This window comes from Pseudomonas paracarnis (assembly GCF_904063055.1).
GTDB lineage: Bacteria > Pseudomonadota > Gammaproteobacteria > Pseudomonadales > Pseudomonadaceae > Aquipseudomonas > Aquipseudomonas paracarnis.
In genome coordinates this window covers 57,436-113,461 of record NZ_CAJFCN010000011.1, presented here as the reverse complement: position 1 = coordinate 113,461, position 56,026 = coordinate 57,436, and the positions used below count along the sequence as shown (strand labels likewise).

At 58.4% G+C, this 56,026-nt stretch carries 54 protein-coding genes and 1 tRNA gene (2 of these 55 running past the window's edge); 33 read left to right on the top strand and 22 right to left on the bottom strand.

All coding sequences use genetic code 11. The features are described from left to right. On the bottom strand, positions 1 to 574 hold the 5' portion of the coding sequence (locus JMV15_RS21660) for a MipA/OmpV family protein (RefSeq protein WP_038448423.1). Its footprint begins 239 nt before the window's first position; 574 of the gene's 813 nt are visible here — the first part of the coding sequence; the start codon lies at positions 572 to 574; its stop codon lies beyond the left edge, outside the window. Between the two features lie 218 nt (positions 575 to 792). Between JMV15_RS21660 and JMV15_RS21655 the strand changes: the two genes are divergently transcribed. Together JMV15_RS21655 and JMV15_RS21650 are read left to right on the top strand one after the other, a co-directional pair. Beyond that, positions 793 to 1,482 (top strand): response regulator, encoded by a 690-nt coding sequence (locus tag JMV15_RS21655; RefSeq protein WP_003187519.1) that lies wholly within the window; start codon positions 793 to 795, stop codon positions 1,480 to 1,482. A 5-nt stretch (positions 1,483 to 1,487) separates the two neighbouring features. Beyond that, entirely contained in the window at positions 1,488 to 2,663 is a 1,176-nt protein-coding gene (locus tag JMV15_RS21650; RefSeq protein ID WP_038448426.1) for a sensor histidine kinase, read from the top strand. A 344-nt stretch (positions 2,664 to 3,007) separates the two neighbouring features. On the opposite strand, the gene JMV15_RS21645 is transcribed toward JMV15_RS21650, so the two are convergent. Together JMV15_RS21645 and JMV15_RS21640 are read right to left on the bottom strand one after the other, a co-directional pair. Beyond that, on the bottom strand, positions 3,008 to 3,826 hold the full coding sequence (locus tag JMV15_RS21645) for a PDZ domain-containing protein (RefSeq protein ID WP_038448427.1): 819 nt from the start codon (positions 3,824 to 3,826) through the stop codon (positions 3,008 to 3,010). A gap of 943 nt (positions 3,827 to 4,769) precedes the next feature. Then, positions 4,770 to 5,672, bottom strand: a complete 903-nt coding sequence (locus JMV15_RS21640; protein WP_038448429.1) for a hypothetical protein — start codon at positions 5,670 to 5,672, stop codon at positions 4,770 to 4,772. 354 nt (positions 5,673 to 6,026) lie between these two features. Here JMV15_RS21640 and JMV15_RS21635 point away from each other — a divergent pair, with 354 nt between their 5' ends. Together JMV15_RS21635 and JMV15_RS21630 are read left to right on the top strand one after the other, a co-directional pair. Then, positions 6,027 to 7,859, top strand: a complete 1,833-nt coding sequence (locus JMV15_RS21635; RefSeq protein WP_038452061.1) for an AAA family ATPase — start codon at positions 6,027 to 6,029, stop codon at positions 7,857 to 7,859. A gap of 379 nt (positions 7,860 to 8,238) precedes the next feature. After that, on the top strand, positions 8,239 to 9,165 hold the full coding sequence (locus tag JMV15_RS21630; protein WP_081089338.1) for a reverse transcriptase family protein: 927 nt from the start codon (positions 8,239 to 8,241) through the stop codon (positions 9,163 to 9,165). Between the two features lies 1 nt (position 9,166). Here the strand turns inward: JMV15_RS21630 and JMV15_RS21625 are convergent, their stop codons facing one another. The 5 genes from JMV15_RS21625 to JMV15_RS21605 all read right to left on the bottom strand — a co-directional run bounded on the left by JMV15_RS21625 (position 9,167) and on the right by JMV15_RS21605 (position 12,724). Beyond that, entirely contained in the window at positions 9,167 to 10,669 is a 1,503-nt protein-coding gene (locus tag JMV15_RS21625) for a hypothetical protein (protein WP_156030397.1), read from the bottom strand. A 173-nt stretch (positions 10,670 to 10,842) separates the two neighbouring features. Next, positions 10,843 to 11,544 (bottom strand): phospholipase D-like domain-containing protein, encoded by a 702-nt coding sequence (locus tag JMV15_RS21620; RefSeq protein ID WP_038448431.1) that lies wholly within the window; start codon positions 11,542 to 11,544, stop codon positions 10,843 to 10,845. Between the two features lie 454 nt (positions 11,545 to 11,998). Continuing rightward, positions 11,999 to 12,208, bottom strand: coding sequence for a hypothetical protein (locus JMV15_RS21615; protein ID WP_038448433.1), 210 nt, complete (start codon positions 12,206 to 12,208; stop codon positions 11,999 to 12,001). Between the two features lie 63 nt (positions 12,209 to 12,271). Further along, positions 12,272 to 12,424: a hypothetical protein gene (locus JMV15_RS21610; protein ID WP_229999319.1), complete on the bottom strand. Its 153-nt coding sequence runs from the start codon at positions 12,422 to 12,424 to the stop codon at positions 12,272 to 12,274. A gap of 223 nt (positions 12,425 to 12,647) precedes the next feature. Continuing rightward, positions 12,648 to 12,724 (bottom strand) — tRNA-Arg (locus JMV15_RS21605). Positions 12,725 to 12,920: 196 nt separating this feature from the next. On the opposite strand from JMV15_RS21605, the gene JMV15_RS21600 reads away from it, so the two are divergent. The 11 genes from JMV15_RS21600 to JMV15_RS21550 all read left to right on the top strand — a co-directional run bounded on the left by JMV15_RS21600 (position 12,921) and on the right by JMV15_RS21550 (position 21,523). Then, a complete protein-coding gene (locus JMV15_RS21600; protein WP_032904913.1) occupies positions 12,921 to 13,637 on the top strand; it encodes a Crp/Fnr family transcriptional regulator in 717 nt (238 codons plus the stop codon). 87 nt (positions 13,638 to 13,724) lie between these two features. Then, positions 13,725 to 14,267 carry an RNA polymerase sigma factor gene (locus tag JMV15_RS21595; RefSeq protein ID WP_019819928.1) on the top strand — a complete coding sequence of 181 codons (543 nt, stop codon included), beginning with the start codon at positions 13,725 to 13,727 and terminating at the stop codon, positions 14,265 to 14,267. 103 nt (positions 14,268 to 14,370) lie between these two features. Continuing rightward, entirely contained in the window at positions 14,371 to 14,598 is a 228-nt protein-coding gene (locus JMV15_RS21590; RefSeq protein WP_003187543.1) for a RebB family R body protein, read from the top strand. 18 nt (positions 14,599 to 14,616) lie between these two features. Then, positions 14,617 to 15,189 (top strand): hypothetical protein, encoded by a 573-nt coding sequence (locus JMV15_RS21585; protein ID WP_038448436.1) that lies wholly within the window; start codon positions 14,617 to 14,619, stop codon positions 15,187 to 15,189. An 82-nt stretch (positions 15,190 to 15,271) separates the two neighbouring features. Continuing rightward, entirely contained in the window at positions 15,272 to 15,898 is a 627-nt protein-coding gene (locus JMV15_RS21580; protein WP_014716414.1) for a hypothetical protein, read from the top strand. Between the two features lie 40 nt (positions 15,899 to 15,938). Further along, the gene (locus JMV15_RS21575; RefSeq protein WP_014716415.1) at positions 15,939 to 16,250 is read left to right on the top strand and encodes a hypothetical protein; all 312 of its coding nucleotides are present in this window, start codon (positions 15,939 to 15,941) and stop codon (positions 16,248 to 16,250) included. Between the two features lie 79 nt (positions 16,251 to 16,329). Further along, positions 16,330 to 16,644, top strand: a complete 315-nt coding sequence (locus tag JMV15_RS21570) for a RebB family R body protein (RefSeq protein WP_003187550.1) — start codon at positions 16,330 to 16,332, stop codon at positions 16,642 to 16,644. A 50-nt stretch (positions 16,645 to 16,694) separates the two neighbouring features. Continuing rightward, the gene (locus JMV15_RS21565; protein WP_003187551.1) at positions 16,695 to 17,009 is read left to right on the top strand and encodes a RebB family R body protein; all 315 of its coding nucleotides are present in this window, start codon (positions 16,695 to 16,697) and stop codon (positions 17,007 to 17,009) included. A gap of 296 nt (positions 17,010 to 17,305) precedes the next feature. Beyond that, a complete protein-coding gene (gene gabD / locus JMV15_RS21560; protein WP_003187552.1) occupies positions 17,306 to 18,748 on the top strand; it encodes an NADP-dependent succinate-semialdehyde dehydrogenase in 1,443 nt (480 codons plus the stop codon). Between the two features lie 177 nt (positions 18,749 to 18,925). Then, complete coding sequence (gene gabT / locus JMV15_RS21555) at positions 18,926 to 20,203, top strand: 4-aminobutyrate--2-oxoglutarate transaminase (protein ID WP_038448442.1); 1,278 nt, start codon at positions 18,926 to 18,928, stop codon at positions 20,201 to 20,203. Between the two features lie 117 nt (positions 20,204 to 20,320). Further along, a complete protein-coding gene (locus JMV15_RS21550; protein ID WP_038448444.1) occupies positions 20,321 to 21,523 on the top strand; it encodes an HDOD domain-containing protein in 1,203 nt (400 codons plus the stop codon). Between the two features lie 99 nt (positions 21,524 to 21,622). On the opposite strand, the gene JMV15_RS21545 is transcribed toward JMV15_RS21550, so the two are convergent. Continuing rightward, positions 21,623 to 22,624 carry a GGDEF domain-containing protein gene (locus JMV15_RS21545; protein WP_032894198.1) on the bottom strand — a complete coding sequence of 334 codons (1,002 nt, stop codon included), beginning with the start codon at positions 22,622 to 22,624 and terminating at the stop codon, positions 21,623 to 21,625. Positions 22,625 to 22,811: 187 nt separating this feature from the next. Beyond that, positions 22,812 to 23,996 (bottom strand): delta-9 fatty acid desaturase DesA, encoded by a 1,185-nt coding sequence (gene desA, locus JMV15_RS21540; protein ID WP_003187559.1) that lies wholly within the window; start codon positions 23,994 to 23,996, stop codon positions 22,812 to 22,814. A 166-nt stretch (positions 23,997 to 24,162) separates the two neighbouring features. On the opposite strand from desA, the gene dibA reads away from it, so the two are divergent. The 6 genes from dibA to JMV15_RS21510 all read left to right on the top strand — a co-directional run bounded on the left by dibA (position 24,163) and on the right by JMV15_RS21510 (position 30,521). Next, on the top strand, positions 24,163 to 26,079 hold the full coding sequence (gene dibA, locus JMV15_RS21535) for a phosphodiesterase DibA (protein ID WP_019819917.1): 1,917 nt from the start codon (positions 24,163 to 24,165) through the stop codon (positions 26,077 to 26,079). A gap of 296 nt (positions 26,080 to 26,375) precedes the next feature. Then, the gene (gene oscA, locus JMV15_RS21530) at positions 26,376 to 26,558 is read left to right on the top strand and encodes a sulfur starvation response protein OscA (RefSeq protein WP_003170956.1); all 183 of its coding nucleotides are present in this window, start codon (positions 26,376 to 26,378) and stop codon (positions 26,556 to 26,558) included. 64 nt (positions 26,559 to 26,622) lie between these two features. Further along, the gene (locus JMV15_RS21525) at positions 26,623 to 27,633 is read left to right on the top strand and encodes a sulfate ABC transporter substrate-binding protein (RefSeq protein ID WP_014716420.1); all 1,011 of its coding nucleotides are present in this window, start codon (positions 26,623 to 26,625) and stop codon (positions 27,631 to 27,633) included. Between the two features lie 199 nt (positions 27,634 to 27,832). Beyond that, complete coding sequence (gene cysT / locus JMV15_RS21520; protein WP_003187564.1) at positions 27,833 to 28,651, top strand: sulfate ABC transporter permease subunit CysT; 819 nt, start codon at positions 27,833 to 27,835, stop codon at positions 28,649 to 28,651. Positions 28,652 to 28,664: 13 nt separating this feature from the next. Further along, positions 28,665 to 29,537, top strand: coding sequence for a sulfate ABC transporter permease subunit CysW (gene cysW / locus JMV15_RS21515; RefSeq protein ID WP_014716421.1), 873 nt, complete (start codon positions 28,665 to 28,667; stop codon positions 29,535 to 29,537). Positions 29,538 to 29,540: 3 nt separating this feature from the next. After that, positions 29,541 to 30,521, top strand: a complete 981-nt coding sequence (locus tag JMV15_RS21510) for a sulfate/molybdate ABC transporter ATP-binding protein (protein WP_014716422.1) — start codon at positions 29,541 to 29,543, stop codon at positions 30,519 to 30,521. Between the two features lie 127 nt (positions 30,522 to 30,648). Here the strand turns inward: JMV15_RS21510 and JMV15_RS21505 are convergent, their stop codons facing one another. Further along, entirely contained in the window at positions 30,649 to 31,173 is a 525-nt protein-coding gene (locus tag JMV15_RS21505) for an Mpo1 family 2-hydroxy fatty acid dioxygenase (protein WP_038448447.1), read from the bottom strand. A gap of 83 nt (positions 31,174 to 31,256) precedes the next feature. On the opposite strand from JMV15_RS21505, the gene JMV15_RS21500 reads away from it, so the two are divergent. Further along, the gene (locus JMV15_RS21500) at positions 31,257 to 31,943 is read left to right on the top strand and encodes a Crp/Fnr family transcriptional regulator (protein WP_014716424.1); all 687 of its coding nucleotides are present in this window, start codon (positions 31,257 to 31,259) and stop codon (positions 31,941 to 31,943) included. Here JMV15_RS21500 and uraH read toward each other — a convergent pair. From uraH to JMV15_RS21485, 3 genes are all read right to left on the bottom strand, one after another. Continuing rightward, a complete protein-coding gene (gene uraH, locus JMV15_RS21495; protein WP_014716425.1) occupies positions 31,938 to 32,348 on the bottom strand; it encodes a hydroxyisourate hydrolase in 411 nt (136 codons plus the stop codon). The two genes, JMV15_RS21500 and uraH, sit on opposite strands and share 6 nt — an antisense overlap. A gap of 27 nt (positions 32,349 to 32,375) precedes the next feature. Continuing rightward, complete coding sequence (locus JMV15_RS21490) at positions 32,376 to 32,849, bottom strand: GlcG/HbpS family heme-binding protein (protein WP_038448449.1); 474 nt, start codon at positions 32,847 to 32,849, stop codon at positions 32,376 to 32,378. Positions 32,850 to 33,058: 209 nt separating this feature from the next. After that, positions 33,059 to 34,063, bottom strand: coding sequence for an AraC family transcriptional regulator (locus tag JMV15_RS21485; RefSeq protein ID WP_019819904.1), 1,005 nt, complete (start codon positions 34,061 to 34,063; stop codon positions 33,059 to 33,061). A gap of 101 nt (positions 34,064 to 34,164) precedes the next feature. On the opposite strand from JMV15_RS21485, the gene JMV15_RS21480 reads away from it, so the two are divergent. Continuing rightward, positions 34,165 to 35,238 (top strand): fatty acid desaturase, encoded by a 1,074-nt coding sequence (locus tag JMV15_RS21480; RefSeq protein ID WP_038448451.1) that lies wholly within the window; start codon positions 34,165 to 34,167, stop codon positions 35,236 to 35,238. On the opposite strand, the gene JMV15_RS21475 is transcribed toward JMV15_RS21480, so the two are convergent. Both JMV15_RS21475 and JMV15_RS21470 read right to left on the bottom strand, forming a co-directional pair. Further along, positions 35,225 to 36,040 (bottom strand): ABC transporter ATP-binding protein, encoded by an 816-nt coding sequence (locus JMV15_RS21475; protein WP_020302213.1) that lies wholly within the window; start codon positions 36,038 to 36,040, stop codon positions 35,225 to 35,227. The genes JMV15_RS21480 and JMV15_RS21475 overlap by 14 nt on opposite strands. Then, the gene (locus JMV15_RS21470) at positions 36,037 to 37,635 is read right to left on the bottom strand and encodes an ABC transporter permease (RefSeq protein ID WP_201491913.1); all 1,599 of its coding nucleotides are present in this window, start codon (positions 37,633 to 37,635) and stop codon (positions 36,037 to 36,039) included. Before JMV15_RS21470 ends, JMV15_RS21475 begins: the two co-directional genes overlap by 4 nt. A 279-nt stretch (positions 37,636 to 37,914) precedes the next feature. Between JMV15_RS21470 and JMV15_RS21465 the strand changes: the two genes are divergently transcribed. Further along, entirely contained in the window at positions 37,915 to 38,916 is a 1,002-nt protein-coding gene (locus JMV15_RS21465) for an ABC transporter substrate-binding protein (RefSeq protein ID WP_106111751.1), read from the top strand. 104 nt (positions 38,917 to 39,020) lie between these two features. Here the strand turns inward: JMV15_RS21465 and JMV15_RS21460 are convergent, their stop codons facing one another. Further along, positions 39,021 to 39,941 (bottom strand): LysR family transcriptional regulator, encoded by a 921-nt coding sequence (locus JMV15_RS21460; protein ID WP_106111752.1) that lies wholly within the window; start codon positions 39,939 to 39,941, stop codon positions 39,021 to 39,023. A 183-nt stretch (positions 39,942 to 40,124) separates the two neighbouring features. Between JMV15_RS21460 and JMV15_RS21455 the strand changes: the two genes are divergently transcribed. After that, positions 40,125 to 41,030 (top strand): TauD/TfdA dioxygenase family protein, encoded by a 906-nt coding sequence (locus tag JMV15_RS21455; protein ID WP_072434701.1) that lies wholly within the window; start codon positions 40,125 to 40,127, stop codon positions 41,028 to 41,030. Positions 41,031 to 41,156: 126 nt separating this feature from the next. Here the strand turns inward: JMV15_RS21455 and JMV15_RS21450 are convergent, their stop codons facing one another. The 3 genes from JMV15_RS21450 to JMV15_RS21440 form a co-directional block, all read right to left on the bottom strand. Then, entirely contained in the window at positions 41,157 to 42,764 is a 1,608-nt protein-coding gene (locus JMV15_RS21450; protein ID WP_038448458.1) for an alkaline phosphatase family protein, read from the bottom strand. A gap of 244 nt (positions 42,765 to 43,008) precedes the next feature. Then, the gene (locus tag JMV15_RS21445) at positions 43,009 to 43,470 is read right to left on the bottom strand and encodes an HIT family protein (RefSeq protein WP_019819891.1); all 462 of its coding nucleotides are present in this window, start codon (positions 43,468 to 43,470) and stop codon (positions 43,009 to 43,011) included. Between the two features lie 105 nt (positions 43,471 to 43,575). Next, entirely contained in the window at positions 43,576 to 44,520 is a 945-nt protein-coding gene (locus tag JMV15_RS21440) for a LysR family transcriptional regulator (protein ID WP_032901761.1), read from the bottom strand. A gap of 155 nt (positions 44,521 to 44,675) precedes the next feature. Between JMV15_RS21440 and JMV15_RS21435 the strand changes: the two genes are divergently transcribed. Beyond that, entirely contained in the window at positions 44,676 to 46,991 is a 2,316-nt protein-coding gene (locus JMV15_RS21435; RefSeq protein WP_130175327.1) for a TonB-dependent receptor, read from the top strand. On the opposite strand, the gene JMV15_RS21430 is transcribed toward JMV15_RS21435, so the two are convergent. Both JMV15_RS21430 and JMV15_RS21425 read right to left on the bottom strand, forming a co-directional pair. Then, complete coding sequence (locus JMV15_RS21430) at positions 46,962 to 48,149, bottom strand: CynX/NimT family MFS transporter (RefSeq protein WP_014716436.1); 1,188 nt, start codon at positions 48,147 to 48,149, stop codon at positions 46,962 to 46,964. The genes JMV15_RS21435 and JMV15_RS21430 overlap by 30 nt on opposite strands. Then, a complete protein-coding gene (locus JMV15_RS21425; RefSeq protein ID WP_106111754.1) occupies positions 48,136 to 48,597 on the bottom strand; it encodes a nucleoside deaminase in 462 nt (153 codons plus the stop codon). The genes JMV15_RS21430 and JMV15_RS21425 overlap by 14 nt, the downstream gene beginning before the upstream one ends. Positions 48,598 to 48,704: 107 nt before the next feature. On the opposite strand from JMV15_RS21425, the gene JMV15_RS21420 reads away from it, so the two are divergent. From JMV15_RS21420 to JMV15_RS21390, 7 genes are all read left to right on the top strand, one after another. Then, complete coding sequence (locus tag JMV15_RS21420) at positions 48,705 to 49,556, top strand: LysR family transcriptional regulator (protein ID WP_005783745.1); 852 nt, start codon at positions 48,705 to 48,707, stop codon at positions 49,554 to 49,556. Between the two features lie 236 nt (positions 49,557 to 49,792). Next, complete coding sequence (locus JMV15_RS21415) at positions 49,793 to 50,605, top strand: energy transducer TonB (RefSeq protein ID WP_060767871.1); 813 nt, start codon at positions 49,793 to 49,795, stop codon at positions 50,603 to 50,605. A gap of 25 nt (positions 50,606 to 50,630) precedes the next feature. Beyond that, on the top strand, positions 50,631 to 51,353 hold the full coding sequence (locus JMV15_RS21410; RefSeq protein ID WP_130175329.1) for a MotA/TolQ/ExbB proton channel family protein: 723 nt from the start codon (positions 50,631 to 50,633) through the stop codon (positions 51,351 to 51,353). Then, positions 51,354 to 51,755 (top strand): ExbD/TolR family protein, encoded by a 402-nt coding sequence (locus JMV15_RS21405; RefSeq protein WP_014716440.1) that lies wholly within the window; start codon positions 51,354 to 51,356, stop codon positions 51,753 to 51,755. 191 nt (positions 51,756 to 51,946) lie between these two features. Then, positions 51,947 to 54,844, top strand: coding sequence for a glycosyltransferase family 32 protein (locus JMV15_RS21400; RefSeq protein WP_014716441.1), 2,898 nt, complete (start codon positions 51,947 to 51,949; stop codon positions 54,842 to 54,844). Between the two features lie 219 nt (positions 54,845 to 55,063). Then, on the top strand, positions 55,064 to 55,645 hold the full coding sequence (locus JMV15_RS21395) for an alpha/beta hydrolase (protein WP_014716442.1): 582 nt from the start codon (positions 55,064 to 55,066) through the stop codon (positions 55,643 to 55,645). A 48-nt stretch (positions 55,646 to 55,693) separates the two neighbouring features. Beyond that, a protein-coding gene (locus JMV15_RS21390) for a sigma 54-interacting transcriptional regulator (protein WP_014716443.1) crosses the window boundary here: on the top strand, positions 55,694 to 56,026 show its 5' end (the start). It continues 594 nt past the right edge of the window; the window shows 333 of its 927 coding nt (coding positions 1-333); it begins with the start codon at positions 55,694 to 55,696; its stop codon lies beyond the right edge, outside the window.

The following is a 56,026-nucleotide window of genomic DNA, read 5'->3' as shown; positions in this document are numbered from 1 at the left end:
GGTTGTAGCGGCTATCGCCGGCATGGGCGTCGATGGCCAGGCTCAGGGTGTCGCGGTCTGTGTGCAACAAGATGCTTTCCAGGCCAAAGCGGTAACGGTTGCCTCGGTGCTCGCCGGCCATGCGCAGTTCGGCTTCGCCGTTGACCGACAGCCAGTCAAGCAGTTGTTGGCTGAGGGTAAAGTCGGCGACGGTTGCGCCGTTGATATCGCCCATACCTCTGAGCTCGTCGCCGCCCGGGCTGGTGGTGCTGTCCTTCTCTTTGCGGCCCAGGTCGTAATTGATCGCTGCGCTGGCGCTAAAACCACTGTCGGATTGAAATTGCAGGCCCACGCCGCGAGTGGTGTCGGCGAACAACGCTCCGTGCTGGATGCTGAGCATCGGCAGTACGAGCGGACGGTAGCGGTCAGCACCCATGTAGCGAGGCGTGACACCCATGCCAAGGCCCAGGGTAACGGTGGTTTCTTCGGCTGTCGGGCTGGCGTCGGTCGCCTGAGCCTGGGGCGCGAGCGCGCAGCACAGCAGCGTGACGGCGCCCAACAGAACGTTGTGGGTAGGGGAGGTGGTGAAGTTCATGGTCAAGCCCTATGTGCAAAAGAAGACAGCAGTGCGCCCGCCGACGCGCGACACAACGCCTCCCTCTGATCGAGCTGTTCAGGCCCGTTGATAGGCTTGGACAGCGATGCAGTGGTCGGCATAGGATCGGCTCGCGAAAGCGGGCGTAGGGCAATACTGGCAGCGCACTTTCAATAAACCGTTCGTAAATTATCAAGGTTTCATCAAGAGGCTTCTTTGTGTCAGGAAAACGTATCCTCATCGTCGAAGACGACGCCGACAGCGCCAACATTCTCGAAGCCTACTTGCTCCGGGATGGCTATGAGGTGGCCCTGGCCGAAGACGGCCAGCGCGGTCTGGACCTGTACAAAAGCTGGCAGCCCGACCTGATCCTGCTCGACGTGATGCTTCCGCGCTTGAGCGGCACCGAGGTGTTATCCGCCGTGCGCCGTAGCAGTGACACGCCGGTCATCATGGTCACGGCCATGGGCGACGAACCGGAAAAGCTCGGTGCCTTGCGTTATGGCGCGGACGACTATGTGGTCAAGCCTTACAGCCCGCGCGAAGTGGTGGCGCGGGTGCACGCGGTGTTGCGGCGCACCACCGGCAACCAACCGGTCGAACACCTGCTGCGCCATGAAAACCTGCGGGTGGATCTTGTTGCGTTTACCGCGGCCATTGAGCAGGGCGAAGCACCACCGCAATGGCTGGACCTGACCCCAACGGAATTTAAGCTGCTGGTGACGTTGCTCAAGACGCCGTCCAAGGCCTTCACTCGTGATGAGTTGCTGGAAATCTGCCTACCGGAAAGCGAAGCCCTGGCCCGCGTCGTCGACACCCACGTGCACAACCTGCGCCGCAAGCTGGAAAACCACGGTATCACCGGCGTTCTGGTCACGGTGCGCTCCATTGGCTATCGATTCAGGTAACGCACATGCTTGAGCAACCGCGGGTCAACGACAAACCCATGTGGCGCTGGATCGGCCTGCGCATGAGCTTGCTGGCGATCGGCGCGGTGGTGGTGATCTCGGTGTGCATGTGGATCAACGTCACACTGTCGGACTGGTATTTTGTGCAGCATCTGCCGCCGGGGCCGCGTGAGGAACTGCTGGCGTTGCGCGCCGAGCCAGAGCTCAATGAGGCACGCTTGCGTCAAGTGGTTGCCCAGTACTATCCGCTGGACTATTTCCAGCCGGCTATCGCCAATCGCGACTGGCTGATACTGATCGGCCTGGTGCTGGCCGCGATCCCTATCATCATTGGCTTCGGCCTGTGGTTTTCGCGGCCCTTGTCCAGCCAGTTCTCGGCAATTGCCCAGGGCGCCCGGCGAGTCGCCGGCGGTGATTTCCTGACGCGCCTGCCAGTGCACCGCGACGCGCCCGACGAGCTGCAACGGCTGGTCAGCGACTTCAACAGCATGACCACGCAACTGGAGCGCTATGAGCGCGATGTGCGTGAATCCAGCGCGGTCATTGCCCACGAACTGCGCACACCCTTGAACGCCGCCATGGGGCGCGTGCAGGGTATGCTCGATGAGGTATTCCCCAGCGATGCTATGCAGTTGGGCATGGTCAAGCGTCAGCTCGATCAACTCAGAAAGCTGGTGGATGATTTGCACCTGTTGTCGATGGCTCGTGCTGGCCGGCTGGTGCTGGAGCGCAGCGAGTTTTCTCTGGCAGCTCTGGTGGCGGAGCGGTTGGCGTGGTTCCAGCCGCAGTTGGATGAGGCTTGCGTGCTGACGCAGGTCAGTATTGCTGATGGGCTTCGTATGCATGCCGATCGTGATCGCCTGGGCCAGGTGATCAACATTCTGGTCGATAACTTGCTGCGTTATGCGGCCGGGGGAGGCGAGTTGAATGTAACGGCGCGCCGGGTTCACGGTTCGGTGGTGATTGAAGTCGGTGACCGAGGGCCAGGTATCGAAGCCCAGCATCTGGACAGCGTGTTCGACCGCTTCTGGCGTGCAGAGCGCTCCAGGGCACGTTACTCGGGGGGGAGCGGGCTAGGCTTGTCCATCGCCCGTGCGATCTGCCAGGCCCATGGCGGTACCATTACTGCCCGCAATCTGGCCGAAGGCGGTACGCTGATCAGGGCGGAGGTTCCTGTGTAGGCGTTTCTTCTTTGCCTTGAGACCGGCGCTCAAGGCGGTGAAATCGTAATGATCGTAGAGCTGGAAAACTGCTTGGGAAAAAGGGGATTTATTTTCACCTCTCCTATCCCGACGCGACTCAACACTCTCTCACCACCCACCAAACGCACAAAAAAGCCCCAGATCTCCCGACCTGAGGCTTTTTCATTCCAAATCTGGTGTCCCGGCGTCGTTTGAACCGATAGGTTTGGTGCCCTATTTATGGGGGCTTTTCTATCAATCCTTGGTTAGGCATACACGTGGGCATACACGGCGGTGCTTCCTAGGAGGAGCCCACAGTTGAAAAAATGGCGGTTCAAGGCCAATCACTTACCTACCTGCAGGCTCTTTTCGATGGGTTTCCCATTACGAATCAGTGACAGGTTGATGAGTCGCCCGGCACGCACCGTAGCCATTCTTGTAAAGCTCTCTTGATTGGAGACCCTTTCTCCATCCATCGCCACAATCATGTCGCCTGCCAAGATGTCGGCTTTATAGGCAGGGCTGTCGTCGACGATTGTGGTTACGACTACACCTTGGTTCGTCTGTAGTAGTTGTCTCTCCAAGTCGTTGAGATTGCGGACGAACGCACCGACGCGAAACCTACCCTTTACAAAATAAATGGCGCCATAGTCAGACCTATTAACGGTAATAGGAATATAGGTCGTGGTGCTTCCATAAGTCGTAGTCGATGCATTACCGAAAGCAGTGGCTTGACCACCCGGCCCATAGGCGTTCGCACTGCTTGTGGTGTACGAGGTACTCGTTGTCGGAGTAGTAAGAGGCATGCTCGAGGTTACGGACCCAGTGTACTGAGGGACGAATACTAGGACCAGATCCGCTCCCACTGCAGCACCCTGTTTCAGCGCGTGGTCTTCAGAAACATTTTCGCCACTGTTAAAGCTCGACTCGCCTATAACCACGTACCCTCGTTTTGAGTAACCTGCAATTATTTTTTCCAGGTCACCAAAGGGCGATCTTTCAATGACAGGTAAAGCGGGAGCAGCTGAAGCACGATTAGCTGAGACGAACTCAGGCGATACACCAGTGGCTGGGATGTAAAACTCTTTGTAGCCATTGGCGCATCCGGTGAGCGCTAGCGCTGTGGTTACCGCCACCAGTGTATTGATTAACCGCCTTCTCATGCGAACTGCTCCCTGCCGCTGACGCGTTATAGTCGTCGGGAGTATGGCGGAATGCTTCCACCAGACATAGCCGTATGACTCGGTTTCTATTGGGGTCATCCTGACCGGGTTCAGATGAGCTTGTGATCCAGTCACAACCCATTGAAACTGCTGGGGACCCTGACATGTTGCTGTCAACACGGGGCATGAAACCCGCGGGACTGAGTTAGTGGGAGGTGCTGGAAGTTACTGAAATTTCAATCGTTGAAATTGAAAGGATCTTGAAGAAAAAAGGGGATCCTTACCGGAACGGTAACGGTCCTCGGTTTTGTTCAGGATTGTGAACGGATGGCTTGGTCAACTCAGTCAACCGGTCAACTAACTTTGGAGCCCAGCCACTAACGAGATCCGGCGGGTTCTATGCCCCGTGTCTATCCGAAATTCCCAGGGTCCCCAGCGGCCTTCCGATTCATAGGGCAAATGCACTGGTGAACAGCAGTTCACCTGTTCACTAAGCTGGGCACCTTTCCGCTGACACGATCACGCGGGTTTCCTACCCCGTACCAAACCAAAATTCGTAGGGGCCCCCACTATCTAGCTAGAATCAAGAGCATGTCGATCTCCCTTCGCTGGAGGGGCAATAGTAATGGAGTTCGGGGATGCGCTAATAAACCGTGTTACGGCTGTTACGCGCGTTACATTGAGATTTAAGTGCTTGATTTTAATTGATTTAATCGAAGTTACAAAGCTTTGCTTCGTTTGCCGATAGACGTGTTACATAGCAAGTTGGTGTTACATCAATAACTGCTCTGCGAGGAGCAGATTATGATTACTGAGGTGGCTGCCATCGGACGAGTGCCCTCTGATAAGAAAGGCCGCTACCGTACTAAAGCTGCAGCCCCTCAATGGCAGGTAAGGTTCTTTTAAAGTGTCCGCTACTGAGAGCGGAAGGGCATTTATGCCGTCACTTTCTCTTACGGTCCCCCCAACTGCGTTTTTTAGCTACCCCGCTAAAATCCTCTTCCCACCCTCTCATCCATCCTTCATAGGCACTATCGGGAGGGATCAGAGCTGCGTTTTCTCCAATTGAGTCTACCCGCCGAATCAACCGCTTTTCCCCAGATAACTCCTCATACCGGTCACGGGCTTGAATCCCACGTGATGTCAGGCAATCGGAGAGCTTACATGCGAAGAAGATAATATCGTCGGTGTAGGTTGCTATTCCCTGCACAGCCGAGCCGTATTCATTATTTACAACCCCTCCAACGGGTAGCGCAAGATAGTAGTGCTCGGGCGCGAAACCTGCTGGTAAGCTTCGGTTTCTAAACATCTCCAGCAGTGCGTTATACGTGTCAATCATGCCGTTGAGATTTCCGACGGCGTCCGATAGCGCAATTATTGATTTCACCCCATTGGGCGACATGCTCATGTTCTTAAGAATTAGGCTTTGTAACTCAACAGTCGGCGGCGCTATGGTTTGAAACTTAAAATGGTTGATACTCAGTGGGAATGGATCTTCACGTCTCTCAGCTGCCTTATAATCAGCGAACCTTGCCAAGTCCGATTCGTACTTGCTCAAAAGTCCTAACACGTGCTGCTTTTTGAGAGATCCGGCCATATCTATTACCGATATGCATAGCGTTATCGCGACGTCGATACTGCGGAGCTCAGCCAATAGCTCGTCTCTCAGCTTCGCGCTCCTAGCAATGCGGCCGGCCATCCATGCACCAATACCAGCACCGAACCCTGCGCTGATCAGCGCGCTTCCCCATTGAACAGCGTCAATGTTGGGCAGACTAGCAGCCCAGGGGAAAAGCGGTACCGTAGCTGTATAAATGCCGTTAATCGGCTCCCACAAATCCGTCATTACGTACCCTCAAACTCGACGCCTCGACCATTTAAGGCATACGAGTCGGCATATTAATCGATTCGCTACAGCAAGAGTGGTCCGTTCATTAGGTGCTGGCTTGCAGCCAAAAGGAATAAATACTCTTCAACTTCACAGCTCTGCCTTTGAGACTGAATCTCAGGGTTACCCTACGACTGTGATTGTCCCGGAAAAGATCTTTTATTAACGGTGGATTACGACCCATACCTGAGACTCGGAGCGGACAGCTCCGGGCAGAAACGTCTGCCTGAGGCATTTCGCCATTACACGTCTACAATTGGCTGATTCACTGACCATAAAATGTTGAAGTTAACGCTAGATAAGGGGATCAAGATGCGCCTCAAGACCGTCAAGCTCACTCACTTCCGTGGTTATCGCAGCACCACCATCATTCCAATCGATTTAGCGATGACCGGCATCGTGGGCCGAAACGACTATGGGAAGTCCACTGTCCTTGAGGCTCTGGCCATCTTCTTCGATAGCGCCGATATCAAGCCTGATAAGAGCGATATGAACTGTTTTAGCCTGACGGAGGGGCATGACAAATTCGAGATTACCTGCGAGTTCGACGACCTTCCCGAAAACCTGGTGCTTGATGAGAATGTTCAGACTTCATTGTCGCAGGAGTTCCTGCTAAACGTGGAAGGCGGCTTTGAAGTTGTCAAAACCTTCAAGGCTAGCACCGGCAAACATGACGGTACGGCCATTCGCTGTCAGCACCCCGCAGACAAAGCACTCGCAAGCCTATTGAGCCTGAAAATCGCGGATCTGAAAAAGCTTGGCGAACAATTTGGAGTTACTGATCAAGTGGCTGATCAGCGGGTTGCTTCACAGTGGCGGCAAGCCATTCGCAGTGCCGCAGGAGATGTTTCTTGTCAGGAGACGCTGCTCGATGTAGGCAAAGGTCTATCGACAGAAGCCAAATCTATTTGGGAGAAGATTGAGATGCTGTTGCCGACCTTCGCTCTTTTTAAAGCTGACCGAGAGAGCAGTGACGGTGACGCCGAGGCCAAGAATCCCCTGCAACTAGCGGTCAAAGAAGCCCAGGCTGCGCTACAAGCCCAGATCAGTGAGTTGGAGCGGCAAATAGAAAGCAGCGTGCTAGACGTAGCCGAACGCACCCTCGACAAGCTTCGCGAAATGGCTCCTGAGCTGGCAAACGAGCTGACCCCGCGCTTTAAAGATAAGCCCAAGTGGACCTTCAACTTCACTTTGGAAGGAGAGAACGGCATCCCCATTAATAAACGCGGCAGCGGCGTACGCCGCCTCATTTTGCTCAACTTCTTCCGGGCCGAGGCAGAAAAAAATGCAGTAGTTGGAAGCCCGCGCAATGTGATATATGCCATTGAAGAGCCGGAGACCTCACAGCACCCCAACTACCAGATGATGCTGATGAAGGCGCTGCTGGAGCTATCCATCCAGACGAATCGGCAGATCATCGTTACTACCCACGTCCCTGCACTAGCGGGTTTGATCCCCATTGAAGGTATCCGTTATGTCACTAGGGACGAGAACGGCATACCCATCGTCAAGATGCCCAGCCCACAAGTACTTAAGGAGGCTGCCGAGAGCCTAGGCGTACTACCGGAGACAGGGATGGAGCGGGCAAAAGGCGTAGTGCTGGTGGAGGGCAAGTCAGATGTCCTCTTCCTCCGCCATGTTTCGAATATCCTAAAGGCGGGTGGCCATCTTCAAGCCAGTCTTGAGGATGCTGGTATTGTCCCTATCCTTATTGGTGGGTGTGGCAGTGTGAAGCACTGGGTCACCCTCAACCTCGCCGATGATCTCGGGCTACCTTGGTGCGTGTTTCTGGACTCTGACCTAGGTGGGAGCCCGGAGCAGGTCGCCGCGATTTTAAAGCGTAAACAAGAAGTCGAAGGACAGGGCCGGGCTTTCTACTCGACACGTAAACGGGAAATCGAAAACTATCTTTGTCCCGACATGATCAACATGCAAACGGGGATACAGGTGGCTTTCACTGACACCTGCGATGCCAAAAAAATCATTGGCAAAGCAGTGGGCATCAAAGCGGACGATGTGATCGATAAACTCTGGCCTTTGATGACGGCCGAGCAGATCCTCAACAGGTCTACGTACCGAGAAAATAATATAGATCGCGCTGAGCTTAAAGAACTGTTGGGTAATCTGCTGAAACTTGTCGCGTGAATTCCTCGACAGCGCTAGCGCGCGGCAGAGATCTGTTGCCGATGAGAAGACGCTTTGTGCTACTGGTCGCATTAGGTCGATTGCTGCGAGGACGGCCGGCGGCTCCGGCCATAAGCGGATGGTTTCGGCTTACCCTCACATAAGCAAATAGGGAGGTGTGCTGTTGACAGGATAAGCTTACACCGTACTACTTAAGGATTACTCGCTGAAAAAGCTTTGAGAAAAAATCAACTATCACATTGCATTTCTATATGGTATTTTCAAAAAAGTGGCTGGATGACTGACTGCGGTTATGTCCGTGGGTACGAGTCCGTACTCGACAATTTGAGGTCTTACAAATTCCATCCAGCCACCCCATTTTTCCTATCAGTACAACACAATGACAACTACTAGAATTGAAGATGTTCATGATCTGGCCGAATTGTCTTTCGCAGTAGGGGTGAAGGCTGAGCTGATAGAGTCGTATTTAAACGCTCCCTGGCAGGCACACCACTATCAAATTATAAAAATAGCTAAGCGGGGACGAAATCGTCAAGGAGAATACCGGCAGGTATACAAGGCGAAAAATAAGTGGCTTGCACAACTTCACCGATCTGTTGCGATGATTATTTCAAATAGTGTCGAATTCGGTGAGCATGTACAAGGGTTTTTAGCTGGTCGATCAACAGTGTCTAATGCTAAATTGCATATGAAAAAAGACGTTATTGTTCATGCTGATATCAAAGATTTTTTTAATGCGATAACTGAAGCCCAAGTCTGTCAGTCGATATTGGCGCTTGGTGGCAATCTCCTCATCGCTCAAATTTTGGCGAGAGCATGCACTATTGATGGTTATTTATTACAGGGTACAAGATGCAGTCCTGTACTCTCAAACATAGTATGCAGAAGACTCGATTCAGATATGTTGGAGTTGGCGCGCACCACTAAATCGACATTTAGCCGATATGCAGATAACATAACTTTTTCTGGTATAACACCTCCAGCGCCGGAAAATATTGAAGCTGTTATCAATGGAAACGGTTTTCAATTACAGGCAAAAGGTTGTTATGTACAATATCGTGGTGCCCGTCAATTTGTAACAGGCCTTTCAGTAGTCGATCATGAAAGGCCAAGACTTCCAAAAAAAATGAAGAAGAAGTTGAGGTTGATTGCTTACTATATAAAAAAGCACGGAGATGGGCACTTCGAGTTCCCTTCAAGAAGTCATTCAATAGCACCGACGAGAGCTCAATTTGAAGGTTTTATCGCTTACGCTCATTCAGTTGAGCCACAGTTTGCAAAAAAGCTATGGTCGATGCTAAATTAGTTCAGGCAATAGGGTTTTTATCTCTTTTATGCTTCTCGCCAGTTGCAATATTTTCTCCATAGCGAATTCTGGTTTTTATATATGCTATATATTCTTTTGGATAGATTGATCCAGTCGATAGGTAATTGGCAGAAATATCAGCAACTAAATCTGAAAGCTCTAGTATTTCCTTTCTATTTCTAGCGTAGGAGCTTGATACTATAGAGTTAACTGAGCGATGGTATCTATTTTCAACTTCAGTTACGGCAGATGCAAATATAAAGTCAATGTTTTTAATTTTCGAATATACCATCTCGGTGAGTTCATTTTTATTGCTTAATCTATGGAGAAGAGGTATCACCATTAGCTCTCTCTCAACTTTCTCAGGAGGCCAATCACTTATCTCATTCCCTCTGGCATAATAGATATAAGCAGAAAAATCAGCAGTGACAAGATTTTGCATTAAGATACTTGCAAAATGAACATTTTTAATTAGTTCGTTCAGGTCGCTGTTTTCTATTAGAGCTTTATCATCTCTGATCAGCAGTGAACTGCGTTTTAACCGTTCCTTCCACGTCCTCACCTCTTTTGCTAGTTTATTTAGATCATCAGTCACAACTATTGCGGTAAGGGCTAGATCTTCGTTTTTTGCGACTACATTGGCTATGGCAACACTACAGATTGAAGGGATGGCGCTGTCAAAAATCGGTTGATCAAATTGATTTGTAGTCACCGCAGGATCAATTTGGCTATTTTTGTCTTTAAATTTAAAAAGAGGGTACAGTAGTCGTTTGAGGGAATCCTGGCTATAAGTTGCGGAAACGCCAGCTCCTTCTCTAGATATGTTTTTCAAGTACTCCCAAAGATCATGTGCTCGACTAGGGGTTGTCAGGATTTGACTTAATCTATTAATTGTCTCTGAATTAGAAAGTGACTCATGTGTCATGACGTCAAAATTAAATATGACGAAGTTTTTAAGAAAGTTATGTAGTTCGAAATCACTAAAATTAAATTGCGCAACACTTAAAATTTTCCGGATGTCGTCAATGAAGCTTTCAAACTCGACACTTGAAGCTCCAGATTCATTTTTTCGTGAAAAAAATACTGCTTCACTATGACTATGTCTCGCAGCCTGACAAACAGTTTTAACATTTCTTAAGCTAGCGCTGGAAATGGTATCTGTTGCTGCTCCATAGTAATCATATCCGAGATGGTTTTTTGGATTTTTGTAAGTTAGCCAGGAGCCCTTTACAACTTCACGGAAGTCTTTGTTGCTTTCGGCTGCGGATATTCTCAATGAACGCTTAACTTGTATGTGTAGCTTCGCTTCGTGAGCATCATCAAAGGTGACAATTACGTCATCAAGCGGATCACCGAAGGCTGACTGCTGTAATGCGACAGTTCTGATGCTGGAGTTAAGTGGAGGTCGTATTTCTCCTGTTAGTAGTGCTGCTAAAAAATATGCAGCCACGTGTCCCTCATAAACGAATCCAGTCCCGCCAGCCAACTCAGAGGATTGTGCCATTTTTTTTCCTATTTTTGAGGACGCTTGTTAGTTAGTGACTAGGGATTTTTTGAGCTTCAAGGCAGGATTGCCTGGACCGGTACCGCCCCCACTTATCAGCCCTACTTAACTAAATGAATTATGAATCGAACATACCATTTCGAGGAGCGATTTTAGACACTCGTGATGATTGCTCATGTTCCGATCCGCCATTCTGGGGCTGCCCAATCAGATGTCCAATCAAGTTCCTCAGACATCGCCGCAATTTGACCATACTCTTCAAAATATGCGTTGACGATTTTCGCGTCGGTTATAAAAAGCGCGTTCTCGAGAGATAGGGTAGCGCTTTTTGTTAAATTAAATGAGCCTGTCCAGACTGCATAAGGCGTAATTGTTTCAACGCTGTCCGGTCCACTTTCTTCAATCTTAGCAAACACTAAAAATTTGTTATGCATACGCGGGAATGCAGGGTTTTTCTCGGAGTTATGATTGCCCACACATCTGATGGGATCAATAGAAGGGTCGCTTGCAACTGATATAGAGCTCAAAATATTACTAAACGAATACCTTGTTAAATTACATCTCAGTGCTTTGTACTTCTTACGCAATGCCTTTTCAAAGCCATATTTAGCGCCTACGTCAGGGCGAAGAAAGTCCTCTTTTTGTACAATAATAGAGACGTTTCTCAACCTAGCCAGTGCATCTAGTATAGGAAAATTTGTTAGCCAGGCAACGGCACCAAAAACAGCATCAGACTCTTTAATGTGCTGCAGCAATTTTTTATCTAAATTTCTAAAGTATACGGTTAAGCCGGAGTCCGAAACTACGCTGTTATCATTGAAGGCTTTATCATAGTTTCCATCATTTTCCAGTTGATATAGGTTCAGGTTGTCCATGTATTAAGCTTTCTCCATAATTCAACTGTCAATTGGTTTTTTTGATTCTAGCTCAATTCAATAAGTATTTCATGTTTTTATTGCTGGCTTGAGATTGCTGATTATGTTTTTGTTGTTCTTGTTGTTGGTCTTAACAGTATCGGTGGCAGCAGATGCTGTATCAATATCTGCACTTAGACTAGAGTGTATAAAAGCGCTGTATCAAAACTCAAGTGCACGTGTCTATTTTGCATATGGAATTGATCAGCACGTTAGTAGATGTGGATTTTGCGCAGGTGTGCAAGTTTCAGTCCCGGTTTGAGTATTTGTTGCGCTCAAAAGCGCTGTTACACAGCCTCGGATGAATCGGTCATAAGACTAGGTCCGCCGTAGACCAGAAATCGAAAAGATCTGAACCTTTTTTGTAGTAGCACGATCTAGCACGGCGGAAACTGATTAAGCTTCCGCTTCTTCATCACCCGCTCTTTCTTTTGAGCTGACGGTCAATGAAATCAAGCTCTGCCTTGATTGCATCAAGCGTGAGCGTCTCAACTTTAGTGACAGTGTTTGCTCTTGCGTTGAGCTTTTTGGTGTCAGCCATGCCGATAATTATCCCGTTCAAATGCAGCTTTCGGGCCTCTAGGTAATCAGGCATCTGAGCACTGTTCTGTGGTGGTTTATTCATGGTTAGACCGATGGTTGGCCCGAAGCAGCCGACCCTCGCCGGTTGCTTCGGGGAAGGTTCAGGTTAGGCCGCCAGCAGGTCAAGCAGGCTGTGTTGGCGCGAGCGATCTGCGAGTTCGTGCCAGGTCCAGCTTCCAAAGCGCTCGCCCTGTTCAGGGATATCCAGCTTCATCAATGCAACCGGGTCTCGATTGATCAAGTCGCGTGCGGCCCACAACTTACCGCCTGTTTCCAGCAGCGCTTTCGTGCAGAAAAGGGGACAGATTTATTTTCGCGGCGAAAAAGAGGGCGGAAATCCCGCACAGCTCAAACCGAAGGCACAGCGAGTGACCCCCGCACCAACGTCTACTGTCCCGACGCAATTCAACACCTTCACCCACCAAACCCCAAAAACAAAAAAGCCCCAGATCTCTCAACCTGAGGCTTTTCCATTTCACATCTGGTGCACCCGGCGGGATTCGAACCCACGACCCCTGCCTTCGGAGGGCAGTACTCTATCCAGCTGAGCTACGGATGCTTGTGCGGGCGACATCATACCCATGTCGACCTGATGCGTCCATTCCAGCGTTTTCCCCGCCCCCTGTCGTCCATTTCCGACAAAAAATGGCTAATCGCCACCCTCATTCACAACTCCCCGCGCTGCACGTCCCTTTGTTTGCTTTGCTCTTGTGGCTTTAACCCCGCTTCCACGCCGCAATTCCTCAGGTGAACGCATGCATTCCAAAGGAACCGTGATGCTCGATCTCCCGCTCAGACAAACCCTGCTGGCTCGCTCCGATTTGTTTCGAGGTATGCCGGAGCATCTCTTGCGCTACGTCGCCACCCATATGGTGGAGCGCACGCTGGATGATCGTGAGCTGTTGTATTTCAAGGACGACACCCTCGAATTCATTGCGTTGGTGGTGGAGGGGCGGATTTATTCGGTGGTGCATGGGCCGGATGGGCGCGAGCAGATTATCGGCAGTACCGGGGTCGGGCAGGTGGTGGGGGAGACGGCGTTGATCAAGGATCATGGGCGCGAGTCTTCCACCTTCGCCAGCGGGCCCACGCGTTTGTTGCAGTTGGGTAGCCGGCATTTTGCTGTGTTGTTTGAGGAGCCGGTGTTTCTGCGGCGTTTGTTGATGCTGATGATGCTGAGGTTGCTGCACGCCATCGAGTTGCTGGAGTTGGTGTGTCTGCATCGGCTGGAGTCGCGGTTGGCGCGGTTTTTGTTGGCCAACCTGGGTGAGATCGACCTGGCGTTGGCCTTGCCCAGTGTGTCGTTGCCCGCAAGCCAGGGGGTGTTGGCGTCGATGCTGAATACCAGCCGCCCCAAGTTGAATGTGCAGCTGCAAGTGTGGCGGCGCAGTGGGGTGATCAGCGGCGGTCTGGAGCGCATGGTGATCAACGATGTCGAGCAGTTGCGGCGCAAGGCTTTTGCGCTGAATTAGTTGTGGCGGTGTTCCCCAGGTAACAGCGTACCCCCGTCGAGCCCTCGCAGACTGGCCTTTCATCAAGGATGCACAGGAGTGCTGGCGATGGGGATGACTGTTCAGTTCAAGGATCAATGGGCCGCCGATGACCGTTTGTTCGAAGCGAGTTGGCGCGCTGTGCACGGCGAGCTCAGACGCCGGGCGTTGCGGCGGGCCAAGGGCAATCTGGATCAGGGCCAGGAGTGGTTGTCGGCCACGGCGATCAAGGCCCTGTTGTTTTTTCGGCGCTCGCCGGAGCGCATTCGTGACCCTGAGGGGTTTCTGTTTCTGGTGCTCGATCATGTGTTTCTTGACAGCGTGCGGCGCAGCAAGCGCGAGGGGCGGCTGTTCGATGATTCGGTGGACCTTGAACACGATCACCTGGCCGCGCTCGCCGCGCCCTGCGCTTCGGTGCTGGAGCGGGTGGAGTGTTATGAGCGCCTGGAGCAGATCGAGGCGCACGTCGCACGGTTACCGCTGTTGCAGCAGCGCTTGTTCGAGATGCGTTTTGTCGATGACCTGCCTTACCCGCAAATTGCCGCCGAGCTGCATGTGAAGCTGCCGCTGGTGCGCAAGCGTGTGCAACTGCTGCGCGATGCGTTGCGCTGAAGGTGATTCACACATGTTGGCGTGGGGCGTTCTAGTGGTATGAGCGCAGCACGCCGCCGCTATCCACACCCAAACCTGGGTGAATGCCATCAAGGAGAGATGTATGACAGAGGTCAACAGCCAGATCACCGACGCGGTCACTCAAACCAACGTCAAGGTGGTGGCAGAGGCGCCGGCCCAGGCCATCGCGTCGCTGTACCAGGTGGCCAGCAGCGCGGCGGGCCTGTCGTTGCAGAACGCGGTCAACAGCCAGCAGGCGATGAACCAGATTTCCAACGCGGTGATTTCCAAGGCCGTGGCGCTGATCATGCAGATTGGCGAGAAGGGCTGAGCCCTCGGGAGATCGATTATGTCGTGGTTCAGCAGAAAGAAACCCGCCGCCTCCCAAGCAACGCCCGCCGCCGATCCACCTGCGTCGGCGCCCGCTGCACCGGCCTCGCGCTCGATCATGGCGCGCATGAACGAGCATTTGCTCAATCAGGTGAGCGCGCCGTCATCCGACAGCACGGCGGCGCTCAATAGCCAGATTGTGCAGGCGGTGCAGTTCACCAATTCGCAGAATTTTGCCTACGCGCCGGCGCAGATCGCGGTGCCGGCCGACATGATGATCAGCCAGGCAGCCGGGCTGGTGGCGCAAGCGGCGGCGGGGTACTTCGATGGGGTCAGCAAGATCGCCCTGGCGGCCCAGGCCGTGCTGCTCCAGCAAATGACCGAGAACATCGTCAAGGACAACCTGCCGGCCGCTGCCGAAGATGCCTTGGGCGCCCTGGCCACCGACCTGCTGGTGGGCGCCGCTGCCGCCGTGGCTGCCGCTGCCGGTGCGATGGAGGCCGAAGCCGCCAGCGTGGCCATCGACAAGATCGACCAGAGCATCGCCAAGTACGCCGACACCCTGGCCAACCGGGCCGCGCCAGCGGCCTGAACCGAGCACAGCGCTCCAGCGTTCTGCTGGGGCGGTGCAACAGCAACTTGAAAGCAACTTTTCTTGAGTGAGGAGCGACATCATGCAGCCTGGAGATATTATTTTTTCTGTCAAACAAGATGACGACAGCGCAACGCGGGCGTTTATCAAAGCCGGTCAATTGGTCAAGGCCAAGGTGTTCTCGCAGGACACGACCTACCTGAATGTGGTTCACCCGGCGATTGCGGTGAGCGACACCCTGGTGATCGAAAGTGTCGGTAGTGGCCTGGCCCTGACCGACCTGAGCCTGGAAAAACCGCCGCGCTCGGCGATGGTGTTTTCCTGCGTGGATACCGAACTGGGCGAGGCAGCGACGGTGGCTGCCAAGCAGTTCTACTTCGACAAGATCGGTGGTGATATCCGGGGCCGCTACAGCGTGTGGAACGCGATGATTTCAGCCTTTCGGCGCTGGACTTCCGATACCAGCCTGGTGACGCGGATCAACGAGTCCATCGACATCGGCAGCGGGTCCTTTTGTTCGCAGTTCGCGGCCAACTGCTATGAGGTCGGCAACCTCTACAACGAGGCCAATCTGCTGCCGCCTCCGCCGGCCATTTTTCCCAACCAGCCCAGCGCCATAACGCCTGCGGAGTTGGCGACCTTCTGTGATTCGTCGCCGCATTTTTACTTTGCCGGTTTCTGGCAGGACAACGTTGAGGTGCGGCTTTAGCGGGCGTGTCGCCGCCAAGGCAGCCCCTAAGGAGCTCGATATGCAACCCTCGGTCCTGTCCACCGACGACCGCCAGCGGCTCGAAGCGATGCTGCGCAACCCGCAGGTATTCGCCGGCACGCCCCAGGCCATCGTCGACGAAACCCTCAAGCGTGCCACCCAGGTGCTTGAGCAATCGAAGGCCAACGAACAAGCGCTCAAGACGGCTGCCCAGCAGCGTGAAGCGGCGCTACGCCAAATGCTGAACGGCGCGGCCTCGGACCAGGACGCGCAACGCAAGGAAGTGCAGGCACTGATCCAAGGGTTGATCGCCCAGATTGAAGCGGCGCTGGGCCCCGCAGCGAAACCCTAAACCAGGTTTCACAGCGCCTGTTTCGCAACGTTCATTGATGAACACGGAATGCACCGTGTACTAAATAAGGAAATTGATCATGCCATTAGTCAACGAGCAAATTACCGACGCGGTCACCCAGACCAACGTCAAAGTGGTGGCCGAATCGCCTGCGATGGCGATGAGCACTATTTATCAATCCATGGCGCAGGCCACGGCGATTCTGTTCCAGAACGCGGTGTCGGCCCAGCAGCAGCAAAACACCCTGGCCCAGGCGGCCACCAACCAGGGCGTGATGCAGATCTACAGCGTCGATACCACCGCAGGTGCGGCGGCCACCGAGAAAGTCGCCCAGGGCGGCGTGTCGGATAACCTCACCAGCCTGTTGACCGTGCTCAAGTCGTTCCAGCCTTAAGCACTGAGCAATAACGGATGTTGTTCTTTCTCAACCCAGGAGTTTCAACCATGAGTACAGTCAGCCCGCAAATCACCGATGCCGTCACCCAGACCAACGTCAAGGTGGTTGCCGAATCACCCGCGATGGCCATGAGCACCATTTACCAATCCATGGGCCAGGCCACGGCAATCCTGTTCCAGAACTCGGTCTCGGCCCAACAGCAACAAAACACCCTGGCTCAGGCGGCCACCAACCAGGGCGTGATGCAGATCTACAGCGTCGACACCACCGCTGGCGCCGCCGCCACCGAGAAAGTCGCCCAGGGCGGCGTGGCCGACAACTTGACCAGCCTGCTGGCCGTGCTCAAGTCGTTCCAACCTTAAGCTGCAAGGCCCCCAACAGCCCCGGCGCCCACAAGGCTCCGGGGCTGTTGTCGTGTGGGCACTTGATCCGAAAGATGAGCCGGATGCGCCATATTCGTTCTTTTTTTCGAACATCCTATTGCCCTGTACCCCCATTGATCCTAGGATTCGTTTGAGATTTCAAACGCTCTGTCTCCCGTGCGCTCTTTCATTTTTTCTGCGCGCTGGGGCTGATTTCCCTGACGGCAGCCCACAAGGCGCCTTTCAACAACTCTAATTCGCTCCGCGCGCGCGCGGTGCTGTTAAGGAAAGCCGACATGCAGCTTAAAGACACCCAGTTGTTCCGCCAGCAAGCCTTTATCGATGGCGCTTGGGTCGATGCGGACAATGGTCAAACCATCAAGGTCAACAACCCGGCCACGGGCGAGATTCTCGGCACCGTGCCGAAGATGGGCGCCGCGGAAACCCGCCGCGCCATCGAAGCCGCCGACAAGGCCCTGCCAGCCTGGCGTGCACTCACCGCCAAGGAGCGCGCCAACAAGCTGCGCCGCTGGTTCGAACTGCTGATCGAAAACCAGGACGACCTCGGCCGCCTGATGACCCTCGAACAAGGCAAGCCGCTGGCCGAAGCCAAGGGCGAAATCGTCTACGCCGCCTCGTTTATCGAGTGGTTCGCTGAAGAAGCCAAGCGCATCTATGGCGACGTGATCCCCGGCCACCAGCCCGACAAGCGCCTGATCGTGATCAAGCAGCCCATCGGCGTGACCGCAGCCATCACCCCGTGGAACTTCCCTGCGGCGATGATCACCCGCAAAGCCGGCCCGGCCCTGGCCGCCGGTTGCACCATGGTGATCAAGCCGGCCTCGCAAACCCCGTTTTCGGCCCTGGCCCTGGTTGAGCTGGCGCACCGCGCCGGTATCCCCAAAGGCGTGCTCAGTGTGGTCACCGGCAGTGCTGGCGACATCGGCGGCGAGCTGACCAGCAACCCCATCGTGCGTAAATTGTCCTTCACCGGCTCGACCGAAATTGGTCGCCAGCTGATGGCCGAATGCGCCAAGGACATCAAGAAAGTCTCCCTGGAACTGGGCGGTAACGCACCGTTCATCGTGTTCGACGACGCCGACCTGGATAAGGCCGTCGAAGGCGCGATCATCTCCAAGTACCGCAACAACGGCCAGACCTGCGTCTGCGCCAACCGCCTGTACATCCAGGATTCGGTGTACGACGCCTTCGCTGAGAAGCTCAAGGTGGCGGTGACCAAATTGAAGATCGGTAACGGCCTGGAAGACGGCACCACCACCGGCCCGCTGATCGACGAAAAAGCCGTGGCCAAGGTGCAGGAACATATCGCTGATGCCCTGAGCAAAGGCGCCAAGCTGTTGGCCGGTGGCAAGGTGATGGAAGGCAACTTCTTCGAACCGACCATCCTGGTTGACGTGCCGAAAAACGCCGCCGTGGCCAAGGAAGAAACCTTCGGCCCGCTGGCGCCACTGTTCCGCTTCAAAGACGAAGCCGAAGTGATCGCCATGTCCAACGACACCGAGTTCGGCCTGGCCTCCTACTTCTACGCCCGCGACCTGGGCCGGGTGTTCCGTGTGGCCGAGGCCCTGGAATACGGTATGGTCGGCGTCAACACCGGGTTGATCTCCAACGAAGTGGCGCCGTTCGGCGGCATCAAGGCCTCGGGCCTGGGCCGTGAAGGCTCCAAGTACGGGATCGAGGACTACCTGGAAATCAAATACCTCTGCCTGGGTATCTAAGGCACGGGATTGCAGTAAACGCAGAGGGCACGAGAGCGCTGCCCCTTTGCGTGTTTCACATGGTTATTCGCAGTGGCCGGGAAAGCTGTGGCAGTCGATCATCGCATGCTGCCGTAGTTGCCTCCCCGCCACCTATCCTTGAGCCACGCCGCCCGATGAGCGGCGAATGAGGACTTTATGAGCAAGACCAACGCATCCCTGATGAAACGCCGCGAAGCCGCTGTACCGCGCGGTGTTGGCCAGATTCACCCGATCTTCGCCGACTCCGCGAAGAACGCCACCGTGACCGACGTTGAAGGTCGCGAGTTCATCGACTTCGCCGGCGGTATCGCCGTACTGAACACCGGCCACGTACACCCGAAAATCATCGCGGCCGTGACCGAGCAACTCAACAAGCTGACCCACACCTGCTTCCAGGTATTGGCCTACGAGCCCTACGTAGAAGTGTGCGAAAAAGTCGCCGCCAAGGTGCCGGGTGATTTCGCCAAGAAAACCCTGCTGGTCACCACCGGTTCCGAAGCGGTGGAAAACGCCGTGAAGATCGCCCGCGCCGCCACAGGCCGTGCCGGTGTGATCGCCTTCACCGGCGCTTACCACGGCCGCACCATGATGACCCTGGGCCTCACCGGTAAGGTCGTGCCTTACTCGGCCGGCATGGGCTTGATGCCGGGCGGCGTGTTCCGTGCGCTGTACCCCAACGAACTGCACGGTGTGAGCGTCGACGATTCCATCGCCAGCATCGAGCGTATCTTCAAGAACGACGCCGAGCCGCGTGATATCGCTGCAATCATCATCGAGCCGGTGCAGGGCGAAGGCGGTTTCTACGTCGCGCCGAAAGCCTTCATGAAGCGCCTGCGCGAACTGTGCGACAAGCACGGCATCCTGCTGATCGCCGACGAAGTGCAAACCGGTGCCGGCCGTACCGGTACCTTCTTCGCCATGGAACAGATGGGCGTTGCCGCCGACCTGACCACCTTCGCCAAATCTATCGCGGGCGGCTTCCCGCTGGCTGGTGTGTGCGGCAAGGCTGAGTACATGGACGCCATCGCCCCAGGCGGCTTGGGCGGCACCTATGCCGGTAGCCCGATTGCCTGCGCCGCGGCCCTGGCCGTGATGGAAGTGTTCGAAGAAGAGCACCTGCTGGACCGCTGCAAGGCCGTGGGCGAGCGCCTGGTGACTGGCCTCAAGGCCATTCAGGCCAAGTACCCGGTGATCGGCGAAGTGCGTGCCCTGGGCGCGATGATCGCGGTCGAGCTGTTCGAAGACGGCGACACCCACAAGCCAAACGCTGCCGCCGTTGCCTCCGTGGTGGCCAAGGCACGTGACAAGGGGCTGATCCTGCTGTCCTGCGGTACCTACGGCAACGTATTGCGCGTACTGGTGCCCCTGACCTCGCCGGACGAGCTGTTGGACAAAGGCCTGGCGATCATCGAAGAGTGCTTCTCCGAACTCTGACACGCCCGTTCCTACGAAAAACAAAAAAACCGCTTCGGCGGTTTTTTTGTGCCTGCTTCATTGTACGCACGCGCCTGCATTGTCTAAGGTGCAAGCATTGCCGATGGAGCGTGCTGGATGACTGCTGTTGATTTACCCGCTGTACCCCGAGTGTTAATCGCCGAAGCAGACCCTTGGTCGCGGGACCTGCTCAAGCAAGTGCTGTTGAATGTGCGCTGTGACGCACGGCTGGATGTGTGCGCCGATGGGCAACACGCCGCCACGCTGTTGGGCGAAAAAACCTATGACCTGATCTTGGCCGATTGGGAGCTGCCGGGCGTGGATGGCCTGAGCCTGCTGCGCAGCGTGCGCCAGAAACGCCGTTCGCTGCCGTTTATCTTGCTGAGCAGTCGCAACGACAGTGCCAGCGTGCGCGAAGCCTTGCCCTTGGCGCCCACCGCCTACCTGACCCGCCCGCTGAACATGGAAAGCCTGACCCAGCGCCTGCAAGACCTGCTGCTCAATGAAGGCGAAAGCGTGTACTGCGAAATCCCACCGTTGGCGCCGGGCATGACCTTGCCAGCCTTCCTTGAACGGCGCCGCGAGGTCTGCGATGGGGCGCCGTTGCGCGTGGATGTGAAAGCCGCCGTGCAACACAGCCTCGGCCCCGAAGGCCTGGACCTCAAGCAGTTGGAAGACCAGGTGCACAGCGACCCGCAAATCACCGCCGTACTCATCGCCGCCGCCAACAGCGCCGGCTACCACGGCACGCCGGTGCAGACCCTGTCAGAGGCCCTGCATAAGTTGGTGCCCGGCCAGAGCATGAATCTCATCCTGGGCCTGGCGCTCAAGCACAACGTGGTGTTGGGCGACCCTGGGCTGGTGGCCTACGCCGAGCGGCACTGGCAACTGTCCCAGGACAGCGCCGACTACGCCCGGCGCCTGGCGCGCATGCTGGAGCTCGACCACCAGCGCTGCTACAGCGCCTGCATCCTGCATCGCTTGGGCGACCTGGCCTTGTTGCGCTGCCTGGAAGACTGGCGCCAGGGCGGCGGCGCCCTGGATGATGAAGCCATAGGCGAATCCCTTGACGCCTTTGGCGCCGCCTACGGTTCGGCGTTGCGCACGCGTTGGCGCTTGCCGCTGGAGTTGCGACAGTTGATCGCAGGGATCTATTCACTTGAAGGCGGGGTGTATTCGCGCGAAGCCCTGGTGGTGAACCTGGCGGTGCAAATGGCGCGGCTGACCGAGCATGAAGGGCTGGAAGAACTGGCGGGCAGCAAGACCGCGCGGCTGCTCAAGGTCGGCTTGTCGGAACTGACCCGAGTGCGCAAAACCTGAAACACACACCGACCCACTGTGGGAGCTGGCTTGCCTGCGATAGCGGTGGGTCAGTCAAGACGCCATCGCAGGCAAGCCAGCTCCCACAGTGGGTCGGTGTTAACCGGCGATAACGCGGTTCTTGCCCTGGCGCTTGGCCTCGTACATCGCCGCATCCGCTCGCGCAAACAGGCTGTCGAGGGTGGAGTCATCTTCGCGCAGGCCGGCCAGGCCTTGGCTGACGGTCACATTGAATTCATGCCCTTCGTAGCTGAACACCAATGCCTGGATTTCCTTGCCCAACCGCTCGGCAACCTGCAGGGCCATTTCCGGTGGGCAACCCGGCAGCACAGCAGCAAATTCTTCGCCACCAACGCGCCCGAACAGGTCGCCACGGCGCAATACCCCGCGACCGCTCTCGGCGATGCGCCGCAGCACCTGGTCGCCCTCCAGGTGGCCATAGGTGTCGTTGATGTCTTTGAAATCATCGATGTCCAGCAACAGGAACGCCAGCGGCGTGCCCTGCGCGCAGGCATTGTCGAACGCCTGGTTGGCGAGTTCGAAGAAGTGTCGCCGGTTGCTGCTTTGGGTCAGTACGTCGGTGGTGGCGAGGCGATGCAGTTCCAGCTCAAGTTGCTTCTTTTCGGTGATGTCTTCGGCGATGCCCACCACGATCAGCGCTTCACCGGGCACCACCTGCTGGTTGATGTAGCACTTGTCGCTCAACCAGCGGATCTGCCCGTCAGCGGTGATGATGCGGTACTCGCGGTCCTCCACGGCGCCCTGTTCCAGCACACGGGCCAGGCTGTGTTCGGCGTAGTCGAGGTCTTCAGGGTGGACGCTGTTGCGCCATTCGCGGTGGTCGGCCAGCAGCAGGCCGGCAGAGCGGCCAAACAGGCGCTCGTACGCCGGGCTCACATACAGCACGCGGCGTGTTTCCCAGTCGATGGCCCAGAGCACGGCGTTCACGCTGACCAGCAGGGAACTGAGCAGTTGCTCACGCTCACTCAGCCGCTCGACTTCACCTTGAGCATGCATGAGCGCCAACAGGGTCGCCGCCGCGGCCGGGCGCGGCGGCTCTGCGGTGGGCACATCGGGCAGGCTGGGCTTTTCGTGAACCATCGGTACAACTCTCTCTGGGCGCGCCGCAGGTGCAAAAGCGGTCACTACAAGGGGTCACCATGATGGCGAAGTGTTCTTTGAGAGAGGGGAATTGCGGTGAAGTTCCGTGAACGGCGTGGATTGACGGTGCCCGGAAAATGACGCCAAAAAGCCAGTGCGTGGGAGGGCGAACCCTCCCACGGCGCCCTCACGCTGCTGTAGGACGCAACGAGTAAGTCTTCAGCTGGTGGGCAAAATCGCGCAGGGATTGGATGCCACTGGCCTCGGCTTCATGCACCCATTCCTTGATCGCGGCCAGCATGTCGTGGCCGTTGGAACTGGTCTTGAGCCAGATCTGCTGCAGCGCCAGGCGCTTTTCGTAGATCACCGTGAGGGCATGGCTGTGTTCCAGCATGCTCTGGATGCGCAGGTGATGGCGGTCTTCCAGCAAGCTGGTTTCCCGCGACAGCAGGCGCTTGGCGCGGTGGAACTGGTGGCGTACCGAATGATCGACCTTCTCCAGCTCCTGCTTGACCAGCGGGCCAATCACCAACTTGCGGTATTGGGCCATGATCTGGAAGCGGTTGTTGAGGATCGCCATGGCGGTGTCCATGTCCAGGCTGCCCTTGCCTTCGACGCGGTGGGCGATGGGCGCTACACGCTGCACCTTGGCCAGGCGCAGGAAGCTGAACACCTTAATCCAGGCCCAGCCCAGGTCGAACTCCCACTTCTTCACCGACAGCTTGGCCGAATTGGGGTAGGTGTGGTGATTGTTGTGCAGCTCTTCGCCGCCGACGATGATGCCCCACGGCACCAGGTTGGTGGCGGCGTCACGGCATTCGAAGTTGCGATAGCCCACGGCATGCCCCAGGCCGTTGATCACGCCGGCGGCCCAGAACGGGATCCACATCATCTGGATCGCCCAGATAGTGATACCGATGGTGCCGAACAGCAGCAGGTCGATCACGCCCATGAGCGCCACGCCCAACAGCGGGTAGCGCGTGTAGAGATTGCGTTCGATCCAGTCGTCCGGGCAGTTTTTGCCGTAGATGCGCAGGGTCTCGGGGTTTTCCGCCTCGGCGCGGTACAGCTCGGCACCTTTGCGCAGCACGGTGGACAAGCCCTTGATCACCGGGCTGTGCGGGTCATCGACGGTTTCGCACTTGGCGTGGTGCTTGCGGTGGATGGCGGTCCACTCGCGGGTGTTCTGCGCCGTGGTCAGCCACAGCCAGAAGCGGAAGAAGTGTTTAAGGCCGGCATTGAGCTCGAGCGAGCGATGGGCCGAATAACGGTGCAGATAGACAGTGACCCCAATAATGGTCACGTGGGTCATCAACAGCGTGACTGCCACCAGTTGCCAGGCGGACAGATCAAGAAAACCGTTGTACCACATAGGCTGTATGGCCCTCAGATAAAGAAAAAAACAGCACCCGCATTATCACTTCCTTTGCAGATAAAACCAGTCACCGTTTCAGATAAGACTTACAAAGTGTTTCCTCCTCTATAATCCTGATCCTTTGTAGGGCGATTCTGGTTATTTAGTAAGGATTACTAAGCATATGCTGTTTTCATACCGAGGTGCCCTACGTGCGGGGTTGGTGTACCTGCTGGTTTCCATCCTTTGGCTCCAGCTCAGCCATTACCTATTAATCAACTTTATCGATGAACCCTTGGAGCAGGGACGCTGGCTGCAAGCGCGCGGTTATGTGTGGGTCAGCCTCAGCGCCTTGCTCATTTACTGGATAGGCTGGCGTTTTGCCCGTGCCCATGCGTTGCAACAACCCCTGAAAGAGAACCGCGAGCGCCTGCGTCAGGCCGCTGCGGTGTTCGATTGCACCCGCGAAGGGGTGCTGGTCACCGATACCCAGGGGCTGATCGTGCACGTCAACCGCGCGTTTATGGAGATCACCGGCTACCAGCGCGACGACGTGATGGGCCAACGGCCAAGCCTGTTCAAGTCCGGACGCCACTCGGCGCATTTCTACCAGCAAATGTTCCATGCCCTGCAAAGCACCGGCGAGTGGAGCGGCGAAATCTGGAATCGACGTAAAAGCGGCGAGGTGTACCCCCAGTGGCAAACCATCCGCGTGATTCACGATGACCAGGGCCAGGTCAGCCACTACGTGGCGGTGTTTTCGGACATCAGCGCCATGAAGAACTCCGAGCACGAATTGGCGCACCTGGCACACCATGACCCGCTCACCGACCTGCCCAATCGCCTGCTGTTCACCGATCGCGCCGAGCAGGCCCTGGCCTCCGCGCAGGTGCATAAACGTGGCTGCGCCCTGCTGTTGATGGACCTGGACCACTTCAAGATCATCAACGACAGCCTGGGCCATAACGTTGGCGATCAATTGCTCAAGTTGGTGGCCGAACGCCTCAGCGGCCTGTTTGGGCCGGGGGTTACCCTGGCGCGCCTGGGAGGCGACGAGTTTGCCGTGCTGGCCGAAAGCTGCCCGCAGGTGGTGCAAGCGGCGGCCTTGGCGCAGCGCATGCTCAACGCCATGAAGGATCCGTTCATTTTTGACGGCAACCAGCTGTTTATCAGCGCCAGTATCGGTATCAGCCTGTTCCCCAGTGACGCCCTGAGCGCCGAGCAATTGCTGCGCAACGCCGATTCCGCGTTGTTCAAGGCCAAGAGTGCTGGGCGCGAAGGCTACGCGTTGTATACCGAAGAGCTGACCGCCCACGCCCAACACCGGGTAGAAATCGCCGGCGAGCTGCGTCGCGCCCTCGACCAACATGAGCTGCGCGTGTATTACCAGCCGGTGCACGACCTGCACGACAGCCGTTTGGTCGGCGTTGAAGCACTGGTGCGCTGGCAGCACCCGGAACGCGGCCTGGTACCGCCGGGCGAGTTCATCCCCATCGCCGAGCGCACCGGGTTGATTGCCGACATCGATGCGTGGGTGATGGACCAGGCCTGCCGCCAGATGTGCCAATGGCTGGCCGACGGCGCGCCGCTGAGCTTTATCGCAATCAATGTCTCCAGCCGCCTGTTTGCCCGGCGCGAGCTGTATGAGCAAGTGGCCCAAGTGCTGCACACCACTGGGCTGGACCCGGCCTTCCTGGAGCTGGAAGTCACCGAGAGCGCCGTGATGGACGACCCGGAAGTCGCGTTGGAGCAACTGCACCGCCTGCGCGAACTGGGCCTGCGCCTGGCGATCGACGACTTTGGCACCGGCTATTCCTCGTTGCTGCGCCTCAAGCGTCTGCCGGTGCAGAAGCTCAAGATCGACCAGGGCTTTGTGGCGGGCTTGCCGTGGGACGAAGACGACGCGGCGATTGTGCGCGTGGTGATCGCCCTGGCCAAAAGCATGGGCATGCAGGTGCACGCCGAAGGAATTGAGCAGGTGGAACAGGCGCGGTTCCTACTGGATCAGGAATGCGACATGGGCCAGGGGTACTGGTTTGGACGGCCCATGCCGGCTGATGAAATCGACTGGACCCGAGCACCTCTGATCCGCCAGGACTGACTCGGTCAATGTGGGAGTCGGGCTTGCCCGCGAAGGCGGTGTGTCAGTCGCTGCATGTGTTACTGCACCACCGCTTTCGCAGGCAAGCCAGCTCCCACAGGGTTCTGCGGCGACTGTGCATGAGCGTTTTTTCTGTGGAAACCCTTGCAACCCCATGCCCTATCAAAAAATTCTTTCTGGTTATATAAACATTCTTAAATAGTATTTTTAAGAATATCCGCGCTTATCTACTATCGCCCTCACGCCGCAAGCAGTGCCGCCACTGCCAGGCACTACTCATTTTCAGGAGCGAGACCATGAGCGCATCTCTACGTAGCGTTGACGGCCAGGACGAAGCAGCCATTTTGCGTGAAATCCAGAGCGCCCTGCGCGACCTGCGGTTTGGCGCGGTGGAAATCACCGTACACAACGCCCAAGTGGTACAGATCGAACGCAAGGAAAAATTCCGTCTGCAGAACCCCGGTAACAAACCGAGCTGAGCAAGAACGGCGATAGACCCGCAATTACAAGAAAAGCCAACACTCAAGAATTTCAGGAGCTTCTATGTCGTCGATTCGCCGTTATGCCTTGGCCGCATTGGCCAGTGCCGTGTTTGCCGGTTCCGCCGTTGCCAAGGACTACGAGTTGCTCAACGTCTCGTACGACCCCACCCGTGAGCTGTACCAGGATTACAACGCTGAGTTCACCAGCTTCTGGAAACAGTCCCACCCCGGCGACAACGTCAAGATCCAGCAGTCCCACGGTGGCTCGGGCAAGCAAGCACGCGCAGTGATTGACGGCCTGCGCGCCGACGTAGTGACCCTGGCCCTGGCCGGTGACATTGATGAAGTCGCCAAGCTGGGCAAGACCCTGCCGGAGAACTGGCAGACCCGCCTGCCGGACGCCAGCACCCCATACACCTCCACCATCGTGTTCCTGGTGCGCAAGGGCAACCCCAAAGGCATCAAGGACTGGGGCGACCTGATCAAGAAAGACGTGTCGGTGATCACGCCCAACCCGAAAACCTCCGGCGGTGCACGCTGGAACTTCCTCGCCGCCTGGGCCTACGGCCTCAAGGCTGGCGGCAGCGAAGCCAAGGCCCAGGAATACGTCAAAGAGCTGTTCAAGCACGTGCCGATACTGGACACCGGCGCGCGCGGTTCTACCATTACCTTCGTCAACAACGGCCAGGGTGACGTGCTGCTGGCGTGGGAAAACGAGGCGTTCCTGGCCTTGAAGGAAGACGGCGGCGCCGACAAGTTCGACATCGTCGTGCCTTCCCTGTCGATCCTGGCGGAACCGCCTGTGGCCGTTGTGGACAAGAACGCCGAGAAAAAGGGCAACACCGAGATCGCCACCGCGTACCTCAACCACCTGTACAGCCCGGCGGGCCAGGAGATTGCGGCGAAGAACTTCTACCGTCCACGGGATGAAAAAGTCGCCGCCAAATACGCCCAGCAGTTCCCGAAACTGGACCTGGTGACTATCGACAAAGACTTCGGCGGCTGGAAAACTGCCCAACCGAAATTCTTCAATGACGGTGGCGTGTTCGACCAGATCTACACGGCGCAATAAGCCAAAGTACCTGTAGGGGCCTGACTTTCTGTAGGGACTGGGCTGGTGTGGGAGCTGGCTTGCCTGCGATAGCATCACCATGGTGTGGCTGATACACCGAGGTGCCTGCATCGCGGGCAAGCCCGGCTCCCACAGAAAAGCCAGCTGCCACAGAACGCACGCTCCTACAGTGGTTTCTACCCTTTAACCAAGGACTCTTATGTCGCGTCGTATCTCCCCCGTCATACCCGGCTTCGGGCTGACGCTGGGCTACACCGTGGTGTACCTCAGCCTGATCGTACTCATCCCCCTGGCGGCGATGTTTGTACACGCCGCTCAACTCACCTGGGATCAGTTCTGGAACATCATCTCCGCGCCTCGCGTGCTGGCGGCCTTGAAGCTGAGCTTCAGTACCGCGCTGTACGCCGCACTCATCAACGGTGTGATTGGCACTTTGTTGGCCTGGGTGCTGGTGCGCTACACCTTCCCCGGGCGCAAGGTCATCGACGCGATGATCGACCTGCCGTTCGCCCTGCCCACCGCCGTCGCCGGTATCGCGCTGACGGCGCTGTACGCGCCCAACGGCCTGGTCGGCCAGTTTGCCGCCGACCTGGGTTTCAAGATCGCCTACACCCCCCTGGGTATCACCCTGGCGCTGACCTTCGTCACGTTGCCCTTCGTGGTGCGCACGGTGCAGCCGGTGCTGGCCGATATCCCCCGGGAAATCGAAGAGGCCGCCGCCTGCCTCGGCGCCAAGCCGTTGCAGGTGTTCCGCTATATCCTCGTGCCGGCATTGTTGCCCGCCTGGCTGACCGGCTTCGCCCTGGCGTTTGCCCGAGGCGTGGGTGAGTACGGTTCGGTGATCTTCATCGCTGGCAACATGCCGATGAAAACCGAAATCCTGCCATTGCTGATCATGGTCAAGCTCGACCAATACGACTACCGCGGCGCCACCTCCATTGGTGTGCTGATGCTGGTAGTGTCCTTTGTCTTGCTGCTGCTGATCAACCTGTTGCAGCGGCGCATCGAACGTCCATAAGGAGGCGCGGAACATGTCCCAATCGTCTATTTCCGCCGCGTCCTCGGCCAACGCCGCCCGGCGTGGCAGTGCGACCTCGCGACGTATCCTGATCGGCCTTGGCTGGCTGGTATTCGTCCTGTTTCTGCTGCTGCCATTGCTGGTGGTGGTGTCCCAGGGCTTGAAGAACGGCCTCGGCACGTTCTTCACTGCAATCCTTGAACCCGACGCGCTGTCGGCGCTGAAACTCACGGTGATCGCCGTGCTGATTTCGGTGCCGCTCAACCTGGTGTTCGGCGTCAGCGCCGCCTGGTGCGTGAGCAAGTACTCGTTCCGTGGCAAGAGCATCCTGGTCACGCTGATCGACCTGCCGTTCTCGGTCTCGCCGGTGATCGCCGGCCTGGTGTACGTGTTGATGTTCGGCGCCCAGGGCTTCTTCGGGCCGTGGCTGCAAGAGCATGACATCCAGATCGTGTTCGCCCTGCCGGGCATCGTGCTGGCGACCATCTTCGTCACCGTGCCGTTCGTGGCCCGTGAGTTGATCCCGCTGATGCAGGAGCAGGGCACCCAGGAAGAAGAAGCCGCGCGCCTGCTGGGCGCCAATGGCTGGCAGATGTTCTGGCATGTCACCGTGCCGAACATCAAGTGGGGCCTGATCTACGGCGTGGTGCTGTGTACGGCGCGGGCCATGGGTGAGTTCGGCGCGGTGTCGGTGGTGTCCGGCCACATTCGCGGCGTCACCAACACCCTGCCGCTGCATGTCGAGATTCTCTACAACGAATACAACCACGTTGCCGCGTTTGCGGTGGCCAGCCTGTTGCTGATCCTGGCGCTCTTCATCCTGCTGCTCAAGCAGTGGAGCGAGAACCGAATCAACCGCCTGCGCAACAGCGCGGGTGAGGAATAAGTCATGTCGATCGAAGTCCGTAATGTCAGCAAGAACTTCAACGCCTTCAAGGCCCTGGACAGCATCAACCTGGATATCCAGAGTGGCGAGCTGGTGGCGTTGCTGGGCCCGTCCGGCTGCGGCAAGACCACGTTGCTGCGCATCATTGCCGGCCTGGAAACTCCGGATGCCGGCAGCATTGTGTTCCATGGCGAAGACGTTTCCGGCCACGATGTGCGTGATCGCAACGTGGGCTTCGTATTCCAGCACTACGCGTTGTTTCGCCACATGACCGTGTTCGACAACGTCGCTTTCGGCCTGCGCATGAAACCGAAAAACCAACGCCCCACCGAAAGCCAGATCGCGAGCAAGGTTCACGAGCTGCTGAACATGGTGCAGCTCGATTGGTTGTCCGACCGCTACCCGGAACAACTTTCCGGTGGCCAGCGCCAGCGTATCGCCCTGGCCCGCGCCTTGGCGGTGGAGCCCAAGGTTCTGCTGCTCGACGAGCCGTTCGGCGCCCTTGATGCCAAGGTGCGTAAAGAACTGCGCCGCTGGCTGGCGCGCCTGCACGAGGACATCAACCTGACCTCGGTCTTCGTGACCCACGACCAGGAAGAGGCCATGGAAGTCGCCGACCGTATCGTGGTGATGAACAAGGGCGTGATCGAGCAGATCGGTTCACCGGGCGACGTCTACGAAAACCCGGCCAGCGACTTTGTCTATCACTTCCTGGGGGACTCCAACCGCCTGCATTTGGGCGAAGACAAGCACCTGCTGTTCCGTCCCCACGAAGTGTCGTTGTCACGCCATGAACTGGAAGATCACCATGCGGCGCAAGTGCGGGATATTCGGCCGTTGGGCGCGACTACTCGCGTGACCTTGAAGGTCGAAGGCCAAAGCGAGTTGATCGAGGCCGAAGTGGTGAAAGACCATGACAGCCTCACCGGGTTGGCGCGGGGCGAGACCCTGTTCTTCAAACCCAAGGTCTGGCAAAAAGCCTAATAACACTGCAAAACCCTTGTGGGAGCCGGGCTTGCCCGCGATGGCGGTGTGTCAGTCGACAGTTATGCCAACTGATCCACCGCCATCGCGGGCAAGCCCGGCTCCCACATTGGATGTTCAGTACTTGTTAGACCGTGGCGTTTTTCCCGCGTACTGCCACCGGCCCAGAGCGCTCTTCAATCTGGCGCTTGAGGTCCTGCCGCAACCCCAGCAAAAACGCCAACTCCGCCACCACAAACAACGGCCCTACGATCAGCCTCGACACATCATCCACAAACGCAGGCTTCCTGCCTTCGTAGTAATGCCCGACGAACTGAATCACCCAGCCAACCACAAACATCCCCACGCCGCTGCTCAGCCACACCGCCGTGCTTTGCGCCGCCAGCACATGCCCGGCCCACACCGACAAGCCCATCAGCACCGTCATCAACACGCCCAAGGCCAGTTCCAGGCGCAGATAAAACCACGCCGAAAACAACGCCAGCAGTACCGCAGGTGATAGCCACAGCCCGCCCATCGACCATTCGGGGCGCGACAGCAGCACGGCCACCGCCACCACAATCAACGGAATACCGATGAAGTGGCTGGCGATGTTGCGTGGGTCGCGGTGGTACGCGGCGTATTGACTGAGATGGTCGACGAGGCTTTTCATTGTTGTTCCTCCTGTAGGATGTTTGATCATGCCCTGTCAGTCGGTGCCTAACTGTCAATTGGGCGACAATCTTCGGAGTTCGCATGGACACAGGGACATGGCACGCGCAATTGGCTCGCGGTCATTGGTTCAGCCATTTGCCGCCTGACTTGCAGCGTAGCCTGCTGGGGGCGGCGCGGTTGCGTGTGCTGACGGCGGGGCAGTACCTGTTCAAGCGCGGTGACCCGCCGTGCGGCGTGTATGCGGTGCTGGAAGGCACGGTGCGCATCAGTGCGGTCAGTGCCCAAGGCAAGGAAGCGGTGTTGAGCCTGGTGGAAACGCCCTACTGGTTCGGCGAGATCTGCCTGTTCGACAACCTGCCGCGCACCCACGATGCCTTGGCCACGGGTGCTTGCAGACTGCTGCAGGTGCCGCAGGCGGCGATGCTCGGCATTCTCGAACAGCATCCGCTGTTCTGGCGGGAGATGGCACTGTTGATGAGCCATAAACTGCGGCTGTCGTTGATCAATATCGAACAGATGAGCCTGATGCCCGCTTCAAAGCGCCTGGCCCATCGGCTGCTGATGATCGCCCAAGGCTATGGCGAAGTTGAGCAGGCGCGCCGCGTGCTGCAACTGCCCCAGGAGGATCTGGCGGCAATGCTGGGCCTGTCGCGCCAGACCATCAACAGTCTGCTCAAGGCGCTGGAGCAACAGGGCATTATCGGCTTGAGTTACGGCGCCATCGAGATACGCGACCTCAATGGGCTGCGGCTGGCCGCGGGCCTATGAACCGCGATAGGTGGAGAAGCCGTAAGGGCTGAGCAGCAGCGGAATGTGGTAATGCTGGTCGGCCTGCTTGACCTGGAAAATCACCGGCACCTCGGGGAAGAACGTCTCGCGGTTCGCCTTCTTGTAGTAATCGCCGGTCTTGAACACCACGCGGTACTCGCCCGGCTGCATGCTGCGGTTGGCCGGGAACAGCTCGGCGATGCGGCCTTGCTGGTTGGTCACACCTTCAGACAGCGACTGCCATTTATCGCCCACGTGCTGTTCCAGGGTCACGTTGACACCGGCGCTTGGCAGGCCGTTTTCCAGGTTGAGTACGTGCACGCTCAGGGGGTTGCCGTCGGCCAGGGCCAGGTTGCACAGGCCACTCAAGCTCAGTGCGGCAAGGGTCATGCTCAAGGTTTTCATCGCGAAGTCCTTTTGAGGGAAGTGGAATCAAGGGGTGATTTTCAAGCCCAGTTGCTCGGCGGCTTGTACGGCGCAGGCTTCATCCTGCGCGGCGCCACCGGCACCGGCGATGCCCAGCGCACCGACCAGTTCGGCATCGGCAAACAGCGGCACGCCGCCGCCGAGCAACAGCAGCTCGGGCACGCTGTTGAGGTTGGCGGCCTCGGGGTTATTACGCGCCCGTTCGGCAAACAGCCGGGTCGGGGTTTTTGTCGACAGCGCCGTGTACGCCTTGCGTTGGCTGGCGAGGCTGTTGTGCGGGCCGACACCGTCAGCGCGCAGGCCCAGCAACAGGTTGCCACCGCGGTCGAGGACGGTCAGCGCCGCGGTGCAGTGGGCCAGGCTGGCGTCGGCCAGTTGGCGAGCGGTGTGCAGATCCAGCTCGGCATGGCGTGGTAATTGTGGTGCCGCCTGGACGACGGTGGCCACGGCGAGGCTCAGGAACAAGGCAGTGCGGTACATAGTGAGGGCTCCAGAAAGCAGGCCAACACGGTAACCAGCGGACGCGGACAAAAGCCGCACAATTGGATGACAGGTTTGTAATCAAACTCAGGAGTTTGTGGTGGTTGTACCGGCCTCATCGCAGCGATGCGGCGACCCGACAAGCCAGCTCCCACATGATGTGAACCCATTCCCCTGTGGGAGCTGGCTTGCCTGCGATGAGGCCCTTCCTACTGCAACCCCTCGCGAAACTGCCCCGGCGTCATCCCCGTCCAGCGCTTGAACGCACGATTGAAACTGCTGGTATCGGCAAACCCCAGCAAATGGCTGATCTCGGCCAGTGAGCACTGCGGGTCACGCAGGTGCAATAACGCCAGGTTTTGCCGGCACTCATTGAGCAAGGCGTCGAATCGACAGCCTTCATCGGCCAGATGCCGCTGCAAGCTGCGCAAGCTCAAGTGCAGCGCTTGGGCAATACGTTCGGCGCTTGGCTCGCCGTCTGGCAATTGCGCCTCGATGGCGGCGCGCACCTTGCGTTCCCAGGTCAACGGTTGCAGTTGGGCGAGGGTGCGCTTGAGCACGGTTTCGTTGTGTTCGGCCAGCTCCGGGTTGGCGTCGTCCAGATGGCTGTCGAAATCGCTGGCGGCGAATTCCAGGCGGTCTTCGTCGGCGGCAAACCATACCGGCGCGCGAAATACCCTGTGCCACGGCTCGGGGTCGGCGGGTTCCGGGCGCCGCAGGTAAACGGCCAACGGCGCATAGTCGCGACCCAGGCGGTTGCGACAGGTGCGTACGTAGATCGCCGCAAAGGCATCAATCGCTTCCGGCGCGGGCGCGGGGCTGCCTGGAGGTTGGAGCAGGCGAAAACGGTAGATGTCGCCGTGGCGGCTCAGCTCCAGGTCCAGGGCATCACTGACCACCTGGTGATAGCGCACGATGCGCTCGAACACCTCGCGCAAGCTGCCGCTGGCCACCAATGCGTAACCCAGCGCATGAAAGGTGGTGGGGCTGACAAACCGCGACACCCGCAGCCCAATCGCCGGGTCGCCACTGGCCTGTACCGCCAGCGTCCATAGGCGCGTGGTGGCCGACAACCGATAGCGGGCGTTGGGGTCGTCCATCTGCTGCGGGTCCAGCCCGGCTTCGGCGCACAGCGCGGCGCTGTCGAGGCCCAGGGCGTCGAGCTGCTTGCGCAGGGCACGGGTCCAGCTGGCGAGGGAAGTGGGTTCGGTCATGGCAATTGGCGCTTGTGGTCAACAGATTGGCGTGCGCGGCTAGCGTCCTGCGCTAGGGTTAGGTGCAGGATTCAGGCATCACTTCACAAGAGAATGGAAGCATGGACGGTACTTCTGCAAGCCCCCAGCCGTTGAACGCGCAACAGCGTTCGGCGCATATCCGCGAGGTCGTGATGGCCGAAGGCGTGCGCTTGCGCCAGCGGCACCCCTGGTTGTTGCATCAGGACGCACTGGGCGCAGGCATCCTGGCCTTTGCCCTGCTGGGCATGTTCGGCTCGGCAGCGCTCTATATCAGCGGTCATATGGCCTGGTGGGTGTGTCTGCTGCTCAATGCCTTCTTCGCCTCGCTCACCCATGAGTTGGAACACGACCTGATCCACAGCATGTACTTTCGCAAGCAACGCGTGCCCCACAACCTGATGATGGGCCTGGTATGGCTCGCACGGCCAAGCACCATCAACCCATGGATACGCCGGCACTTGCACCTCAACCATCACAAGGTCTCGGGCACCGAGGCCGACATGGAAGAGCGCGCGATCACCAATGGCGAACCCTGGGGCATCGCGCGGTTGCTGATGGTGGGGGACAACATGATGTCAGCCTTGATCCGTCTGTTGCGCGCCAAGACCTGGCCGCACAGGTTCAGCATCCTCAAGCGCGTGCTGCTGGTGTACGCACCGCTGGCCTTGCTGCATTGGGGCGCGTGGTACGTCTTCCTGGGCTTTCATGCCGCCAATGGCATTGCCAGTTTGATGGGCGCGCCCATTCAGTGGTCAGCCGGTACCTTGCAGGTGATGCAGGTGATCGATATCGCTGCGGTGGTGATCATCGGCCCGAACGTGTTACGCACCTTCTGCCTGCACTTTGTCAGCTCCAACATGCATTACTACGGCGATGTGGAACTGGGCAATGTGATTCAGCAAACCCAAGTGCTGAACCCTTGGTGGCTGTGGCCGTTGCAGGCGTTCTGCTTCAATTTCGGCAGCACCCACGGCATCCATCACTTTGTGGTGAAAGAACCGTTCTACATCCGCCAGATGACCGCCAAGGTGGCGCACAAGGTCATGGCCGAGATGGGGGTGCGCTTCAATGATTTGGGCACCTTTGCCCGCGCCAACCGCTTCGAACGACGTGAGCAGGCACACAGCGATTTAGCTCACCTCAGCAGGCAATAAACGCCAGGGGCAAATCGCGAATCTGTTCGCGCACGGGTGGTTGGTAGTGGTCATCGCTGATCAGTTCGTGCAGCAGTTCTTCGCGCAGTTGGTGGAATTCAAAGCTGCTGCGCTGGCGTGGATGGGGCAGGGCGATCTCGACTATTTGCTTGATGCGCCCGGGCCTGGGCTCCATCACCACCACGCGGTCGGCGAGGAAAATCGCCTCTTCCACGTCATGGGTGACCAGCACCGTGGTGATTCTGGCGCGGGCGCGAATGGCCAACAGTTCATCCTGCATCTGCTGGCGGGTCAGCGCGTCGAGGGCGCCGAAGGGTTCGTCCAGCAACAGGATGCGCGGGCTTGCCACCAGGCCGCGGGCAATCGCCACCCGTTGCGCCATGCCGCCGGAGAGTTGGTGGGGGTAGGCGCGGGTGAAGTCAGTCAGGCCCACCAACTCGATAAAATCACCGATGCGCCGCGTGCGTTCGGCTTCGCTCAGCGGCTCGTTGACCAGGCCCAGGCCGATGTTTTGCGCCACGGTCAGCCACGGGAACAGGCGGTGCTCCTGGAACACAATACCGCGTTCGCCGCCGATCCCGCTGACGGCGTTACCATCCACCTGGATCTCGCCGCGATACTGCGTATCGAGCCCCACCAGCAGGCGCAGCAGGGTGGACTTGCCGCAACCGCTGGCGCCGACAATCGCGACGAATTCCCCTTCGGCCACCTCCAGGTTGAATTCGCGGATGGCTTCCAGTTCGAAGCCATCGACGTCGAAGGACTTGCCCACGTGGTTGAAGCTGACAATTGGTGCGTTCATGCGTGTCTCCAGCGAGTGGCGCGGGTTTCGAGGCGTTGGCCGAACAGGTTGAGGGTGGCGCCGGTGAGGCCGACCAGCAGCATGCCGCTCATGATCAGGTCCATGCGCAGCAGCTGTTGGGCGCCGATCATCAGGCTGCCGATGCCGCCATTGGAGGGCATGAAATATTCGGCGCCGAGGGTGCCCATCCACGCGTAGATCAGGCTCAGGCGCAGGCCGGCGAAAATCCCCGACGCGGCACCCGGCAGCACCAGGCGGCGCAGGCGTTGCCAGAGGTTCAGCCGCAGCACCTGCGCGGCTTCGCGCAGCTGGGGTGACAGGTTGAGCACGCTGCGCTGGGTGGCAATAAACAACGGGAAGAAGGCGGCGAGGGCGATAAACACCCACTTGGCCAACTCACCCAGGCCGAACCAGGCGGTCAACAGTGGCACCCAGGCGAAAATGGCAATCTGGCGCAACGCGGACAAGGTTGGGCCGAGCAGTCGTTCACTGCGCCGCGACAACCCCAGCCACAAGCCCACGGCAAAGCCCAGGCTGCCGCCGAGCAACAAGCCGCCCAGGGCCCGTCCCAGGCTTTTGCCCAGGGCGGTGGTCAAGCTGCCATCCAGCACGCCGGCCAGGATGGTTTGCAGCACGGCCCAGGGGCTGACCAGAATGTTCGGGTCTACCCAGCCCTGTTGCGTCGCGGCCTGCCACAGCGCCAACAACAGCAAGGGTAACAACCAGGGCTGCAGGCGTTGCCAGCCTTCATAGCGTGGCCCGCGGCGGATCTGTGCGGTGGCGGGGTGGGGCCAGTGCACCCACTTGCGATCCAGCCAGCCGATGCCGCGGTCCATCACCACACCCAGCACGCCAATGACCACGATGCACACGAAGACGATATCGAGCATGAACAACTGGCGCGCCCACACCATCAGGTAGCCGATGCCTTCGCTGGAGGCCAGCAGCTCCACGGCCAGCAGGGAGGTCCAGCCGGCGGCCAGGGCCAGGCGTACGCCGGCCATGAACGCAGGCAGTGCGGCGGGCAGGACCAGGCGGCGGATCAGCAAATGGCCAGGCACGCGCAGTACACGGGCGGCTTCGCGCAGGTTGGGCTGGGCGTCGCGCACGCCCACCAGGGTATGCAGGGTCACGGGCACCACGATGGCCTTGACCAGCACCACCAGCTTGAGGGTTTCGCCAATGCCGAAAAACACCATGAACAGCGGGATCCAGGCGAGGGTCGGCACTTGCGCCAGCGCGCTGAACGTCGGGAACACCAAGCGCTCGGCGCGCGCACTGAAACCCAGGGACGCGCCGAGTATCGCGCCGGCACTGACACCGGCCAGCAGGCCCCAGAACAAGCGCTGCAAGCTGATCGCCAGATGGCTCCATAACTCGCCAGCGGCCAACTCCACCGCGCTGTTCCACACCAGGGCGGGGGTGGGCAGAATCTGCTCGCTCATCCAATGATTGCGGCTGGCCAGCCACCATAAGGCAAACAGCGTGAGCGGCAGCAGCCACGGCAATAAACGCTGGCCCAGCTGCGCCCAGCGCGGCGCGATGCCTTTAGACGGGGCCGCCAGCGGCAGGCTCAGAAGTGAAATCCGGGCCATGGAAGACCTCCGAATGCGTTATGTGATTTCGATCTTACAAAAGCGTGATCAAGATGATTGTGAGATAAGAAAAGTCATTTAAAGCCTCACGCCGCCACGCATCCAATGCATTCGAAGAATATTTTCGATGCTGTTTATGCATATGCCTCTGGAGGCTGCGGGTTAGCTTGCATATTTCTAAATGCTATTAAATTGTGAATTTATAGTATTTAAAGTTTTGTTCAGTCTATGCCTACTTTTTGCTCCCCAGGCGACCGTCGCCCACCAGGAGCTGCGCTTATGAAACTGCCCTTTAAACGTCTGATCAGCCTGTTCGCCGGCACCGCCCTGGCCGGGTTGGTGCATGCCGCCGACCTCAAGGAAATCCGCATCGCAGTGCCCGACCTCAGTGCCGGCAGCCAGCACAGCGGCGGTGGCATCACCGACGTGTTGCGTGAACAGCAGATCTTTGAAAAAGCCTTTGCCGAGCAAGGCATCAAGATCCAGTGGAATTACTTCAAGGGCGCCGGTCCGGTGATCAATGAAGCGTTCGCCAACGGCCAGGTGGACCTGGCCTATCTGGGCGACCTGGCAGCGATCATCGGCCGCTCCAATGGCCTGGATACGCGGCTGCTCAGCGCCTCTGCACGGGGAGTGAAACACTACCTCGGCGTGGTGCCGGGCTCCGGCATCAAGACCTTGCAAGACCTCAAGGGCAAGCGCGTGGCGGTGTTCCGAGGCACGGCCAGCCAGTTGTCGTTCGACAGCGCATTGGCCAGCCAGGGCTTGAGCGAGAAGGACCTTAAGGTGATCAACCTGGACTTCAACGCGGCCGCTGCCGCCCTGGCCGCCAAGCAGATTGACGCCACCTGGGGCGGGTCCACCCTGACGGCGTTGCAGGCCAAAGGTTTGGCAGAAATACCGCTGACCACCAAGGACCTGGGCGATGCCGGCAGCATCCAGGCCGTGCTGGTGGGCAGCTCCAAATTCGTCGATGAACACCCAGACGCAGTGGCCACGTTGCTCAAGGCCCAGCAGCAAGCGGTGCAGTGGTTGACCGATGACAACAACAAACAGGCGTACATCGCACTGGTGTCAGGGCTGGCCAGTTACCCGCCGGTGATCCTCACCAATGATTTGAAAGACCAGAAACTCAGCGAAGTTTTCCCCTCGACCCTAGACCCGGTGTTCCTGGGCAAATTGCAGGATGCGGTGGACTTGGCGTCCAGGGAGAAGTTGATTCGCAAGTCGTTTCAGGTGAGTGATTGGGTGGCGCCTGGGCTGGTGGCGGCAGGGCTCTGAGCTTGTCGGTGCCTGGGCTATCGCTATCGCAGGCAAGCCAGCTCCCACACTTGAATGTGTTCAACGCTCAAATGAGGGAGCGGGCTTGCCTGCGATGAGGCCCTTCAAACCGCCACACTGACCTGCTGGCTATCCACCTCCACCAAGGTCTCGATCATCGCCTTCGCCGCCGGCGACAACCGCGACCCCGTGCGGCTGACGATCCCGCAGCGTGCGCTCAGGGTGTCCATGTGCTGCGGCAAGTTGCGCCAGTGCAGCAGCACCAGCGCCCCCCTGGCAATGTCCTCTGCAAAGGCTTCTTCAGTGCCGACGCCGATGGCATTGGTTTGCAGCACGATGCTCACCAGTGCCGGGAAGTGCTCGGTCTGAATACTGGGTGAAAAATCCATACGCCCACTCAGGTTCGCCAGCAGTTTGCGAATGCCTTGGGAGATCAGCGGCGCCGCCAGCGGGTAGTCGAACATATCGTTGGTGGACAGGCTGTCCTTGGCCAGCAAAGGGTGGCCGGGTCGGCAGAAAAACACCCCGCGTTTGGGGGTGAGTGCGCGGGTCTGGAAATTCGGGTCGGCCTCGAACTGACGGATGTCAGCGATAAAAAAATCGATCTCTTCACGGCTCAGGCGGCGGCTGAGGGTTTCCCAGTTATCCACCTGAAACGTGGTACGGATTTTCGGGTGGGCGTTGATAAACCGCGCCACCGCATCCGGCACCAGTTTCACGGCTGGCGCCGGGCCGCAGCCGAAACGCAGGTCGCCGGCGTCGAGCTTGGTCATGCGCGTCACTTCACTGCTCAGCAGCGCTGCACCATGCACCAGGCTCAGGGCGTGCTGCAACACCACCTGGCCTTCCGGCGTGGGGCGCAAGTCCTTGTGGCCACGGTCTACCAACACGCAACCGAACTCCTGTTCCAGCCCCTGGATACTGCGGCTGAACGCTGGTTGGGTGATGCCCATAGCGTCCGCGGCACGCACGAAACTGCGGTGTTCGTTGAGGGCGATGAAGTAGCGCAGTTGGCGAAGATCCATATGCTTTCCCGGCATTTTAAAAATAGGTCGAAGGCATTTGCGACCGAGCAAGCTGAGGTTTTAAATGCAAGTTCTTATTCCGTCAACGAAGCATTCATTCATTTGCTAGACCTAAATTGCATATGGATAGAGCGTTGCTGGAAGCGTCCCCCACCGTTTCGCAGGCACATGAGGGTCATCACAATGAGCAACGCCGCATTAGCCGTTCAACCCATCGCCCAACCACTCGATATTCACCCGGTAGCCGGGCGGATCGGCGCCGAAATCCGTGGCATCAAACTGTCCGGTGAGCTGGATGCCGCCACCGTCGAGGCCATCCAGCAGGCGCTGGTGCAGTACAAGGTGATCTTCTTCCGCGAACAAACCCATCTCGATGACCAGAGCCAGGAAGCCTTTGCTCACCTGCTCGGCGAGCCGATTGCCCACCCGACGGTGCCGGTGCGGGACGGCACGCGGTTCTTGATGGAGTTGGATGGCACCCGTGGCCAGCGCGCCAATTCCTGGCACACCGACGTGACTTTCGTCGATGCGTACCCAAAGGCCTCGATCCTGCGTTCGGTGCTGGCGCCTGCTTCCGGCGGCGACACCGTATGGGCCAACACCGCCGCTGCCTACAACGACCTGAGCGTGGAACTGCGCGCATTGGCTGACCACCTCTGGGCAGTGCACAGCAACGAATACGACTATGCCGCCCGCAAGCCGGATGTGGCGGTGGAGAAGCTGGAGGAATACCGCAAGGTGTTCACCTCCACGGTGTACGAAACCGAACACCCGGTGGTGCGCGTGCACCCGGTCAGTGGTGAGAAAACCCTGCTGTTGGGGCACTTCGTCAAACGCCTGAAAGGCTACTCCCAGGCAGAGTCGGCGCAGTTGTTCAACCTGCTGCAAGGCCACGTCACTCGCCTGGAAAACACCGTGCGCTGGCGCTGGAACACCGGCGACGTGGCGATCTGGGATAACCGTGCCACCCAGCATTACGCGGTGGACGACTACGGCACCCAGGAGCGCATCGTGCGCCGGGTTACGCTCAAGGGGGATGTGCCGGTGGGGGTGCAGGGGCAATCAAGCAAAACCACTAAAGGTCTTTAATCTGAGTGAAGATTAAAAAATGTGGGAGCGGGCTTGCCCGCGAATGCGCAGTGTCAGTCGACGTATTCATCAACTGACCCACTGCATTCGCGAGCAAGCCCGCTCCCACATTTGGATTTGTGGTGTTTACCAGACTCCGATCTTCACCACTTTCTCTGCCTCTGGCTCACCATAACGAAACCATTGCCCGCGCACCTCAACCTCCGTGTGGCTGATGGTGGTGCGCCGCTTCAACCCGCGCAGCCAGTCGAACAGATAACCCAGGTGCGTCTCGCGTACCTCGGCATAGGCGGGATCGCTGCCCAGGTCGTGCAGTTCTTGCGGGTCGTTTTCCAGGTCGAACAGTTGCGGGCGAAAGCCGTCGTAGGCCAGGTACTTCCAGCGCTCGCTGCGCACCATGGTCATGCGGCAACGGTCGATGGGTTGCTCCAGGCGCTCACGAGCGGGAGCCTGGAAGGCGTAGTCGTATTCGGCAATGGCATAGCGGCGCCAGGTGGGTTGTGCGCCCTGCAGCAATGGAATCAATGAGCGGCCTTCCAGGCGATGGTCGGCGGCGGGCAAGCCCAAGGCGTCGAGGAAGGTGGGCAGGGCGTCGATGGTTTCCACCAGGCGCTCGTCTACGGTGCCGCGGCTGACATCGGCGCCGGCACGCGGGTCGCGCACGATCAACGGAATGCCCACCGCAGGCTCCAGCAAAAACTCTTTTTCGCCAAGGAAGTGATCGCCGAGGAAGTCGCCGTGGTCGCTGGTGAACACGATCAGCGTGTCATCCCAACGGCCAGTGCTTTGCAGAAAATCAAACAGCCGCCCGAGTTGATCGTCAATCTGTTTGATCAGGCCCATGTAGGTCGGAATCACCGTGAGGCGCACCTCGTCACGGGAGAAATTCTGGCTCTCCTGGTGTTGGCGAAATGCCTGGTACACCGGGTGATCGCTGGTGTGTTCAGGTTGAATCGGCGCCTGCACATGCTCGGTACCGTACAGCGCGTGATACGGCGCCGGCGCGATGTAGGGCCAGTGCGGCTTGATATACGACAGGTGCAGGCACCAGGGCTGTTCACCTTGTTCGTCGATAAAGTCGATGGCGCGGTCGGTGGTGTAGACGGTCTCCGAATGTTCTTCGGCCACCCGTGCGGGTTTGCCGGCGTTGCGCATATGCCAGCCGCTGAGCACTTCGCCGTTCTCACCTTCGGCGGCGTTGGCCCATTCGTGCCAAGGGTTGCTGCCGTGGTAGCCGTGATCACGCAAGTATTGGGTGTAGGGCGCGGACTCGCGCTTATCCTCGAACAGCGGGCTGTCGGGGTAGATGCCGTCGTGACGCAGATACGCATCGAAACCGACCTCATTGAGTGGCTCGGCCTGGGCACTGTCGGGGTCGATCTGCAGGCGCTGCAAGGCCTCAAGGTTCGGCGTGGCGTGGGTCTTGCCCACCAGTGCGGTGCGGATGCCATGGGGGCGCAGGTAGTCTCCGATCGTTAGCTCTTCGAGCGGCAGCGGCACTGCGTTCCACGCCACCTGATGGCTACTGACATAGCGCCCGGTGTAGGCCGACATGCGCGACGGGCCGCAGATGGTGCCTTGTGTATAGGCCCGACTGAAACGCACGCCGGCGGCGGCCAGGCGGTCGATATTCGGCGTGTGCAGATGGGCATGGCCGTAGCAGGACAGGTAGTCGCGGCGCAGTTGGTCGCACATGATGTAGAGCACGTTGCGCACGGGTTTGGGGTCAGACATGGGAATTTACCGAACGGAGGACAGGTGGGGTTTTTCGCCGTTCGAGGGGCGCTCTGGCAAGTGCATTTGGGGACTGGGTTCTATGCATTGAGTGCATGGGTGTGGCTGCTGGCGTCATCGCAGGCAAGCCAGCTCCCACAGTTGAAATGCATTCCCCTGTGGGAGCTGGCTTGCCTGCGATGACGGCCTGACAGCAGATACATATCTACCTGGCACACCCGCGATCCAATTGTGGGGAGCAGGCTTACCCGGCGAAGGACCTGATGTGAGCGGCCAGTCCTGCCAGCGCTTTATCATCTGCCCTGGCCGCGTCATGGGAGGAGACATAGCCTTCATAACGCTCAAAATATTTGTCCTGGGTCGAACTGATTTTTTTGAAGGCGCTATCTTCCCCGGTCCCGTGCATCGGGAATAATTTGGCGTGCAGATGATCGACGCCATAACCCTCCAGAATCATGCCTGTTCTAGCCACACCTTTTAGTGCTTTGTCCAAAAGCTTCGCCGTCTTTTTGGCTGCGATGACCAAGTCACACAGCACGGCGTCCGGTTCGGCAAACGCATAGCTGCCATGATGGGTTTTGGGGATAACGACACTGAACCCCGGGGTGTTGGGAAATATGGAGAGAAAGGCCATGTGGGTCTGGTCTTCCCATAGGAGGTGGCAGGGTGCAGTACGGCGGGCAATACTGCAAAAAATACAGTCCATCAAACGCGCTTCCTCGTGCGAGTCAAAAGGTAGACCCTCTTGTATGTGATCTTTGTTATCTAACGATGACTTCACTGACGTTGCGGGCCGCTGTTCACCGCTTAGTCAGACCGCAATATTTTCCAACGCATAAACATCCTCGTCCCTCTCGTCAATCTCCTTGATCTGCTCAATCATCGCCTGCGCCAGCGGCGACAACCGATACCCTGCACGGCTGACGATCCCGTAGCGGGTGTAGCGCTCCTCCAGGTTTTCGTCCAACCCCTCAATCTGCAAACACACCAGTTCGCCCCGCGCCATGTGCAGCACGTCGCTGTTGGCGCTGACGATGCCGATGGCGTCCGAGCGCAATACCACGCCCATGAGGCTGTAGCCGTTTTCGCATTCCACATTGGGCTGGTAATCCGGCCGGCCGCTGAGGTCGACGATGACTTTGCGCAGGTTCGGCGGGCGGATGGTCACTGCCAGCGGGTAGCTCATCAGCTCGGCGGCGCTGACGCTGTTGCGTGCGGCCAGGGGATGCCCGGCGCGGCAGCAGAAGTGCCAACGGCGCGGGCGCAGGCGGTGGGTGTGGTAGTCGGGGTTGGCTTCGAAGTGGCGGGTGTCGGCGACGAAGAATTCGAACTCTTCGCTGAGCAGCCGCTTGCCCAGGCTTTGCCAGTCATCCACTTGGAACTGCACGCGGGCCTTGGGGTAGCGCCCGATAAAACTGCCGATGGCACGTGGGACTAACCCAGCTGCCGGCGCGGGGCCGCAACCGAAACGCAGTTCACCGGCTTCCAGGCCGTTGAACTGGCTGATTTCATTGGCCAGTTGTTGTGCGCCGCTGACCAGGCGCCGTGCATGCTCGAGCAGCACCTGGCCTTGCTTGGTGGGCGCCAGGTCTTTGCGGCCACGGTCGACCAGTTGGCAGCCGGCACTGTGTTCCAGGGCCTGGATGCTGCGGCTGAACGCCGACTGCGACAGGTTCACCGCCGTTGCTGCCGCGACGAAACTGCGCTGTTCGGCGAGCGCGATGAAGTGGCGAAGCTGGCGCAGGTCGATATGCATTTTTCACATCAAAAATATCCGGGAAATGCATTGGCTATGCATTAGGTCGACTCCTTATAAAGGCTATCTCTTATGCAGTAAATGTTCGTAAAAACATAAATAAATAACCTTTATGAATATGAGGCGACGAGTATTCCGGGGTTTTGGAGCCGCTTATGAGTCTGTTCAAGTCCTTGCCCCTGGCTGTTCTAGTGGCCGGTAGCAGCAGTTGGTCGCCGGCCCAGGCCGCTGAAACACCCACGCCTGCCGGCAAGGGCGAAAGCGCCAGTGGCCAACTGGAAACTGTCACGGTCACTGCCCGGCGGCGTACCGAAAGTGCCCAGGCCGTGCCGACGCCCATGAGCGTGCTCGGCGGCCAGGCCCTGGAAACCCAGCGGGTGTACCGCATCCAGGATTTGCAGCAACTGGTGCCCAGCGTCAACGTCGCCTATATGCATGCGCGCCAGTCCAGCGTGTCGATCCGCGGCCTGGGCAACAACCCGGCCAGCGATGGCCTGGAAGGCAGCGTGGGGCTGTATATCGACAACGTCTACCTCGGGCGCCCGGGCATGGCGGTGTTCGACCTGATGGACATTGAGCAGCTTGAGGTTTTGCGCGGCCCCCAGGGCACGTTGTTCGGCAAGAACACCACCGCTGGCGTGATCAATATCAGTACGCGCGCGCCGAGTTTTACTCCCGAGCGCAGCATCGAAACTTCCCTGGGCGAGGACGGTTATTTCCAGACCAAGGGCACGATTTCCGGCCCGCTCACCGAGGACTTGGCAGGGCGTTTCTCGGCCTATCGCACGCGCAGCGACGGCGATATCAAGAACGAGTACGACGGCCATGATCTTAACGGTGGTTCGCGCCAAGGCTTTCGCGGGCAACTGCTGTACAAGCCCAACGAAGCGTTCAACCTGCGCTGGATCGGTGACTACAACGAAGAGGATTCCAGCGCCGGCACCCGCGTGCTGTACAGCACCGGCCCGACCATCAATGGCACCAACCTGTATCAATCCCGGGCCAACGCGGCGGGCGCAACTTTGGTGGACGGCACCCATCGCAAGGTCAACCTCGACAACGACCAGCACGTCACGGTGTTCCAGGGCGGTACGTCGCTGGAAGCCAATTGGACGCTGCCCAGCGACTTCACCCTGACCTCGGTGAGTGCTTATCGCTGGTGGAATTTCACCCCGCGCAACGATGATGGCCTCAACGTACCGGCGTCGTATAACGCCGGGGTTTCGGTGGAAGATAAGCAGTGGTCTCAGGAGTTCCGCCTCGCGTCGCCCAGCGGTGGTTTCTTCGATTACGTGCTCGGCGCTTACTACTTCGGCTCCGACCTGGATAACAAATCCTTTGCCTACTACGGGCCCAAGGCCGATATCTGGAACGGCACACCTGCCGGTGCGTTGAGCAACGTGAGCAGTGTGGGCAACGGGCATATCCGCACCGACAGCTTCGCGCTGTTCGCCCAAGGCACCTGGCACCTGACCGAACGCCTGGATTTCACCGCCGGCCTGCGTGGCACCTACGAAGAGAAAAGCGCCTGGGTCACGCGCAATGCGCCCGTCGGTGGCGCGGCGGTCAGCGGGGCTGCTGCCACGGCGCGGCGCGGGCGTACCGGGGCCTATGACTCGGGCGACCTGTCGCAATACAGCGCCACGCCGTCGGGGCTGCTCAACCTCAGTTATCACTTCAATGAAAACCTGCTGGGCTACGCGACGCTGTCCCATGGCGAGAAGTCCGGCGGTGTGAACCTGGCGGTGGGGTCTGCGCCGACGGCCGGAGCCGACTCGTTGCTGATCGGCACCGAGCGCGCCAACAACGCCGAGCTAGGCTTCAAGAGCACGTTGTGGGACCGCCGCCTGCAGCTCAATGCCAACCTGTTCTGGACCCAGGTCAACGGCTACCAGACCAACGCCTACGACCAGGACAACCGCGTTCAGTACCTGACCAACGCCGGCTCGGTACGCTCGCGGGGCGTGGAAGTCGAAAGCACCCTGGTGCCGATCAAGGGCCTGACCCTGAACATCAACGGCTCCTTCAATGACGTGACGTACCTGTCTTACAAGGACGCGCCGTGCCCGCCGGAAACCAGCCTGCGTCCCGGTGCGCCGGCATCCTGCGACCTGAGCGGCCATCAGGTAATGGGCGCCTCCAAGTGGATCGCCAACGCCAACGGCGAGTACAAGTGGAACCTGGCGAACGGCTTCGAACCCTATGTCACCGCCAGTTACGCGTTCCGTTCCAAGGCGGTGGGCACGGTGGAAGATTCCGACTACGGGCAGATCCCGGCGTATGCGGTGGTCAACCTGTCTACCGGTTTGCGCGGCGACTATGACCAAGGGCAGTGGGATGTGTCGCTGTGGCTGAAAAACGCCTTCGACAAAACCTACTACACCACCCTGTGGACCGGTGGTAACGGCGGTTACGAGGGCCTGTTGGGCACGCCGCGCACCCTAGGCGTGACTGGGCGCTACGACTTCTAGGTCGGTGCGATAGGTGGCCGGGCTGAACACCCGCGTCACCAGCAGCATCGCCACCACCGTCACCGTCAGCACCACCCAGGCACTGACAAAGTTGCCGGTAAGCTCGCGCAGCCAGCCGGTCAGCCACGGCGAAATCGCATTGATCAAAAAGCCCACGCCTTGCACGAACGCCGCCAGTTGCCCGGCTTGGCGTGGGTCGCGATGGTGGTCGAGGGTCAGCAGCAAGCTCAGGGCAAAGCACGCCCCTAACCCGAAGCCGCACAAGGCCACCCACAGGTGGGGATATTCCTGCGGCGCAATGATCAGGCCCAGGTAGCCGATGGTTTGCGCCAGCAGGCTGATGCTGAGCAATGGGCGGCGGTCGATACCGCGTTGCGCCAGCACTGGCATCAACAGAGCGGCCGTCACCTGAAAAATCGTCATGAACGCCAGCAATGACCCGCTGGGCAGCACGCCCCAACCCAGTTGCTGATAGTAGGCGGGCAGCCACGCGACCATGCTCATGTAGCCGCAGTTGACCAGGCCGAAATACAGCGCCAGCAGCCAGGCGCGGCGGTTACGCAACCCTTTGAACGCAGGGGCCTGCTGTGGGTTTCGCGCCGCGCCCAGCGGCAGCCAGGCCCACAGCAACAACGCCCCCAGCGCCGGCAAGAGCCACACACCCAGGCCTGCTTGCCATTGCTGGAAATGCGTGGCCACCACCGGACTGAGCAGCGCCGCCAGGCCGCCACCGGCCATCAGCGAGGCCGAATACACGCCCATCGCCACCGGCACGCGGTGACGGAATTCGCGCTTGATCATCGCCGGCACCAGCGCCTGGATCAGCGCCACGCCCGCACCGCCGAGCAGCGCGGTAACCAGCAGTGCCGAAGCCTGGCCCATCAGCCAGCGCGCCAGGCACGCCAGCAAAATCATCAACAAGCCCAGGGCGATGCCGCGACGCTCGCCCAAGCGCGCCTCCACGCGCACGCCCACCAGTGCCACCAACCCCATGCAGATCACCGGCAGGCTGGTGAGCAGGGCGCTGCTCTGAAAGCTCAGGCCGGTGGCCTGGCGAATCTCGCCGAGCAGCGGGCTGATGGAACTGAGGATGGGGCGCAGGTTCAGGCCGAGCACCACCAGCAGGCCCCAGCCGGCGAGGGATTTATTCAGGGTCATGCAGGGTTTTCCACTGGTGATACAGCGCAGTCATTGCGGCATCGGGCAGGTGCTGAATGGGCAGGCATTGCGCGTCGATGGGCAAGCCAACCTGCTGGCTGATGGCTGCCGTCGACAGGCCGAACGGCTCGGCCATTTCGTTGCTGGCGGCAAACACTACGCGCTCGACGCCGCACAGGTACATGGCACTCAGGCACATCGGGCAAGGCTGGCCGCTGGCGTAGATCACGCACCCTTCCAAGCGTGCACCCAGCTGCCGGCTCGCTGCGCGAATTGCCAGCAGCTCGGCGTGGGCGGTGGGGTCCTGGGTCAGGTGTATCTCATTCGCGGCTTCCACCAGCACTTCACCGTTGCGCGTCAGCACAGCACCGAAGGGGCGGCCACCTTGGGCGACGTTGGCGCGGGCCAAGGCGATAGCGCGTTGCAGGTGTGCTTGATCGTTGGTCATACAAGGCCCCCGGATGCGATGAAAGGTGTGAAGTATGGGCAGCCAGCAAGGTATTCTGAAATTAAATATAAACATGCCAATCAGTGGCAAACACAATGGTGATGACGTTGTTCGATCCCGTGTTGTTGCGCAGCTTTGTCGCCGTGGTGGACTGCGGCAATTTCACCCGCGCCGCCGAGCGACTGCACTTGACCCAGTCCACCGTCAGCCAACAAATCCGCCGCCTGGAAGACGCAGTGGCGTGTCAGTTACTCGACCGCGACCAGCGCCGGGTAGTGGCCACCGCCGAGGGTGAGCGCCTGCTCGCGTATGCGCGCCGCATCCTCGCGCTGCACGAAGAAGCCGCCGATGTGCTGATCAACCAGCAAAGCGACGGCGTGTTGCGCCTCGGCGTGCCGGAGGACTTTGCCGCCGAGCGCCTGATGCCGCTGCTTTCGGCATTTGTCGTGGCTTATCCACGGGTGCGACTGGAAGTCACCAGCGGGCTGGGCCCTGAATTGCAGCGCCAGTACCGGGGCGGTGAGTTCGATGTGTTGCTGGTCAAGCAGATGGGCGACAGCGACGACTGTGTGGCGTCGTGGCCGGAGCCCTTGTACTGGGTCGACAGCCTGAGCACTCCGGCCCTGGGCCGCGACCCGCTGCCGCTGGTGGCTTTCCCCGTAGGCGGCCTGTATCGCAACGACATGCTGCACCATCTGGAACGGGCCGGCTGGCGTTGGCGCATCGGCTATTCCAGCGCCAGCCTGGCCAGCGTTTGTTCGGCGGTGGCGGCAGGCTTGGGCATCAGTTTATTGCCCGAACGGGTATTGCAACCGGGCCATCGCATACTCGGCCCAGAGAGTGGCTTGCCGCCTGTTCATGGCGTGCGATTGGCCCTGTATGGCCGCAGTGGTCTGGGCGCAGCGGGCCAGAGTTTGCTGGGTGAATTGCTGGCCTTGTGCAGTGGAAACCCGCACTGAGCCCATACCTTTGCCGAATATTTTGTATGCCTTTAAGGCATTGAAAGACAACGGCTTGAAGCCAGGCCACGGGCCACGTGGCTTTGGCGTGATCGGCTGTTTTGTTTATGTGTTTTTGTTCTATGTATAACTTTAAAGATTACTTTAAGAGATAAGTGTCTGGCACCGATGATTCAGCCCTCGACGGGCCTTCACGCAGGCCCCGTCGGTTTTTAAGAACCGCAGGGAGTGAATCAATGGGCAATGTCCAGACCGCCGCCAGTGCACCCGAGGCGCAGTGGCGCCCGGCACCGAGTGGTGAGTTGGTCGACCTTGGCCGGCCGCATCACGCGCCGTTGGGGCAATTGCGCCTGCAGAAGACCCCGAAGCGTTTTTCCAGCCGCCGCGAGGGGGTTTTGCTCGGGTTGCTGGTGTTGGCGCTGCACGGTGCAGTGATCTATTGGGTGAGCCAGAAACCCACGCCGGTGCTGCCGATTGTGCCGCCGGAAATTCCACCGATGACCATCGAATTTTCCCAGCCGGCGCCGCCGGTGGTTGAACCGCCACCGCCTGTACCGCCACCACCGCCTCCGCCTGTGGTCGAACCACCGCCGCCGGTGGTGGATGAGTTGGCGGCCAAGCCGGCGCCGCCCAAACCCGTTGCGAAACCCAAACCCAAGCCCGTGCCTAAACCTGAGCCTAAGCCGGCCCCCAAGGCCGTCGAGCAGCCACCTGCACCACCGACGCCAGCGCCACCTGCACCGCCCGCACCCGCGGCGCCAGCGCCGGTGACGCCTGCTTCGGCCAACGCCGCGTACCTGAAGAACCCGGCGCCGGAATACCCGTCACTGGCTCAGCGTCGCGGTTGGGAAGGTACGGTGTTGCTGCGGGTGCAGGTGCTGGCCAGTGGTAAACCGGGTGAGATCCAGGTGCAAAAAAGCAGTGGTCGCCAGCAGTTGGATGACGCGGCATTGGCGGCGGTGAAGCGCTGGAGTTTCGTGCCTGCCAAGCAGGGCGATGTGGCCCAGAACGGCTGGGTGAGCGTGCCCATCGATTTCAAGATTCATTAATTATTCAGCGGCGCAGAGGGAAAACATCATGGCATTGGCATCTCCACTTGAATCCATCGAAAGCGCGGTGATCTGGCTGCTGGTGGCCTTTTCGGTCGCCACTTGGGGCCTGGCCTTGCTCAAGGGCGTGCAGTTCGGTCGCCTCAAGGCCCAGGATCGCAAGTTTCACAAACAGTTCTGGGCGGCATCGAGCCTCGACTCGGCCGCCGAACTCGCCGAAACCCAGCCTGGCGCCGCCGCCCGTGTAGCCCAGGCCGGCTATGCCGCGATCCAGGTGGGCGATACCCCCCACGCTGCGGATTTGAGCCAGGCGATCAATCACCAGGACCGCCTCGAACGCGCCCTGCGCCAGCAAATCGTGCGTGAGCGTCGCTCCCTGGAAACCGGCCTGGCTGTGGTCGCCAGTATCGGCAGCACCTCGCCGTTTATCGGCCTGTTTGGCACCGTGTGGGGGATCATGGAAGCGCTCAAGGGGATCAGTGCTGCCGGGTCCGCCAGCCTGGAAACCGTGGCGGGGCCCATCGGCGCGGCACTGGTGGCGACCGGCGTGGGGATCGCCGTCGCGGTGCCTGCTGTGCTGGTTTACAACTACTTCCTGCGTCGCCTGAAGCTGACGGCGGCAGACCTGGATGACTTTGCCCACGACTTCTACAGCCTGGCGCAGAAAAACGCGTTCCGCGTGCTGCTGCACCCGACGTTGGCCAAGGCCAACGCCGGCAGCCCGCAGAAAGTGAAGGAGGCATCCTGAATGGCCTTCTCCACGCAAGACAGCGATGAGGTGCTGAGCGAGATCAATGTCACGCCGCTGGTGGATGTGATGCTGGTGCTGCTGGTGGTGTTTATCGTCACCGCGCCGCTATTGACCAACTCCATCCCCATCAACCTGCCCAAAACCCAGGCCGTAGCGCCGGTTGAGCAGAAAGACCCGTTGGTGGTGAGCATCGACGGCGCGGGCAAACTGTTTATCAACAAGGACGCAATCCAGCCGGACCTGTTGGAATTCAACCTGCAGGCGGCCAAGGCCAAGGACCCCGACGTGCGGGTGCAATTGCAGGCCGACGATGGAGTGAACTACGGCGAAGTGGCGCGAGCCATGGCGTCGATCGAGCGCGCAGGCATTACCAAATTGTCGGTGATTACTGCACGTTAGTTTCAAAGAGCCGCGACACGTTTTTGGGCCGTTTCCTTGGCAGGGTGCGGCCCTTTTTTTATTGGAAGGGTATAGCGTTAGTAAAGGAAAAGAATTCACACGTTTTTAAATGTTTCTGAGCGTGCAATTCATGACCGTATGATTATTCTGGCTGGCGCATGGAAAGTTTCGATAAATGGAGAATTTATAGAATGGTACGTTTTCCGATTCGTTTGGTAGATACATTCGTCAGCCCGCAACAACCGGTTTCTCAGCCCGATGAAAAAAAACCTGTCGCTTTTTCTGGGCCGTCCGATAGGCCTGGCCCACGGCATCCGTTAGGGCAAAGTTTATCTTTGAATCGCGCCGGTTATCAGCACATTAACGCACCCAATGCCGGGCCCAAGGTATTGAAGCCAAATCCTGTAATAGATGCTTATATCAGTACGCATGCGTCTGATTTTATGTCTCCTGAAAAAGAGATTGCCACTATTTTGTCCGCGAAGATAAAACAACAGTGGGGCATTGAAGTTGATCCTGATAAAACGTATCTGGTGACGTTCAAGGATAATGGCGATGACGAAAAGGATGTTGTGGAAAAAATAACGCTGACCCAGGCGGCTTTGAAAAACAGGCAAGATGTTACGATTGAAGATAATGAGGGCTGGTTTCGAAAAATCGCCAAATATTTTTCGCCGGCAGTGTATGTTTACAACAAAATTGACGGCTGGGTGCAGGAAGCAGGCAGTCGCCAAGCTATTTACCGGGAACCGAGTTCTCCGGGCTCTGCGCTCTACAGTGCGGCCACTGAGGTGCCCATTCCGGTTGAAGATTTCAAAGCCTTGGTCTGGGATACAGACCGCACCCAACTTTACAAGAATACGCTTGATGGATTTTGGGACAAACACAGCGCCTCGTATGCATCGTTGAGTAAAATATCCTTTGTTAAAGCGATCAATCTACAGCGTCTGGAAGGAACACTTGGACCGGTTGAGGCGGCACTCGCTCAGCGTGCGTTGGGGGCGGTTGCGCAAAAGGATTGGTCCGAGCTGACGGTTCAGGATTTTACCAAGCCTGCCGTCAAGGATCCGAATCTGGAGATCGGCTTGCTGAGCATCAATGGCTTGCAGTCGACCGACTTGATGTGTGTGACCGATCGGAAAACCCAGCTGACGTTGCTATACATCCCTGGCAATTCCTCACCCATTCATCGGTTCGATAATCCGCAGCAAATGAAAACGTGGCTGGCGGGGCAGGCGTCAGACCCCGTTAAGCGCGAATCGCTGCTGACGCACTTTTCTCTCAAGGATCAAGCTGACAAGTCGTTTTCAGACGGTGTACGTCAGTCTCTGGAAGGGATGGGAAATTGGTCGGACGCGCAGGCGTCGGGTAATGCTTTCCTTAAAGGGCTCAACGGCTGGGTGCCGGACCGGTTTATCACAGTGGATCAGCTGCAGGGCGACCCTTTCGAAGCAGTCAAGGTTCGACAAAAGGCCCGGTCTTATTCGGACGCGGATAATGCGATCGTCAGTGATGGGGACTACACCAAGAACAAAGTGCTGCAAGGGGTGGAAGAGGCCACCAAAGTCGCCATGTTCATGACGCCCCTGGCCCTGGTCATGCCGGAAGTCGCAATAGGCCTGGATGTTTTCTTCCTGGCAGCCGGGGGCGCCGAGGCCGGTATTGGTATTGATGATGCCATCAAAGGAAAATCGACCGGTGCGGACCGAATTGTTTTTGGGGTATTGAACGCTGCTCCGCCGTTAGCCACTCATGCGGGGGCGCCGCTGGCGAAAGTGATAACAGAAAGGTTTGCCAGCGGGGGCGTCGCAGCCGGAGCGGATGCTGCAGCCCAGGCCTCTACTCAAGTGACTGAACAAGGGCGCCCATTCTTCAATCCGCCACGGCGAATCAATGGGCAGATTGGTTATCCGATGAGCCCTGTTTCGCCCCCGAAACTCCATGAGGCGTTCACAGTCCCCATGGACGATGTCCATCAAATGGTCTCGAAAGACTACATGATTTTCGTCGATCGATACGGCACTAAAGTGACGTATGACGTAGAGGCCCGCCTATGGCGTGGGGTCAGCGAAAACGGTCGAGTGAATGACGTGTTTTATTGGCGTAAAGGCCAAGAAAACTGGATGAGTGGTACAAAAGCTGAAGCGATCGAAGGGAATAAAAATGCACCGGCTTCAATGATAAATAAGACATTGAAGTTACCGAGACTGCCATCGTTACCCTCCGGCGCCACTGAGGTGCCCAAGGTTATCCACTATTTTTGGGCTGGCAATGAGATGCCAGAGAACTTGCTCAACAATATTGTTGAGAACTCCAGGAAAAGTCCGGGCTATAAGTCGATCGTTCATGTAGATGCCAATAATGCGAGTGTTTTTCAAAAGATAAAGTCTGCATTGGATCACAAAGTAGGCGGTCTGGAAGTGCATGATTTGCAGGCAGATGAGGCTTTCAGGGAGCTGAAGGCTGGCAAGTATGGGGAAATGTATCAGTACTTTCGTGCCGGCCAAGGGCAAAATCTAGCGGCCTCATCGGATGTGATGCGCGTTGCATTGCTTAAGAAGTACGGTGGAATATATCTGGATGCGGACGATACACTGACTTTCAATGTGGGAAACGTCACGTTGAAAGCCACACCGAACGATATCCTGATGAATTCGCCAGTGACTTATGAACCAGCAGACTTCAGTGGTTTCAATACCAGTAATTTCGCCAGTCATGCCGATAATCCTTTGCTGGATGAGATCCTGGAAGAGGCCTATGAGCGCTATAAGGCCAATGAGGAGTGGTTGAAAAGTAATCGTGCTTTCCTGAGTGACAGTTCGACAGCCGCCGAACAGCACGCTTATAAAGAATACGAGAAGAAAATTTTTGAAATCACCGGGCCGAAAATGTTTGGGGATGTATTGGCAAAAAAGGAGTATGGGTTTTTCGCGGTAGTTGAAGAGGTGACAGAACTGTTGAACGCTTGTCTTTTACTTCCCAAGGACTATGGTGCCAACTATATGAGCGCGCGAGATTATTACATGCCGATGAATCATAAGTTCGGGGTCTCCATTGGCTCAGAGCAGTCTATGCATCATTCTCGCTGATTGGTAAAACAAACCTGGTGTCGATTGCAGTCGCTGAGGAGCGGGTTTATCCGCCTCAGCGACTGGCTTCAGTGACGGCGATCGCCTCGGATGAGGATAACGTGACCTGATGTCGAAAATGCAATTTGGTTATTAATAAATTCCTTTTTATTCCTTATTTGATTGTTGGGTCGCCCCTATACTGGTCAGCAACGTTAAACGCTGCAGGAGGGCACACCCATGCACAGCGAGTCGATTCGTTATCTGATCGTGCCGGGCTGGCAAGGATCGCCAGAAGATCATTGGCAAACCCATTGGCAGAACAGCCTGCCCAACAGCGCCCGCGTGGAACAGGCCGATTGGCTGACACCGCGTCGCGAGGATTGGGTCGCCGCACTGGCCGAGGCCATCGCTGCCGACAGCACGCCGGTCATCCTGATCGCTCATAGCTTGGGTTGCATCACCGTGGCCCACTGGGCCGCCACTGCCCCCGTGCACTTCTTGCGGCAGGTACGCGGCGCGTTGCTGGTGGCACCGGCGGATGTCGAGCGCCCTGCGTGTGCCCCTGCACTGCGCAATTTCGCACCTATTCCAACTGACCTGCTGCCATTTCCCAGCCAGGTGGTCAGCTCCGACAACGATAGTGCCGTGAGCGCCCCCAGGGCTCTGGAACTGGCGCGTCAGTGGGGCGCCGAAGCCGGCATCTTGGCGGGCGCCGGGCATATCAATGTGAAGTCCGGCCACCGCCGCTGGGAGCAAGGGTTTGCTTACCTCTATCGCCTGCAACATCGCCTCGAGCACCATGCTCGGCGCAGCGCCTAATATTTTTTCAACGCCCCGTCCCTGTGTGGATTGGGGCGGGAGCCTGCCATGAGTCTGCATGAAACCTTCGGCCAGCCGCTGCTGACCTTTCCAGATGCTGAAAAAAGCCCGTTGAGCATCCGCGCCAAGGCGCTGGTGTTCGTCGACCCACGCTCACGCCAACTGCGTGAAGAGTTGGAAAGCCTTGCGCCGCGCGCCTTACCCGTATTGATTCGAGGAGAAACCGGCAGCGGTAAAGAGTTGCTGGCGCGGCACATCCACCGTGGCAGTGACCGTACAGGCCTGTTTGTCTCGGTCAACTGTGGCGCCATCAGCCCCACCTATGCGGATGCCGAGTTGTTTGGCTATGCCGCCGGCAGTCACAGTGGCGCGGCGAGCAGC

What these genes read in the sequence shown, in the direction of transcription:
- JMV15_RS21400 (WP_014716441.1), top strand. Translation starts at nt 51,947, where the DNA reads ATGGTACGTTTTCCGATTCGTTTGGTAGATACATTCGTCAGCCCGCAA.
- JMV15_RS21490 (WP_038448449.1), bottom strand. Translation starts at nt 32,849, where the DNA reads ATGTACCGCACTGCCTTGTTCCTGAGCCTCGCCGTGGCCACCGTCGTC.
- JMV15_RS21445 (WP_019819891.1), bottom strand. Translation starts at nt 43,470, where the DNA reads ATGGACTGTATTTTTTGCAGTATTGCCCGCCGTACTGCACCCTGCCAC.
- JMV15_RS21485 (WP_019819904.1), bottom strand. Translation starts at nt 34,063, where the DNA reads ATGACCGAACCCACTTCCCTCGCCAGCTGGACCCGTGCCCTGCGCAAG.
- JMV15_RS21505 (WP_038448447.1), bottom strand. Translation starts at nt 31,173, where the DNA reads ATGAAAAGCCTCGTCGACCATCTCAGTCAATACGCCGCGTACCACCGC.
- JMV15_RS21405 (WP_014716440.1), top strand. Translation starts at nt 51,354, where the DNA reads ATGGCCTTCTCCACGCAAGACAGCGATGAGGTGCTGAGCGAGATCAAT.
- uraH (WP_014716425.1), bottom strand. Translation starts at nt 32,348, where the DNA reads ATGAAAACCTTGAGCATGACCCTTGCCGCACTGAGCTTGAGTGGCCTG.
- gabT (WP_038448442.1), top strand. Translation starts at nt 18,926, where the DNA reads ATGAGCAAGACCAACGCATCCCTGATGAAACGCCGCGAAGCCGCTGTA.
- JMV15_RS21585 (WP_038448436.1), top strand. Translation starts at nt 14,617, where the DNA reads ATGTCGTGGTTCAGCAGAAAGAAACCCGCCGCCTCCCAAGCAACGCCC.
- oscA (WP_003170956.1), top strand. Translation starts at nt 26,376, where the DNA reads ATGAGCGCATCTCTACGTAGCGTTGACGGCCAGGACGAAGCAGCCATT.
- JMV15_RS21430 (WP_014716436.1), bottom strand. Translation starts at nt 48,149, where the DNA reads ATGACCCTGAATAAATCCCTCGCCGGCTGGGGCCTGCTGGTGGTGCTC.
- JMV15_RS21575 (WP_014716415.1), top strand. Translation starts at nt 15,939, where the DNA reads ATGCAACCCTCGGTCCTGTCCACCGACGACCGCCAGCGGCTCGAAGCG.
- JMV15_RS21525 (WP_014716420.1), top strand. Translation starts at nt 26,623, where the DNA reads ATGTCGTCGATTCGCCGTTATGCCTTGGCCGCATTGGCCAGTGCCGTG.
- JMV15_RS21550 (WP_038448444.1), top strand. Translation starts at nt 20,321, where the DNA reads ATGACTGCTGTTGATTTACCCGCTGTACCCCGAGTGTTAATCGCCGAA.
- JMV15_RS21470 (WP_201491913.1), bottom strand. Translation starts at nt 37,635, where the DNA reads ATGGCCCGGATTTCACTTCTGAGCCTGCCGCTGGCGGCCCCGTCTAAA.
- JMV15_RS21460 (WP_106111752.1), bottom strand. Translation starts at nt 39,941, where the DNA reads ATGGATCTTCGCCAACTGCGCTACTTCATCGCCCTCAACGAACACCGC.
- JMV15_RS21630 (WP_081089338.1), top strand. Translation starts at nt 8,239, where the DNA reads ATGACAACTACTAGAATTGAAGATGTTCATGATCTGGCCGAATTGTCT.
- JMV15_RS21600 (WP_032904913.1), top strand. Translation starts at nt 12,921, where the DNA reads ATGCATTCCAAAGGAACCGTGATGCTCGATCTCCCGCTCAGACAAACC.
- JMV15_RS21645 (WP_038448427.1), bottom strand. Translation starts at nt 3,826, where the DNA reads ATGAGAAGGCGGTTAATCAATACACTGGTGGCGGTAACCACAGCGCTA.
- JMV15_RS21625 (WP_156030397.1), bottom strand. Translation starts at nt 10,669, where the DNA reads ATGGCACAATCCTCTGAGTTGGCTGGCGGGACTGGATTCGTTTATGAG.
- JMV15_RS21570 (WP_003187550.1), top strand. Translation starts at nt 16,330, where the DNA reads ATGCCATTAGTCAACGAGCAAATTACCGACGCGGTCACCCAGACCAAC.
- JMV15_RS21480 (WP_038448451.1), top strand. Translation starts at nt 34,165, where the DNA reads ATGGACGGTACTTCTGCAAGCCCCCAGCCGTTGAACGCGCAACAGCGT.
- cysT (WP_003187564.1), top strand. Translation starts at nt 27,833, where the DNA reads ATGTCGCGTCGTATCTCCCCCGTCATACCCGGCTTCGGGCTGACGCTG.
- JMV15_RS21615 (WP_038448433.1), bottom strand. Translation starts at nt 12,208, where the DNA reads ATGAATAAACCACCACAGAACAGTGCTCAGATGCCTGATTACCTAGAG.
- JMV15_RS21650 (WP_038448426.1), top strand. Translation starts at nt 1,488, where the DNA reads ATGCTTGAGCAACCGCGGGTCAACGACAAACCCATGTGGCGCTGGATC.
- JMV15_RS21415 (WP_060767871.1), top strand. Translation starts at nt 49,793, where the DNA reads ATGGGCAATGTCCAGACCGCCGCCAGTGCACCCGAGGCGCAGTGGCGC.
- JMV15_RS21635 (WP_038452061.1), top strand. Translation starts at nt 6,027, where the DNA reads ATGCGCCTCAAGACCGTCAAGCTCACTCACTTCCGTGGTTATCGCAGC.
- JMV15_RS21590 (WP_003187543.1), top strand. Translation starts at nt 14,371, where the DNA reads ATGACAGAGGTCAACAGCCAGATCACCGACGCGGTCACTCAAACCAAC.
- desA (WP_003187559.1), bottom strand. Translation starts at nt 23,996, where the DNA reads ATGTGGTACAACGGTTTTCTTGATCTGTCCGCCTGGCAACTGGTGGCA.
- JMV15_RS21450 (WP_038448458.1), bottom strand. Translation starts at nt 42,764, where the DNA reads ATGTCTGACCCCAAACCCGTGCGCAACGTGCTCTACATCATGTGCGAC.
- JMV15_RS21565 (WP_003187551.1), top strand. Translation starts at nt 16,695, where the DNA reads ATGAGTACAGTCAGCCCGCAAATCACCGATGCCGTCACCCAGACCAAC.
- JMV15_RS21455 (WP_072434701.1), top strand. Translation starts at nt 40,125, where the DNA reads ATGAGCAACGCCGCATTAGCCGTTCAACCCATCGCCCAACCACTCGAT.
- JMV15_RS21440 (WP_032901761.1), bottom strand. Translation starts at nt 44,520, where the DNA reads ATGCATATCGACCTGCGCCAGCTTCGCCACTTCATCGCGCTCGCCGAA.
- JMV15_RS21425 (WP_106111754.1), bottom strand. Translation starts at nt 48,597, where the DNA reads ATGACCAACGATCAAGCACACCTGCAACGCGCTATCGCCTTGGCCCGC.
- JMV15_RS21435 (WP_130175327.1), top strand. Translation starts at nt 44,676, where the DNA reads ATGAGTCTGTTCAAGTCCTTGCCCCTGGCTGTTCTAGTGGCCGGTAGC.
- JMV15_RS21510 (WP_014716422.1), top strand. Translation starts at nt 29,541, where the DNA reads ATGTCGATCGAAGTCCGTAATGTCAGCAAGAACTTCAACGCCTTCAAG.
- JMV15_RS21640 (WP_038448429.1), bottom strand. Translation starts at nt 5,672, where the DNA reads ATGACGGATTTGTGGGAGCCGATTAACGGCATTTATACAGCTACGGTA.
- JMV15_RS21580 (WP_014716414.1), top strand. Translation starts at nt 15,272, where the DNA reads ATGCAGCCTGGAGATATTATTTTTTCTGTCAAACAAGATGACGACAGC.
- cysW (WP_014716421.1), top strand. Translation starts at nt 28,665, where the DNA reads ATGTCCCAATCGTCTATTTCCGCCGCGTCCTCGGCCAACGCCGCCCGG.
- JMV15_RS21475 (WP_020302213.1), bottom strand. Translation starts at nt 36,040, where the DNA reads ATGAACGCACCAATTGTCAGCTTCAACCACGTGGGCAAGTCCTTCGAC.
- JMV15_RS21395 (WP_014716442.1), top strand. Translation starts at nt 55,064, where the DNA reads ATGCACAGCGAGTCGATTCGTTATCTGATCGTGCCGGGCTGGCAAGGA.
- dibA (WP_019819917.1), top strand. Translation starts at nt 24,163, where the DNA reads ATGCTGTTTTCATACCGAGGTGCCCTACGTGCGGGGTTGGTGTACCTG.
- JMV15_RS21465 (WP_106111751.1), top strand. Translation starts at nt 37,915, where the DNA reads ATGAAACTGCCCTTTAAACGTCTGATCAGCCTGTTCGCCGGCACCGCC.
- JMV15_RS21620 (WP_038448431.1), bottom strand. Translation starts at nt 11,544, where the DNA reads ATGGACAACCTGAACCTATATCAACTGGAAAATGATGGAAACTATGAT.
- gabD (WP_003187552.1), top strand. Translation starts at nt 17,306, where the DNA reads ATGCAGCTTAAAGACACCCAGTTGTTCCGCCAGCAAGCCTTTATCGAT.
- JMV15_RS21500 (WP_014716424.1), top strand. Translation starts at nt 31,257, where the DNA reads ATGGACACAGGGACATGGCACGCGCAATTGGCTCGCGGTCATTGGTTC.
- JMV15_RS21595 (WP_019819928.1), top strand. Translation starts at nt 13,725, where the DNA reads ATGGGGATGACTGTTCAGTTCAAGGATCAATGGGCCGCCGATGACCGT.
- JMV15_RS21545 (WP_032894198.1), bottom strand. Translation starts at nt 22,624, where the DNA reads ATGGTTCACGAAAAGCCCAGCCTGCCCGATGTGCCCACCGCAGAGCCG.